This window comes from Paenibacillus sp. JT22N7, assembly GCF_059383875.1.
Genome location: NZ_JBXENY010000002.1, coordinates 57,672 through 115,342, shown reverse-complemented (window position 1 = coordinate 115,342; position 57,671 = coordinate 57,672). Strand labels below are relative to the sequence as shown.

49 protein-coding genes (2 of these 49 cut by a window edge) are annotated in these 57,671 nt (G+C 49.9%); 17 read left to right on the top strand and 32 right to left on the bottom strand.

Translation table 11 applies throughout. The annotated features are described in order from the left end of the window. The 4 genes in view from AC50Y5_RS05205 to AC50Y5_RS05190 are tightly spaced (at most 59 nt apart) and all read right to left on the bottom strand, a layout consistent with a single transcriptional unit that may run on beyond the window. A protein-coding gene (locus AC50Y5_RS05205; RefSeq protein ID WP_494858941.1) for a sulfatase crosses the window boundary here: on the bottom strand, positions 1-1,045 show its 5' portion. Its footprint begins 443 nt before the window's first position; the window shows 1,045 of its 1,488 coding nt (coding positions 1-1,045); it begins with the start codon at positions 1,043-1,045; its stop codon lies beyond the left edge, outside the window. A gap of 6 nt (positions 1,046-1,051) precedes the next feature. Next, positions 1,052-1,918: a carbohydrate ABC transporter permease gene (locus AC50Y5_RS05200; RefSeq protein WP_494858939.1), complete on the bottom strand. Its 867-nt coding sequence runs from the start codon at positions 1,916-1,918 to the stop codon at positions 1,052-1,054. Positions 1,919-1,927: 9 nt separating this feature from the next. Continuing rightward, positions 1,928-2,800, bottom strand: a complete 873-nt coding sequence (locus tag AC50Y5_RS05195) for a carbohydrate ABC transporter permease (RefSeq protein WP_494858937.1) — start codon at positions 2,798-2,800, stop codon at positions 1,928-1,930. A gap of 59 nt (positions 2,801-2,859) precedes the next feature. Continuing rightward, on the bottom strand, positions 2,860-4,152 hold the full coding sequence (locus tag AC50Y5_RS05190) for an ABC transporter substrate-binding protein (protein WP_494858935.1): 1,293 nt from the start codon (positions 4,150-4,152) through the stop codon (positions 2,860-2,862). 313 nt (positions 4,153-4,465) lie between these two features. Here AC50Y5_RS05190 and AC50Y5_RS05185 point away from each other — a divergent pair, with 313 nt between their 5' ends. Next, complete coding sequence (locus AC50Y5_RS05185) at positions 4,466-5,404, top strand: helix-turn-helix domain-containing protein (protein ID WP_056030679.1); 939 nt, start codon at positions 4,466-4,468, stop codon at positions 5,402-5,404. A 57-nt stretch (positions 5,405-5,461) separates the two neighbouring features. Next, positions 5,462-6,454, top strand: coding sequence for a formylglycine-generating enzyme family protein (locus AC50Y5_RS05180; RefSeq protein WP_494858933.1), 993 nt, complete (start codon positions 5,462-5,464; stop codon positions 6,452-6,454). A 143-nt stretch (positions 6,455-6,597) separates the two neighbouring features. On the opposite strand, the gene AC50Y5_RS05175 is transcribed toward AC50Y5_RS05180, so the two are convergent. The 3 genes from AC50Y5_RS05175 to AC50Y5_RS05165 form a co-directional block, all read right to left on the bottom strand. Beyond that, on the bottom strand, positions 6,598-8,247 hold the full coding sequence (locus AC50Y5_RS05175; RefSeq protein ID WP_056030682.1) for an MDR family MFS transporter: 1,650 nt from the start codon (positions 8,245-8,247) through the stop codon (positions 6,598-6,600). Positions 8,248-8,279: 32 nt separating this feature from the next. After that, the gene (locus AC50Y5_RS05170) at positions 8,280-8,708 is read right to left on the bottom strand and encodes a MarR family winged helix-turn-helix transcriptional regulator (protein WP_056030685.1); all 429 of its coding nucleotides are present in this window, start codon (positions 8,706-8,708) and stop codon (positions 8,280-8,282) included. A gap of 272 nt (positions 8,709-8,980) precedes the next feature. Continuing rightward, entirely contained in the window at positions 8,981-9,832 is an 852-nt protein-coding gene (locus AC50Y5_RS05165) for a sugar phosphate isomerase/epimerase family protein (RefSeq protein WP_494858930.1), read from the bottom strand. 220 nt (positions 9,833-10,052) lie between these two features. Here AC50Y5_RS05165 and AC50Y5_RS05160 point away from each other — a divergent pair, with 220 nt between their 5' ends. Continuing rightward, positions 10,053-10,133, top strand: a complete 81-nt coding sequence (locus tag AC50Y5_RS05160) for a putative holin-like toxin (RefSeq protein WP_442952516.1) — start codon at positions 10,053-10,055, stop codon at positions 10,131-10,133. Positions 10,134-10,328: 195 nt separating this feature from the next. Here the strand turns inward: AC50Y5_RS05160 and glpK are convergent, their stop codons facing one another. The 5 genes from glpK to AC50Y5_RS05135 all read right to left on the bottom strand — a co-directional run bounded on the left by glpK (position 10,329) and on the right by AC50Y5_RS05135 (position 16,973). Continuing rightward, entirely contained in the window at positions 10,329-11,834 is a 1,506-nt protein-coding gene (gene glpK / locus AC50Y5_RS05155) for a glycerol kinase GlpK (protein ID WP_494858928.1), read from the bottom strand. A 12-nt stretch (positions 11,835-11,846) separates the two neighbouring features. Continuing rightward, positions 11,847-12,785 (bottom strand): transketolase family protein, encoded by a 939-nt coding sequence (locus AC50Y5_RS05150; RefSeq protein WP_056030696.1) that lies wholly within the window; start codon positions 12,783-12,785, stop codon positions 11,847-11,849. A 3-nt stretch (positions 12,786-12,788) separates the two neighbouring features. Next, positions 12,789-13,634 carry a transketolase gene (locus AC50Y5_RS05145; protein WP_056032860.1) on the bottom strand — a complete coding sequence of 282 codons (846 nt, stop codon included), beginning with the start codon at positions 13,632-13,634 and terminating at the stop codon, positions 12,789-12,791. A 64-nt stretch (positions 13,635-13,698) separates the two neighbouring features. Then, a complete protein-coding gene (locus tag AC50Y5_RS05140; protein ID WP_056030699.1) occupies positions 13,699-15,132 on the bottom strand; it encodes an L-fucose/L-arabinose isomerase family protein in 1,434 nt (477 codons plus the stop codon). A gap of 47 nt (positions 15,133-15,179) precedes the next feature. Continuing rightward, positions 15,180-16,973 carry a DUF5605 domain-containing protein gene (locus AC50Y5_RS05135; protein WP_494858925.1) on the bottom strand — a complete coding sequence of 598 codons (1,794 nt, stop codon included), beginning with the start codon at positions 16,971-16,973 and terminating at the stop codon, positions 15,180-15,182. A 283-nt stretch (positions 16,974-17,256) separates the two neighbouring features. Between AC50Y5_RS05135 and AC50Y5_RS05130 the strand changes: the two genes are divergently transcribed. Continuing rightward, positions 17,257-18,300 (top strand): LacI family DNA-binding transcriptional regulator, encoded by a 1,044-nt coding sequence (locus tag AC50Y5_RS05130; RefSeq protein WP_200931585.1) that lies wholly within the window; start codon positions 17,257-17,259, stop codon positions 18,298-18,300. A gap of 736 nt (positions 18,301-19,036) precedes the next feature. Here the strand turns inward: AC50Y5_RS05130 and AC50Y5_RS05125 are convergent. The 5 genes from AC50Y5_RS05125 to AC50Y5_RS05105 form a co-directional block, all read right to left on the bottom strand. Further along, on the bottom strand, positions 19,037-20,578 hold the full coding sequence (locus tag AC50Y5_RS05125; RefSeq protein ID WP_494858923.1) for a DUF5597 domain-containing protein: 1,542 nt from the start codon (positions 20,576-20,578) through the stop codon (positions 19,037-19,039). 129 nt (positions 20,579-20,707) lie between these two features. Further along, positions 20,708-23,347: a glycosyl hydrolase gene (locus AC50Y5_RS05120; RefSeq protein ID WP_494858921.1), complete on the bottom strand. Its 2,640-nt coding sequence runs from the start codon at positions 23,345-23,347 to the stop codon at positions 20,708-20,710. 13 nt (positions 23,348-23,360) lie between these two features. Continuing rightward, positions 23,361-24,248: a carbohydrate ABC transporter permease gene (locus AC50Y5_RS05115; RefSeq protein WP_056030709.1), complete on the bottom strand. Its 888-nt coding sequence runs from the start codon at positions 24,246-24,248 to the stop codon at positions 23,361-23,363. A gap of 12 nt (positions 24,249-24,260) precedes the next feature. After that, positions 24,261-25,130 carry an ABC transporter permease gene (locus AC50Y5_RS05110; RefSeq protein ID WP_155972952.1) on the bottom strand — a complete coding sequence of 290 codons (870 nt, stop codon included), beginning with the start codon at positions 25,128-25,130 and terminating at the stop codon, positions 24,261-24,263. 345 nt (positions 25,131-25,475) lie between these two features. Further along, on the bottom strand, positions 25,476-26,522 hold the full coding sequence (locus AC50Y5_RS05105) for a 2,3-butanediol dehydrogenase (RefSeq protein ID WP_056030715.1): 1,047 nt from the start codon (positions 26,520-26,522) through the stop codon (positions 25,476-25,478). A gap of 134 nt (positions 26,523-26,656) precedes the next feature. Here AC50Y5_RS05105 and AC50Y5_RS05100 point away from each other — a divergent pair, with 134 nt between their 5' ends. Beyond that, complete coding sequence (locus AC50Y5_RS05100; RefSeq protein WP_494858918.1) at positions 26,657-27,556, top strand: LysR family transcriptional regulator; 900 nt, start codon at positions 26,657-26,659, stop codon at positions 27,554-27,556. Positions 27,557-27,666: 110 nt separating this feature from the next. Here AC50Y5_RS05100 and AC50Y5_RS05095 read toward each other — a convergent pair whose 3' ends face one another. After that, positions 27,667-28,491 carry a YheC/YheD family protein gene (locus AC50Y5_RS05095; RefSeq protein ID WP_494859697.1) on the bottom strand — a complete coding sequence of 275 codons (825 nt, stop codon included), beginning with the start codon at positions 28,489-28,491 and terminating at the stop codon, positions 27,667-27,669. Positions 28,492-28,809: 318 nt separating this feature from the next. Here AC50Y5_RS05095 and AC50Y5_RS05090 point away from each other — a divergent pair, with 318 nt between their 5' ends. From AC50Y5_RS05090 to AC50Y5_RS05080, 3 genes are read left to right on the top strand one after another with little or no spacing between them, the layout of a single operon-like run. Further along, positions 28,810-30,030, top strand: a complete 1,221-nt coding sequence (locus AC50Y5_RS05090) for a phenylacetate--CoA ligase family protein (protein WP_494858916.1) — start codon at positions 28,810-28,812, stop codon at positions 30,028-30,030. Positions 30,031-30,046: 16 nt separating this feature from the next. Then, entirely contained in the window at positions 30,047-31,015 is a 969-nt protein-coding gene (gene sbnA, locus AC50Y5_RS05085; RefSeq protein WP_494858914.1) for a 2,3-diaminopropionate biosynthesis protein SbnA, read from the top strand. Further along, positions 31,012-32,067, top strand: coding sequence for a 2,3-diaminopropionate biosynthesis protein SbnB (locus tag AC50Y5_RS05080; RefSeq protein ID WP_494858912.1), 1,056 nt, complete (start codon positions 31,012-31,014; stop codon positions 32,065-32,067). Before sbnA ends, AC50Y5_RS05080 begins: the two co-directional genes overlap by 4 nt. Before the next feature lie 80 nt (positions 32,068-32,147). Here the strand turns inward: AC50Y5_RS05080 and AC50Y5_RS05075 are convergent, their stop codons facing one another. The 6 genes from AC50Y5_RS05075 to msrB form a co-directional block, all read right to left on the bottom strand. Further along, positions 32,148-33,665, bottom strand: a complete 1,518-nt coding sequence (locus AC50Y5_RS05075; protein WP_235533049.1) for an ABC transporter substrate-binding protein — start codon at positions 33,663-33,665, stop codon at positions 32,148-32,150. A gap of 152 nt (positions 33,666-33,817) precedes the next feature. After that, on the bottom strand, positions 33,818-35,428 hold the full coding sequence (locus AC50Y5_RS05070; RefSeq protein WP_494858909.1) for a response regulator transcription factor: 1,611 nt from the start codon (positions 35,426-35,428) through the stop codon (positions 33,818-33,820). A 16-nt stretch (positions 35,429-35,444) separates the two neighbouring features. Then, entirely contained in the window at positions 35,445-37,196 is a 1,752-nt protein-coding gene (locus AC50Y5_RS05065; protein WP_494858907.1) for a sensor histidine kinase, read from the bottom strand. Positions 37,197-37,356: 160 nt separating this feature from the next. After that, complete coding sequence (locus AC50Y5_RS05060; RefSeq protein ID WP_494858905.1) at positions 37,357-38,883, bottom strand: glycoside hydrolase family 43 protein; 1,527 nt, start codon at positions 38,881-38,883, stop codon at positions 37,357-37,359. Positions 38,884-39,140: 257 nt separating this feature from the next. Then, positions 39,141-39,713 carry a nitroreductase family protein gene (locus tag AC50Y5_RS05055; RefSeq protein ID WP_081418702.1) on the bottom strand — a complete coding sequence of 191 codons (573 nt, stop codon included), beginning with the start codon at positions 39,711-39,713 and terminating at the stop codon, positions 39,141-39,143. A 22-nt stretch (positions 39,714-39,735) separates the two neighbouring features. Beyond that, entirely contained in the window at positions 39,736-40,725 is a 990-nt protein-coding gene (gene msrB, locus AC50Y5_RS05050; RefSeq protein WP_056030748.1) for a peptide-methionine (R)-S-oxide reductase MsrB, read from the bottom strand. Positions 40,726-40,987: 262 nt separating this feature from the next. Between msrB and AC50Y5_RS05045 the strand changes: the two genes are divergently transcribed. Then, positions 40,988-41,416, top strand: a complete 429-nt coding sequence (locus AC50Y5_RS05045; protein WP_056030751.1) for a hypothetical protein — start codon at positions 40,988-40,990, stop codon at positions 41,414-41,416. Further along, positions 41,413-42,492 (top strand): phosphodiester glycosidase family protein, encoded by a 1,080-nt coding sequence (locus tag AC50Y5_RS05040; RefSeq protein WP_056030754.1) that lies wholly within the window; start codon positions 41,413-41,415, stop codon positions 42,490-42,492. The genes AC50Y5_RS05045 and AC50Y5_RS05040 overlap by 4 nt, the downstream gene beginning before the upstream one ends. A gap of 86 nt (positions 42,493-42,578) precedes the next feature. Here AC50Y5_RS05040 and AC50Y5_RS05035 read toward each other — a convergent pair whose 3' ends face one another. From AC50Y5_RS05035 to AC50Y5_RS05020, 4 genes are all read right to left on the bottom strand, one after another. Beyond that, positions 42,579-43,970 (bottom strand): NCS2 family permease, encoded by a 1,392-nt coding sequence (locus AC50Y5_RS05035; RefSeq protein ID WP_494858902.1) that lies wholly within the window; start codon positions 43,968-43,970, stop codon positions 42,579-42,581. Positions 43,971-44,264: 294 nt separating this feature from the next. Further along, on the bottom strand, positions 44,265-46,280 hold the full coding sequence (locus tag AC50Y5_RS05030) for a carbohydrate-binding domain-containing protein (RefSeq protein WP_494858900.1): 2,016 nt from the start codon (positions 46,278-46,280) through the stop codon (positions 44,265-44,267). A gap of 28 nt (positions 46,281-46,308) precedes the next feature. Next, positions 46,309-46,992, bottom strand: a complete 684-nt coding sequence (locus tag AC50Y5_RS05025; protein WP_494858898.1) for a DUF4956 domain-containing protein — start codon at positions 46,990-46,992, stop codon at positions 46,309-46,311. Then, positions 46,985-47,728, bottom strand: coding sequence for a polyphosphate polymerase domain-containing protein (locus tag AC50Y5_RS05020; protein WP_056030769.1), 744 nt, complete (start codon positions 47,726-47,728; stop codon positions 46,985-46,987). Before AC50Y5_RS05020 ends, AC50Y5_RS05025 begins: the two co-directional genes overlap by 8 nt. Positions 47,729-48,125: 397 nt before the next feature. On the opposite strand from AC50Y5_RS05020, the gene AC50Y5_RS05015 reads away from it, so the two are divergent. Together AC50Y5_RS05015 and AC50Y5_RS05010 are read left to right on the top strand one after the other, a co-directional pair. Beyond that, positions 48,126-48,803, top strand: a complete 678-nt coding sequence (locus AC50Y5_RS05015) for a response regulator transcription factor (RefSeq protein WP_056030776.1) — start codon at positions 48,126-48,128, stop codon at positions 48,801-48,803. Further along, positions 48,803-50,098 (top strand): sensor histidine kinase, encoded by a 1,296-nt coding sequence (locus AC50Y5_RS05010; protein WP_494858895.1) that lies wholly within the window; start codon positions 48,803-48,805, stop codon positions 50,096-50,098. Before AC50Y5_RS05015 ends, AC50Y5_RS05010 begins: the two co-directional genes overlap by 1 nt. A gap of 126 nt (positions 50,099-50,224) precedes the next feature. Here AC50Y5_RS05010 and AC50Y5_RS05005 read toward each other — a convergent pair whose 3' ends face one another. Next, complete coding sequence (locus tag AC50Y5_RS05005) at positions 50,225-50,389, bottom strand: hypothetical protein (protein WP_155972812.1); 165 nt, start codon at positions 50,387-50,389, stop codon at positions 50,225-50,227. 228 nt (positions 50,390-50,617) lie between these two features. Here AC50Y5_RS05005 and AC50Y5_RS05000 point away from each other — a divergent pair, with 228 nt between their 5' ends. Beyond that, entirely contained in the window at positions 50,618-52,015 is a 1,398-nt protein-coding gene (locus AC50Y5_RS05000) for a prolyl oligopeptidase family serine peptidase (protein ID WP_494858893.1), read from the top strand. A 98-nt stretch (positions 52,016-52,113) separates the two neighbouring features. Here the strand turns inward: AC50Y5_RS05000 and AC50Y5_RS04995 are convergent, their stop codons facing one another. Continuing rightward, positions 52,114-52,512, bottom strand: coding sequence for a DUF6979 family protein (locus AC50Y5_RS04995; protein WP_494858891.1), 399 nt, complete (start codon positions 52,510-52,512; stop codon positions 52,114-52,116). Positions 52,513-52,709: 197 nt separating this feature from the next. Between AC50Y5_RS04995 and AC50Y5_RS04990 the strand changes: the two genes are divergently transcribed. Further along, positions 52,710-53,000 carry a hypothetical protein gene (locus AC50Y5_RS04990; RefSeq protein WP_494858889.1) on the top strand — a complete coding sequence of 97 codons (291 nt, stop codon included), beginning with the start codon at positions 52,710-52,712 and terminating at the stop codon, positions 52,998-53,000. Between the two features lie 468 nt (positions 53,001-53,468). Here AC50Y5_RS04990 and AC50Y5_RS04985 read toward each other — a convergent pair whose 3' ends face one another. Then, complete coding sequence (locus AC50Y5_RS04985) at positions 53,469-54,389, bottom strand: oxidoreductase (RefSeq protein ID WP_494858887.1); 921 nt, start codon at positions 54,387-54,389, stop codon at positions 53,469-53,471. Positions 54,390-54,662: 273 nt separating this feature from the next. On the opposite strand from AC50Y5_RS04985, the gene trhO reads away from it, so the two are divergent. The 3 genes from trhO to AC50Y5_RS04970 all read left to right on the top strand — a co-directional run bounded on the left by trhO (position 54,663) and on the right by AC50Y5_RS04970 (position 57,340). Next, positions 54,663-55,556 (top strand): oxygen-dependent tRNA uridine(34) hydroxylase TrhO, encoded by an 894-nt coding sequence (gene trhO, locus AC50Y5_RS04980; protein ID WP_056030795.1) that lies wholly within the window; start codon positions 54,663-54,665, stop codon positions 55,554-55,556. Between the two features lie 586 nt (positions 55,557-56,142). Next, positions 56,143-56,319 (top strand): hypothetical protein, encoded by a 177-nt coding sequence (locus AC50Y5_RS04975; RefSeq protein WP_235533050.1) that lies wholly within the window; start codon positions 56,143-56,145, stop codon positions 56,317-56,319. Positions 56,320-56,323: 4 nt separating this feature from the next. Continuing rightward, positions 56,324-57,340 carry a phosphotransferase gene (locus AC50Y5_RS04970; protein WP_494858885.1) on the top strand — a complete coding sequence of 339 codons (1,017 nt, stop codon included), beginning with the start codon at positions 56,324-56,326 and terminating at the stop codon, positions 57,338-57,340. A gap of 110 nt (positions 57,341-57,450) precedes the next feature. On the opposite strand, the gene guaA is transcribed toward AC50Y5_RS04970, so the two are convergent. Then, positions 57,451-57,671, bottom strand: partial view of a glutamine-hydrolyzing GMP synthase gene (guaA, locus tag AC50Y5_RS04965; protein WP_056030800.1) — the end only. 1,318 nt of this gene lie beyond the right edge of the window; 221 of the gene's 1,539 nt are visible here — the last part of the coding sequence; its start codon lies off the right edge, out of view — the gene reads right to left on this strand; the stop codon is at positions 57,451-57,453.

The window sequence follows — 57,671 nt, the reverse complement described above, 5'->3', positions numbered from 1 at the left end:
CCGTCTGGCGCAGCGGAACGCCCTGCATGTCAGGAGGCAGCTGTACTTGGAAAAATTCTAAAAGCGTGGCCGGTATATCAATGGATTGTACAAGGCTTTGCCTGCGCTCCCCCTGCACGCCTGTTCGAGGGTCCCAAATAAAAAGCGGTGTGTGAGCAACCTCATTATAAAATGGCTGCACACATTTTGCCCATTGGTCATGCTCGCCCAGAAGGAAACCATGATCGGTATTGACGATCAGCAGCGTGCTTTCCCATAAGTTATGCTTGTCCATCATATCAAGCACTTTCCCCAAGTAGTGGTCGCACATCGTTAACAATGCGGCATATTCATACCTCATATGCTGGACGTCCTCTGGGGTTTCGGTCACCGGTCCGTACATCGGCCAATCGCCCAGACCGCCTTCGTACTCATGGGCATACAATTGCTTGAATTGCTCGGGACTATAAAATGGCTCATGCGGATCGAATGTTTCCATTTGCAAAAACCAATGGCTCTCCCCATGATTCCGTTCGATAAAATCAAGCCCGCTCGCAAACGTTTGCGCCTGCGGAAATTGCTCCTGCTCCTTAATGAACTTCCTGTTCGTGCGATCCTGCACCAGCATTCTTTTTACCTGAGGAGGAAAGTCCTTGCCAAGATTAATATCAGCGCTGTTCACTTCGGCCTTCCAAGGATCGCCTTCCTGTCCGCGAATCAATTCGAAGGAGTTAAAACGGGTATGATACGTCCCCCCGCCATCCTCCCAATAATGCTGATGATCGGTAATCAGATGCGTGTATATGCCAGCTTCTCCAAGCCTCTCGATGGCAGAATCATCGAATGGCTCCAATGGTCCCCAGCTTCGGTGCAAGAAGTTGTATCTGCCGGTATGCAGCTCTCTCCGGGCGGGCATGCAAGGCATACTTCCCACATAGCTGTTGTCGAACACAGCGGTCCGCTCGGCAAGCCGTTTGAAATTAGGCGTTTTAATCCAATCAGGCCCTCCATAGGCGGAGAGCATATGACGATTCAGCGTATCGAACATAATCATAATAGCTTTCACTAGTAATCATCCTTTCACGCTTGACGCGACCATACTGCGAATAAATTGCTTTTGGAATATGAAAAACATCGCAATAATGGGCACAGATATAAGAAGCGATGCTGCCATCAATAAATTGTATTGAACCTGGTGCTCGCCGCGAAAGGTTTGCAGACCCAACTGGAGCGTGCGCATAGAAGCACTATTCGTATAAATGAGCGGATGGAAAAAATCATTCCAAACGCCTACGAATTTAAAAATGCCAAGCGTCGCAAACAATGGACCGCTCAGCGGCACATAAATGCGAAGGAATAAGCGAAGATACCCGGCACCGTCGATATAAGCAGCCTCATCGAGCGCCTTAGGAAATTGCAAATAAAATTGACGCGCCATAAATACGCCAAACGCTCCTGCAAGCTCCGGAACGATTAAAGCATAATAGCTGTCCAGCCATCCGCTACCGCCCGCTCCAAGCCAATCATTTCCCCCAAATAAAGGAATCGACTTCATAATTAGAAATTGCGGAATAATAATAACCTGCGCAGGCACCATCATTCCAGCCAGCAGCGTTAGAAAAATCGGCAAATTGCCTCTAAATGCTATACGCGCAAAAGCAAATCCAGCAATGGAGTTAAACAAAAGGCTCCCCGCCAGCGCAATCGACGTTACCCACACGGAATTTTTTAAATAGGTTAGCCAGTCCCCCATTTCAAGCGCCCTCACATAATTGCCGGGATGCCACTCTAAAGGCAGCAGCCGCATCGCTTGAAGTGAAAATTCTTCATCTCCCTTCATGGAAGTAAAGAAGGCCAGCAATAATGGCAATATCGTTACGAGCGAAAATAAAAGCAAGGCCGTGTAAGCCAATCCTTGTTCTGCTTTAGATAATCTCATTGTTCACCTCTACTCGCCTGCCTGATTCCGGCTGCCTATGGCATACTGAATCAAGGTGATAAACAGCGTTAATGCAAGAAGGAATACGGCCATTGCCGAGGCATACCCCATCCGATACTCTTGGAAGCTGGCACCCACGATTTGCGTAACGATCGTCGTGCTTGAATTCGCAGGGCCACCGCCCGTTAATACAAATACCAAATCGAACACCTGAAATGATCGAATCGTTGACGTAACGAAAAGAAATAATGTCATCGGCTTCAGCAGCGGTACCGTAATGTACCAGAATTTTTTCAGTACAGAAGCTCCATCCAAGCTGGCAGCCTCATAAAGACTTTCAGAAATACTTTGAATGCCTGCCAAAAAAATAATCATGGCGTAGCCTATTCCGGTCCAAATACCAATGACGATGACGGTCGGCAGCGAGGTTGCGGGATCTTGCAACCAGTTCCGCCCATCGATTCCGATAAGCCCAAGTAGACTGTTAACAGGTCCCTGCAGCGGGTCGAGCATCCATAGCCATGTCATCGCAACCGCTACCGACGAAATGACGCCCGGCAAATAGATGAGCGCACGGAACGCAGATAAAGCCTTCAGCCGCGTTGAAAGCAAATTAGCGAGCACTAGGCCCAGCAGCATGCTAGGGACGACAGTGCCCATCCAATACAAGGCTGTATTTTTAACGGCCTGATGAAAAATGCTGTCTTTCAACAAAAGCGAATAATTTTTCAGACCTACCCATTTCGGGGCGTTCAGCATCGTATAGTCGTTTAAGCTTAAATAAAATATCCAGAGCAGCGGCACCAAAATAAACAATGTAAACAACAGGACATTCGGTAATATTAAAAAATAAGGTATGAAACGGTTCCAGCCTCTTTGCATAACACCCTCCTGAGATCGATGGGACGGCTTGTAATCCGTCCCTGTCCTCGATTGCAAATTTATTTGGCGTTTGCAATCTCCTCTCTAGCCTTTTTGGCATTCTCTTTCAAGGCTTCCTCGGCAGGTCTTATCCCGTTAAAAGCTTCTTCGAGCGCAATACGCAAATACTTTACGTTAATCGACCAGTTGCCTGAGGCGCCGTAGCCCCTTGCATCTTTAAGCGCCTCGAAGGCAATCTCATTTCCTTCCCCTAGCTTCACATATTCACCTTTAAGCGATTGAAGCGGCGGAATCGATCCCGTCTTGGAGGTAAACTCCAGCACATTGTCCTTTTCAAACCAATACTTTATAAATGCCCATGCTTCCTGCGGATGCTTCGTCTGACCGGCAGCGGACAGAAACGTCCCTAACATGAGCGCGGTTCTTTCCCCATCCGGCCCTGCTGGCGGCAGCGCCCAGCCAAGTTTGCCTTGGCCTACCGACTTTTGCAGCGACGCCGCGCCTTGCGTTGAAGTAAATGCCATCGCTGCCTGACTGTTTTGAAACGGCGTTCCCGAGACTTGCTGCTGATTGGACGGAATAATGGCTCCCGAATTGTACAAATCAACCTGCTTCTGCACAAGCTGAACGGATACCGGGGAGTCAAACGTCGGATTCCCTTCCGCATCATAAAAATCTTCCCCAAGCAACAGAAGCAGGGATAAATAAGATTGCTCCCCATTGCTGGTCTGGATGTCGATACCGCCGCGAACCGTTTTGCCGCCTTCGACGACCTTGAGCTTTTCGGCATATTCAAATATTTCATCAAACGTCTTCGGCGGACTGTCCGGATCTAAGCCTGCCTCCTTAAAGAAGTCCTTGCGCCAAGCGAGGGGACGTATTTCTGGCAGCAGCAGCCCGTATTGACCTCCTTCATATTGGCCAGCTTTCAAAATATCAGGGAAGAAATCTGCTTGCCCCTCCCATTTATCCGCTTCCATATATGGCGTTAAATTCAAGTATTTGCCTTGGCTTACCGTAGAAATCAGCTGCCCGAATCCTAAGCCCTGCACGTCTGGCTGCAGTCCCCCTGAATAAGCAACGGTCAGCTTTTGAAAATAATCAGCCCATGGAATAAAGGTAGCCTCTACCTTTATTCCCGGGTTTTTCGCTTCAAACCCTTGAATCGTTGCGTTAACAGCATCCGTTACAATTTGATCCGTTCCCGGATACCACAATTTCAATGTCACCTCATCATTTGAAGTGCCAGCTGCGGTCGCCCCCTCTTTATTGGGCTGGCCCGACGAGCATGCGGTTAAAAGGGCTGTTAATGTCAGCATAATTGCAAGCGATAGAGCCGTAATCTTCTTCATACCATTTCCCCCTGGATTCTTTCATATCGAGTATACAAGCAAAATGTCATCCAGTTATCTGGTCTGAAGGTGAAACGGCTGTCTCCGTCCTTTTGGCGGCGCGGCGCGTTTCATTCCGAGAAATATAGAGAAAGGATAACGAAATGATAGACTTTCCTATATTTGAAACACAAACTTATTATTCCTATTAACTTACTTGTATTAAAGCTCGTTAATGCTTACAATTATAGCATCATGACTGTCGCTCGTATTTATCACAAGCAAGCTAATATGTTTCAAAAATACAGACTGCCGCCAGGAAAGGTCGTTCACCATGAAAAATCTCATTGAGTTTAGCAATCAAAGCTCTTTGGATCACTTGAACATTAATATCCGCTGGTTAAAGGAATGGAAGTTATCGAAGAGGCGTGAGCATATGTATATTTTCCCTTACACAACCTTCTGGATCGTCTTGTCTGGGACAGCTGTCATTGAGCTTAATCACATTCGTTATCCCCTTAAGAAAGGAGACATCGTCTCCATTGCTCCCAAAACAGCTCTAGCCTGGGGAGAGGTTAGCGCCGATCAGCCGTTTCATTATTTGTCATTGGCCTGTGAAGCCAAGGTCGGAGCGATGGATTTTATTCATTCCTACAGATTTCCCCATGTCGTCTCTGATGCTCCTTCCGAAGACATACACGCTTTAATTGAAGAATGGAGAAGGCTGGCAGACGATTATAATGCTTTTCTGCAGCCATTTGACGAAAAGGACATTAAATCGAGCGAAAAGGGCTACGACAAACCATTTCCTTTATTCAAATTAAATACAGACCAAACGATTCAGCATTTAAAAATTCGCGCAAAGGGCATGTTGTGGGTACAGCAGCTGTTTCAAACGATCCGTTACCGGCTTCCTGAACACCCCGTCTCTTATGATGACCGTGTATTCGAGATTTGTGATTATGTAGAAAAACGCTTGGATAAGCCGCCATCACTTGAAGATCTTGCCACCTATGTATCGCTTAGCAAGGAGCAGCTGCGGACGCTGTTTCAAACGACTTATGGTTTGTCTCCCATGAAATACGTTCGCCATGCCCGACTCCAGCGGGCTAGAGATTTGCTAATGCTGACCTCCTACCCGATTAAAGATATTGCAAGTCAAATAGGCTTTGAAGACCAGCACCATTTCTCCCGGGCTTTTCAGCAATCTGAGGGCATGTCGCCAATGGCGTATAGACGCCGACTGCTGCAACATGGTATCAAGCACGAGTAAGCTTGCGTATCCGTGATCCGTAGATAAGAAATCATATAAAAAGAGGGATATCGATTAATGAGTGATGAAATGAATCATCAGCCTGACAAGTCTTGTTGTGCAGCAAGACGCCAAGACAGCAGCACAGCTCCATTATCTTCATCTACTTGCTTCCATAAACCGCTGAGAGCAAGCAAACCCTCCGAAAATCCGCCTCAGCCTTCTATGATATTATTGCCAGGTGGCACTTTTCAGATGGGAACTGACGATTTAGAAGGGTTTCCCAGCGACGGGGAAGGACCAGTTCGCGAGGTTGAGCTATCTCCGTTTTATATAGATGCCTATGCGGTCAGCAACCGGGAATTCAAACAATTTGTTGATGATACTGGCTACGCAACCGAATCCGAGCAATATGGCTGGTCTTACGTATTCCATCTTTTTGTTTCAGAGGCATGTGCGCGGACGGTTACCCGATCTGTTCAACGCACACCTTGGTGGTGGGTCGTGGAGGGCGCCGACTGGAAGCATCCGGATGGGCCGGATTCCAGCATTGAAGACCGGATGGATCATCCTGTCGTACAGGTTTCCTTTAACGATGCCTTAGCCTATTGCAAATGGTCGGGGAAACGGCTCCCAACGGAGGCGGAGTGGGAGTATGCTGCTCGTGGCGGACTGGATCAAAAGCGTTATCCTTGGGGAGATGATTTGAAGCCCGACGGACAATATCGCTGCAACATCTGGCAGGGGAAATTTCCGACATTGAATACTAACATGGATGGGTATGCAGGGACTGCGCCTGTAGATGCCTATTTGCCGAATGGATATGGCCTGTACAATGTTGTCGGAAATGTATGGGAGTTCTGCGCTGACTGGTTTAGTGTTGATTATCACCAATCAGCTTCGCTCCTAAACCCTCAAGGGCCTCCAAGAGGACAAAGCAAGGTGATGAAGGGCGGCTCCTACCTGTGCCATCGCTCCTACTGCAATCGTTATCGGGTTGCCGCCCGCAGCTCCAATACGCCCGACAGCGCTTCCGGCAATATGGGATTCCGCTGCGCAAGAGATGCCTGATTGCACATCAATCACTTCTGGTTTTCCTCTACAAAAAAGCTCTCCTGCTTAAAGTCGGCTTTTGTGAAGCCTGACCTCATGCAGGAGAGCTTTTTTATTAATGGCATTCATTTTGATATAGAAGCGTACAGATTTGAATTTGCTTATTCTGTCGTCTGACCGACAAGCTTGCCGCGCAGCTTGCTGCCTGCATCCGTATCCGACGCTGCATCCGGATTTGCCGGCTGTGGCGTTGCATTCGAGGTGCGGAGCGGAATTTCTTTCAGGAAGAAGGTCAGAATAACCGCGCCCACCAAAATGAGCGTACCTGCCAGAAACACGGTAGAAAGCGACGAAGCGAGCGCCTCGCGAAGCATTTCAACCATTTTAGTAAATAACGGTTGAAGGTCGGCTGGCAAGCTTTGATGCAGCTTTTCCAGCTCCGGCTGGTTCGTCAGCATTTGCGGATTGGCAAATACGGCAAACTCTTGGGCTACTTTCGGATCAAGCTTGCTTAGGTCAACCGCTTCCCCAGACTGGGCAAGCTCCGTCAGATTATTTTTCAAGCTGGTTGAAAGCACGGTGCCCATTACAGCAATACCGATGGTACCGCCCATATTACGGAACAGCTGCATTGCCGCCGTAACGGCGCCAAGCTCCTTGAATGGAACCGCATTTTGAATGGCCAGCGAGAATACCGGCATCCCAAGGCCGAGGCCCAGGCCGAAAACAGTCATCGCCAGAACCGCCATCCACACGCTGTTCATGAACACCATCATCACCATGCCTGCCACCATGAGCGGCATGCCGATTAAGGCGAATTTTTTGTATTTGCCCGATTTGCTGATCAATTGGCCGCCAATCGCGCTCGTAATGACCATACCAATCGACATGGGCATCGTTACATATCCGGCATAGGTTGGCGAAATCGCCAGCACGCCTTGCACGAAGAAGCTGAGGTAAATCAAAGCGCCCATCATCCCGAAGTTCATCAGGAAGCCAATCACATTAGAGAGCGTTACAATTCCATTTTTGAAAAAATGAAGCGGAAGCACAGGGCTTTTCGCCTTGGATTCAACGGCTACAAAAATGATCGCTGATACGATCGTTACTGCGAATAAACCAATGGTTTGGGCAGAGCCCCAAGCATATTTCGTACCTGCCCATGTAAAAGCAAGCAGCAATGGCACAAGCGTAGTTGTCAGAAACAGCGAGCCCAAGTAGTCAATCGACTCGGATTGCTTGCGTTCCGTCTTCGGAAACAGCATCAAAATCATAATGAAGGCGATAATGCCGATCGGCAGGAAAATCCAGAACACCCAGTGCCACGCCATGTGGTCAACGATATAACCGCCGAAGGTTGGGCCAAGAACGCTGGAAAAACCAAAAACGGCTGTCATAATTCCGGTCCATTTGCCGCGTTCCCTTGGCGGGAATAAGTCGCCTACTGCGGTAAAGGCTGTTGCCATAATAATACCCGCGCCCACACCTTGTATCGCACGATAGAAAATCATTTGATAAACGTCAGTCGACGTCCCTGCAAGAAAAGCGCCGATGATAAAAAATAAAATACCAGCCAATATAAATGGCTTACGTCCGTAAATATCCGACAGCTTGCCGACAAGAACGGTCGCAATGGTTGAAGTGAGCATGTAGATCGAAATCGACCATGTATACAGCTCCATACCGTGCAGCTCCGCAATAATTCTTGGCATCGCCGTACTGACGATGGTTTGGTTGATCGCTGCAAAAAACATAGCGAACATAATTGCCACCATAATGGTCAGCTTTCTTTTTTGTGATAAATGTTCCATAAATAAAATCTCTTCCTCTCATCCGGTGTGAATTAAGTATGAAATTGAACGCTTAGCTTTTTGAAAATCCGTTTTAAATGCGCGATGTCCTCTGGATCCAAACAGTCCAACATCATGCTCAGCGTCTCTTTTTGATCATCCGATATTTGGTCGAGTGTAGCTTTCCCTTTATCGGTAATATCGATGTATACGACACGGCGGTCTTCCTCATCCCGAACCCGATCAATGTTGCCGTCAGCAGACAGCTTATCAGCCAATCCCGTTATGGCGGCAGCGGAAATGCACATTTTCTCCGCCAGATCGGACACTCTTTGCTGACCACCCTGCTTGAGCCAATAAAGCAGCTTGAACTGGGACAACGACATATTCCCTTGCATCCGCTTGTTCCACTCTGTATTTGCATTTCTCATGATCAATTTGAACATAGTGGAGAGCTCGACGACGTCTTCCCTGCTTGGCATGTATTCACTCCTTTCTTGATTGCTTTCATCGTAATTGCTTTCCTCGAACAATCATTCCAGCGCTTAGCCATAAAGCGCAATTAATAAATATTTCATCACTAAACTATTTATCACTATAAATCTTTTCAGGAAATTAGTCAATGCTTTAGCCCATTCGATTTTGGGTCGGCTGGGAATTACTTGGGCAAAATCAAAAAGAGCCGAAATCTGCAAAACAGATCTCGGCTCTTACTTTTTCAACTATGATAGCAGTCGTTTATAATTGCTGTATTCTACAGCTCAGCCAACAGCTTAGTCAAAGCTTTATAGCTAACCTCAATGCTTTCCAGCTCGCCCTTGTTTGTTGCGTCCTGCTCTACAATGATGTATTTAGTGCTTGTATGCTTTTGGGTCGCCCGCAAAATGCCCGCAATATCAATCGTGCCTTCTCCAATTTCGGTGAATGCATCCGGGCTGCCAATCGACATGAACGTTCCCATCGTCACAGGCTCATTTTCATCAAGCGTTTCAAAAAGGTTAACCGGGTTAACGCTCGCCGGCAAATCCTTCTGATGAATAAATTCGCAGCGGCTGCCCAGCTTCTCGATATAGCTTACAGCATCAACGCCGCCGCGAAGCGCCCAGTAGGTATCAAGCTCGAAACCGACATTTTCAGGAGAAGTATGCTCCAAAATAATATCGAGCGCATAGCTTCCATTAAACTTCTGGAACTCATGGAAATGGTTATGATAAAGCAGGCTGATGCCCTGCTCGCGCATTTGGCTGCCATAGCGGTTCAGCTTCTCGCTGAAGGCAAGGACATCCTCGTAATTGGTGAAAAATGAAATCGGAATAATCGCTTTCGTACTGCCCAGCTCTTGATTGAAGGCAATGACATCAGCGATTTGCGCATCGTCCGAGACGAAAATGTGCGTGGCAATCACATTCAAGCCTGCTTGATCTACCATTTGCTTCAAATCAGCAGCCTTTAAGTCCCCCAGCTTAAACATATCCTGGCCTGTAAAATCGAGTGGGATTTCGATGTTTTTGTAGCCAATCTCCGCAATTTTATTTAAAGTGCCGGCGCGATCGCGTGCAAATTCGGTTTTGGCAGAAAACAGCTGCAATCCAATTTCCAATGTCATAAAGGTAATTCCCCTCTCGATGTGAAAATAAAAGCGTTTACACTCTTTTTATACCTTAAAGCTTGTACCTGCGTCAATGTTGGCTATTTTGCGCTGCTAAAGCTTATTCTAAATATACATATCTATCCATTTCAGCCTGCTCCATGGTATAATCGCAAAGTAATAGAATAGGCTTACAAGGGCGGCCCTTCTACCTCTCGATAGAAGGGAGGAATGCCTTGTGACAGTATTTGAAGCACTCATGCTTATGCTTACCTTTGGTACGCTTATCGTAGCGCTGCTGTCCAATAAACGCAAATAGACCGCCCTCTAGCAAAGGAATGCGGTCTATTCGTGTATCTCATTCATTGCGGAGCCTACCGCCCTTAAAAGCGGCTATTGCGCAGAGAGTCGTGTTGACGCACGGCTCTCTTTGCATTGTACGCATAATCTATAAGCATTATAACATGCTTCGTTGCCTAAAGTCATACAAAAAGTCGTTTAATTGTTGACTTAACTAGCCGTCATGCAATACAGAGGCAACCGCTTGCTTCCAGCCTTTGTACAAGCGGTCTCTCTCTTGCTGCTTCATCGCAGGCGCATACGAGCGATAAGCGTTCTCCTTAGTGCTCAATAGCTGAACCAGTTGCTCCTCATTCGCCCAAAAGCCTGCACTTACGCCGCCCATATAGGCAGAGCCCATTGCGGAAAGCTCCGCTACGCCGGATTTAGCGACGGTTTGCCCGAGCATATCCGCCTGGAACTGCATGAGCACGGCATTATCCGACGCTCCGCCATCGGCCCGCAAACCTTTCAGAGCGATGCCGGTCTCCGCCTGCATCAGCTCGGCCGCATCGCGCACCTGATAGGCGATGCTTTCCAGGGCGGCGCGCACAATATGCGCCTTGCCCGTTCCCCGGCTCATGCCGGTAATCGCCGCCCGGGCATGCGGCTTCCAATAGGGCGCGCCCAGCCCAACGAAGGCTGGGACTAGATAGACGCCATCATTGTCTGGCGTCTCCTCAAGCAGCTGCGCAAGCTCGCTAAACGAGCTGAACAGCCCCAGATTATCCCGCACCCAGCGCATGCTGTCGCCGGAGGTGCGAATGACCGCTTCCAGCGCATAGGTCATTTTGCCGCTGAGCCCCCAAGCAATGGCGAGCACCAGCCCATTGCTGGAAGCGACTGGCTTGCTCCCCACATTCATCAGCACCGACGTCCCGGTGCCGTAGGTTGCCTTCGCCATGCCGGGCTCCAAGCACAGCTGCCCATAAAGCGCAGCTTGCGAATCGCCAACGACGCCCGCTATCGCGACGGGCTCAGCGAATAAATCCGAGTCGTTCGTGTAACCGAACCGCTCATCCGAGCATTTCACCTCGGGCAGCAGCGCAGGTGGAAGGCCGAACAGCCCACATAATTCCGCATCCCACTCGAGCGTATGAATATTAAACAGCGACGTTCGGCTCGCATTCGTATAGTCGGTTGCATGCACGTCCCCGCCCGTCAGCTTCCATAGCAGCCAGCTGTCGATCGTACCGACGAGCAGCCTGCCTGCTGCGAGCAGCTCCTTGGCGCCGGCGGCATGCTCCAGCAGCCAGCCCCATTTTGCCGCCGAGAAATACGGATCAAGCAGCAGGCCTGTCTTCGCCTGTACAAGCGGCTCCAAGCCCTCTGCCTTTAGCGCATCGCAGCGCTCAGCAGTACGCTGGCACTGCCACACAATGGCGCGATGAACGGGCTCGCCCGTCTCCTTATCCCACATTACAGCGGTCTCCCGCTGATTCGTAATGGTAAGGGCCGCAAGCTCGCCCGCTGCTATGCCTGCCGCCTCCAGTGCTTCCTTCGCTGTCCGCTTCACCTGCTCATAAATTTCCAGCGGGTCATGCTCCACCCAGCCTGCTTGCGGATAATACTGCTTATGCTCCGCAGCACTGCGGGACACAACCTCGCCCGCGCGATTAATGACGAGCGCCTTCGTGCCGGACGTGCTTTGATCAATCGTCAGCAGATAGCTTTTGTCCATCGCCAAGGCCCTCTACTTTCTCAGCATGCCTAGAGCAACCGCTTTTATATTGCTGCTGCTAATGCCATAATGGTCAAACACTTCGGACGATTTCCCAGCTATCGCCGGCTCATCGGGAATGCCCAAAATCCGCATCGGTACCGGATGCTGCTGCACGACTACCTCGGCAACCGCTGCGCCCAGCCCGCCATGAATGCTGTGCTCCTCAACGGTAATGATGCCGCCCGTTTCCTGCGCAGCCCGCACAATGGCTTCCTCGTCAAGCGGCTTGATCGTATGCATGTTCAGCACACGTGCCGACACGCCTGCTTCCGCCAGCTCTGCCTGCGCATCCAAGGCGATGCGTACCGTCTCTCCCGTCGCAATGATCGTAATATCGCTGCCTTCACGCATCGTAACCGCTTTGCCAATGACAAATTCGTAGTCATCCGACTCGTAGCTGTCTTCGACCGGATTGCGGCCGATACGGACGTACACGCCGCCCTCATGTACGGCAAGCGCTTCGGTCATCCGCTTCGTCTCATGGCGATCCGCCGGCAATATAATCGCTAGCCCCGGAATCGCCCGTGCCACAGCGATATCCTGCACCGAATGGTGCGACATGCCGAGTGCGCCGTAGCTAATGCCGCCGCTAATGCCAACGAGCTTCACATTTGTGCCAGAATACGCGACATCGACTTTTATTTGTTCGATGCTGCGCATGCTCAGGAAGCAAGCCGGCGACGTCACGAATGGCTTTTTGCCGCTGTGGGCAAGGCCTGCTGAGATGCCGACAATATTTTGCTCCGCGATGCCGACCTCTACAAACTGCTCGGGATAAGCATTGGCGAAAGGCGCCATTGCCGCCGAGCCGCGCGAGTCGCTCGCCAGCACCATAATATCTTTGTCTTCCTGCGCCAGCGTCACCAGCGTCTCGCAAATGACTTGCCGATTCGGTATTTTATTCGCCATCGCTTATTGCACCTGCCCTTCCTGTGAGTAGCTGTTGATGACGGCTTCAAGCTCAGCTAGCGCCTTTGCCAGCTCCTCATCGTTAGGCACATGATGATGCCAATGCGGAACATTTTCAGCAAATGACACTCCTTTGCCCTTCACCGTATTCGCCATAACGAGCGTAGGTTTGCCAGCCACAGCCGGGGCAGACTCGAAAGCTTCTACAAGCGCGTCTATATCATTGCCATCGATGGAGACGACATGCCAGCCGAAAGCGGCCCATTTTTCCTCCAATGGCTCCAGTCCCATAACCTCTTCCGTCGAACCGCTAATTTGCAGCCGGTTGCGGTCGATAATGCCAACCAAATTGTCGAGCTTGTAATGAGCGCCAGCCATCGCCGCTTCCCAGACCGAGCCTTCCGCCTGCTCGCCGTCGCCCATTAGGCAAAATACGCGGCTCGCTCTCGCATCCTTCTTCGCAGCAAGCGCCATGCCTACCGATATCGCCAGCCCGTGCCCAAGCGCTCCCGTATTCATCTCAATGCCTGGCACTTTATTGTTCGGATGGCCGATGAGCCTTGTTCCAAACTGGCTAAACGTCGCAAGCTCCTCCTTCGGGAAAAAACCGCGGTCAGCCAAAATGCACCATAATGATTCGACAGAATGCCCTTTGCTTGCAATAAAACGGTCGCGCTCCTGCCATTTTGGACGGGCCGGATCAATCGTCATAATTTTATAATATAAGGCCGTTAAAATATCCGTATTGCTCAATGAACCGCCCGTATGTCCCGTCTTTGCGCCATGAATCATGCGCAGCAAATCCATCCGGATTTGTGCTGCTTTGCTTTTGAGCTCCTTGCTGCTCATGCTTGCGTTGCTCCCCATCGCTAGCCCTCCTCGTTGTTTTCCTCCGCGTTGCCTTCTATCCCGATTACAAGCCTGAGCCGCGCAGCCATGCCTGAATTTCCCGCTCTGTCGGATCAACCGCATCTGGCTTCAAGCCAGGAATATATTGGCACGCTTCATACAGCGCTGGAATCGCATTGGCGTGAATGCCGACGGAGTGGTGAACGTAAGGGCCTTTAACCAGCTTTTCTTCCCATAGCGGCCAATCGTTAACCTCGACCCATACATACGAACCGCGCGTATAAGGTCCCTGAATCCCGCGTGCTTTGCCCAAAAACAGCTGGTATTCGCCGTGGTCGCCGTCGAAGCGGGCAAGCGTCATGCCGCCGCCTTTAATCTCTCCTTCATGTGTTCCCGGCGCATGATCGTCAAACAGAAAATGCTTGCGCAGCTTTGGCTTGTTCTCGACAGACAAGGAAACCGGGAAGTTGCCGCAATGGAAAAGCAGCTCGCCATTGGCGTTTTCCGGGTGGCGCACAGTCAAATCCGCGAAGAAGGTTGGATGCTGATTCATCGTTGCAGCTTGCACCATGACTGACGTAATAGCGCCGTGAATATCTGTCTCACAGGTAACCGGAATTTGCTCATCGGTGAGGATTGCATTGGCTAGGCAAGGCATAATGCCCATCGCATCCTGAAGCGAAGACCAGCATTGGATTGCAATCGCTGTGCTGCCTGTCTGCACCGCATATTGCTTCATCGCTACCTTAAGCGCAGCAATACGGCGCACATCGGCTTCCGTCACTTCCGACCAGTCGAGCTTCGCTTTAATGTAGTCGATCGCTTGCGCCAGCTCGGAGCTATTGCCTTTCTCAATGCGCTGCGAAGCGCGCTGAATATCGACGAGCGTAATCGGATGAATTTCAATGCCGAACCGCTCAAGCAGCTCGCCTTCATTGCACATCATCGTCCAAAAGGAAGCAGGGCGCGGCCCGATTTGCAAAATTCTTAAAGAACGAAACTTACGGACCACATTGGCCGCGGCGATAAAGTTCGTGAACCCGCGCTCAAACACCGGATCATCGACCCTTGTGTTCGTTACATAGGTGAACGGCACGTTGAAGCGGCGCAGCACCTTGCCGGAAGCGAATAGTCCGCACTGCGTATCGCGCAGGCGCATGCCGTCCTCAAGCGGCGACTCATCGCGCGGGCCCCACAGCAGCACCGGCTTGCCGAGCGCCTTGCCTACGCGGGCAACGGTATCCTCCGTGCCGAAGTTGCAATGCGGGAAAAAAACCGCATCGACATTTTCACGCCGGAAATGCTCTGCAATCTCCTCCGCATTAATATGATCATCATAGAGCAGCCCCTCGCTGTTGAGACCCTCCAGATCGACAATGTCAATATCCATGCCGAAGCTTTCGATTTTTTCCTTAATGAGCACCTTATACCGAAACGCATCCTCTGCACTAAAAACAAACCGCCTTGTTGGCGCGTAGCCAAGCTTCAACTTTTTCACCGCTGACTCCCCCTTGTTGACTCATAATGAACGATTAGGCCAAGCTATTATCCATTCGTATTTGCACGCTGCATTCGAATCGCCATATATGGCCTGCCCGGCAGCTCAATGCGAAACGTTCCTTCATAAATACCAGCCTGCTTGGTCACCGTCATGTTCCACGTATCCAGCACTTCCACCTCATACGCGATGCCCGGCTTCATCGTAAAGTTCCGATAGCGCGGCTGATTGAAGCCGTAATAAAACAAATAATAAGTGTCGGCAATGCCAGCCGATGGTGCGTCCCACTCGGATCGCAATGGATTTAGGCCCTGCTCCGGCCCTTCCTCCTGCACTTTTTTCAGAAAGGCAATCCGCTCTGGGCTTGTGCCATGCAGCTTGCCGCCCTTCGACCACCACAAAATGTCCTCCGGGTGCAAATAAGTCTCTCCATGGCCGACATAGCCGCCGCGAACCGCACCTTCCCAGAAGCGGCGCACCATTTCTTCGCCCGAAATATTGCCCCAGCCCATATCGATATCGCCTTCATAGGCACATTCGTCAATGACAATCGGCTTATTCCAGTCCTTGCGCCACTGGTCGGTGTTCTCCGCTGTCCGGTACACATCCACTCGCTGAACGCTGCAATGCGTCACCCAAGGTCGGGTATAGTCATAAAAACCGAAGCAATTATGGATGGAAATGAGATGCCCGTATGGATCATTATCCGTAACGATCTGGGCAAAACGCTCCCAATCCGGCTCCTCCTTCGCCCACATCAGGTCATATTCATTGGCGAGCGACCACCAAACGTTGCGGTAAGCCGCTAAACGCGCTGTAATGTAGCGCAGGTAGCGGTCATCTGCCGCTTTCGACATTTCGGAGAAGCCCCAGCGATCATACGCATGGAACAAAATCAAATCCGCCTCGATGCCCAGCTTTCCTAAATCAGCGATCCGCTGTTCCAAATGGCGGAAATACGCCGGATTAAAGCGCGTGAAATCCCATTGCCCATCTGCCAAACGCTCATACGGATAAAGCGGCGGTTCATTATCATTAAATAGGTAGGCTTTGGGGAATACGCACATCCGCAGCTTGTTGAACGGCGTCTGCGCGAGCGTGGCGAGCGTCTGCTCCTCCAGCTCCTGCCCCTGATGCGTCCACGCATAGCAGGTAGTTCCTACAGGCAAATAACGGCTGCCGTCCTCGTAGGAAAAATGATACGTGTCCGCTACCCGCACCGGACCGTGGTTGCCGGTTTCGGCGCTGCGGCAGGCGAAGCTGCCGGCAATGCCGTTCATGGCGCGGACGCTGCTGCTCGTGCGGTAGCGCCACTCGCCTTCGGCATCGGGCATGAAGCGCACGCGATAGATGCCGTCTCCGTCGTAGAAGCCTTGTGCGGTCAGGCTTCTGTTTCCTTGGCTGAACACGGCGCTGAGAGTCGCGTCCGTGAAAGGGTTGCCATGAGCGGGGCCATGCAGCTCCAGCTCATAAACGGCCCAGCGCGCGACTTCGCTCTGCGCGAGCAGCTTCGCCGACCCCTCAGCCTCTAGCGGTGCCTCGTTCGGCAGCTGTGCTGCTGAAGCTTCCTTGCTCACCGTATCTAAAGCAGAAGCAGCCTCCTGCGCCGTTTCATCCTCAATTACGTATTCAATGCCAGCAAGCTCAGCCAGCACCTCCGCCACCCATTCCGGTGAGCGCATTAACGCTTGGTTTGAGGTTGCGAAGCGCGGCAGTGTGTTCATTTTTATAAAAGAAAGATATGGCGAATGCGCAAGCTCAGGAGCATGCTTCAGCAAAACCTTCCGTCCCTCGGGGCTCGCCCAAATGTATCCGATCTTCGTTTCCTCACTAAAAATCATCCTCGCATCCTCCTATTGGCTGCTGCTTCTAGCCTATTATAAGTTTAGCGAAACAAACTAAACTAAAACGAAACTTTTGATGGACTTTTCCTGCATTCATATTCCCAATTTAGCAGCAAAGCTGCGACTAGTCAATAAGTTTATATAAATAAAACGCTTTAATTTAGTGTGTTAACTAAATTATTTAGCTAAACCACGAATGTCCATTGCTTTTAATGCCCGCTGGATATACACTAAACTTACTAAACAAACGGCTTAAAGCTCGAAGGGAGAATCACTTATTGTGAAAATGGAAGACATCGCCGCCCTTGCCGGCGTTTCGAAATCAGCAGTTTCGCTTGCCTTCAGCGGCAAGCCGGGAATCGGACAAGAAACCCGCGAGCGCATTTTGCAGGTTGCCAAGGACAATGGCTATCTGCCTAAAACACGAGCCGCACAGCCGGAAGCCGCCAGCAAAACGCTGACCTTTCTCGTTTTAGCCAATTCTGGCATCGTACTGGAGCAATATTATCAGCAGCCTTTTTTCCGTGAGCTCATTCATTACATAGAGGTACGCTGCCGGGCCAAGGGCTATTCACTGCTGTTTACGTCAATTGACGTCAACGCTTTTTCCAGTGACAGCCATGCCTTGGCGGAGGATATCCGCAGCGATGGCGTCATTTTGCTCGGCACGAACCTCGATAGAGAGCAAATTGCCAGTTTGGCTGACCGCTTGCCCGCACAGCTCGTCGTGCTTGATACCTGCTTTGAGACGCTTCCCGTCCATTTCATTACGATCAACAATGTGATGGGCGGTTATCAGGCGGGTGAGCATCTATGCCAGCTTGGCCACGAGCATATCGGTTATTTGGCATCCAATGTGCGGATTAGCAATTTTGATGATCGGCGCAAAGGGTTTATGTCCGCATTAGAGGAGCGGGGACTGTCGATCGACGAGAAAGACATTTTTTCCGTCGCCCCGACGATAACCTCATTTCAGGAGGAGCTGAAAAATCAGCTCGCGGCCTATCAAGCGGCCGGACGCCAGCTGCCAACCGCCTTTTTCTGCGAATGCGACTACATCGCGATCAGCGCCATTAAGACGCTGACTGACCTTGGGTTCCGCGTTCCCGAGGACACCTCTGTCGTTGGCTTCGACAACATTTCTGAGGCGCGAATTGTTTCACCAGAGCTCACAACCGTTCATGTTGAAAAAGAACGCATGGCCCATCTTGCCGTCGATTTAGCCATTGAAGCCATCGAACAGGACCATGCGGTCAAAACTAAAATTGCCGTCGACACGCAATTTATCGTCCGCCATTCATCCAGCGCGCCATCCTATCGATGACGAATAGCCCTTCCAGGAACGCGTTAAGCGGAAGCCAGGAGGGCTATTTTTTTTATATTATTTTGCATATGCATGATTAAGCAGCGCTTGTTTAGATCAACTGAGGTGTGTATGCAAAACATAGTCTACCTAATGCTGCAAGCTTATAGCCTACTGAGGTCGATCTCATCTCACGATTCAATGGTGTGGAAACGCAGCCTACGATTGATGCTGAGCTCACGCAGTTCCGGTCGAAATGCTCAGACCTTTTTGCGAGGACTCAGGTTCCGCTATTCAGGCTTTTGACCCGATTTCAGGTTCTACGCGGACAGGAAATCCGTTATTGCCCTCATTTTCCCGTCAAAATGGCTATTTCAAGCGCATTAGCTGCTCCTGAGTCCGCAAACGGTGCCATACCCTGGATTCTGTTGAAATAGCGGCTGCTGTGTCCGCCAAGCCACTCCCTTACGCACGATTTAAATCCCTGAAACAAAAAGGACGAAGCTATCTTTCTGCACGTATGGTCATTGGTGAAAAGAACGAGCAATCTTTCGACACGTATGCTCGCACTGATGAAGAGAACGAAGCTATCTTGAAGTAAGTATGCCCGCTTTGATAAGGAGTAGCACTCCCGGTAACGGAAATACGTTTGGCGCTAAATTCGATCAGCAGTTGGCTTTCTTACGTTTGCATAGATGCCCTAGGTACAGCGACGATTTTGTTTGTACATATCAAGCTTTATTTGTACGTATAAGCCTTATTTATACGTATAAGCCTCAATATATAGCGCCGAGGCATAATCGCCTACCGCAATGCGATACGCAGACTCATCACCGTTCAGCACTCTGCCTCGAACCCACTCATTTTGCTCGAATGCTCCTTCCTCCACGCGGATCAAGCCGACCTTCGCGCGTTCGCCCTGTTTGGGTAGAAGCTCCACCGAAAAACCGATCCCCGCGAAAATAAAACGATCCTCGGACAGCTCAATGATGAGCCCGCCCGCTGGAGGCGTCCCTTCTGCCGGCCGTTTATAGGACAGCTTCACATCGTAGCGGGAAAAGGGAAGAATGCAGCCGCCATCGTTTTGCTGGAGAAAGCCGGTCATTTTTCCCGTGCCGCGATTTTGCTGAATTAGCCCGAGCATGCCGCCAAGCAGCTTGTAGCTTGCCGCAAGGTACGGGCCTGTTCCATTCACGACAAACCCGGAAAAATCAATATTCAGCGCCATCATAATGCTGAAATCTGGTCCGCCGCTTGCAGCTTCCTCAGGAAAAAAGCCTTCTATGCCGAACGGCGCAAAGCCTAGTGCATCGTGCTTGCCCATAGCGTAAAACACATTGGCAGCTGAGGAAACATCGCGCCGCGCTTCAGGGATGAACAGCGGATTGCCATCCTGCGTGTACTCTTGGCATACGTCCGCAAAGCTGGACAAATAAATATCCGGTGCGTATAGGCACAGGGTTGGTGCCGCAAGCTTCCACATTTTCATCACCTTGGCGACTGGCCCGCCGCTCGGATACGTGCCTGCCCGCCATGGATATTGCTCCAGCCATGCGTTGACGAACATCGGCAGCGGATATGACTCACTGCCTGCGCTCGCAATGCGTTCAACCGCAAGCGCGTAATGGTACGCCATGAACCATTCGCCTGCATCCGTTCCAAAAGCCCGCTCCCAGCTGCCCTGCACGCCATAACCCTCAGCTACCTGCGTAGGCACAGCCGCTTCAAATCCAGCGTTCGCCGCTGCTGAATAATCCCGTTCACTGCCTAGAAAGCCGATTTCATTTTCCACCTGAATCATGATTACGGTGTGGGTTCCCTCATCAAACGCTTTAAGAAACGCCATCAGACGCTTGAAAGCTGCCGCATCAGCCGTTACCGCCGCTTCGCACAGCGGAGAAATCGTATCCGAAGGCGAGCCATCGGCATAACAGGCACGGAAATACGTCGCATAATCCCGTTTCACCCAGCTCGGCACATAGCTGGACTTGCCATTTTTCCATAAGCCGAACCAAAGGAGCACTAAACGAATATTTTCCGCACGAGCCTGCTCAATTAACCCCTCAACGAGCGAAAAATCAAACGTGCCCTGCTCTGGCTCGATTAATTCCCAATAGACCGGGGCAATAATCGTATTTAAATTCAGCTTGCGAACTTCTGGCCACACTTTCTCCTGCATATAGGCAAGATTTGAAGCGCTGGAATTATGAATTTCCCCGCCAAGCGCAAGGTAAGGCTCACCATTTACGTACAAAGTGGATGTTCCATTCTCGCTCACTAAATGAGGGATTTGCTCCATAGTGTCTAGCTCCTTTCGGTTTAACCATCTAAGTATAGAACGCGGCGAAAAAGGAGCCTTACTCCATCGTTTTCACCACGCTTCGGTTTACTGCTCTACAAATTTCGCTGCTGCCTTGGCCCTTAGTCCTTACCCCTTCGGCGCTACAAGCAGCTGTACGGGCCCAATCAGGCCACCGGGCTCCTGCTGCATAAAACGCGAGAAGAAATCCTTCTGCTGCTTGCCCAGCGTATTAGTCACTTCAATGACAAGCCGGTTCGTTCCCGGCTTAATGGCCATTCCAGCTGCAAAGCGATAAGGCGGGGCAATCGCCGTACCCAGCTTCACGCCATTCACCGCTGCCTCCGCCGTTTCAAACGCCGCACCCAAATCCAAGTACAACGGCTCGCCCTCGCCATCCCAATCGAATGCAAGCTCATAACGGATCGTTCCGGTGAAATCCGGCAGCCGTTGCGGGCCGTTGATATTTTCCAGCTCGCTCAGCTTCCCATAGCTTTCAAATACCGGATATTGAAATGAGCCGGAGGTTGAAACCGTCCATTCGCCATACAACTCTATCGGCACACATGCTGTATAATTGGGCAGCGTCTGCACCGTCGCTTGCGGCAGCTCTTCGCCAGACAGCACGATCAAAGTCTCGTAAGCACTCAGCCTAATTCTCAGGCGGTTCACACCATCTATATGTTCCACATTCGCATCGCTCAGTTGATTGTCAAAGGCGTTATAAACCATCATCCGCGCAGAAGTTTGAAAGCTGACAACCGTATCCACAACCTCATAAGGATGCTCGTTGAAAAAGAAATAAACATCGCTGTCCTGATGTCCATAATGGTAATAACGCAAGTACGGCGCGGCATCCGCCGTCTCAATATCGTACAAACCTTCATCGCGCAGCGTCGCCGCAAGCTCTGCAAGCGGAACAATTGCTGCGTGTTCCAGCGCTTTCAGGCGCTTAAGCTCCGCCGCTTCTCCGCCTCCCTCAATGGTGCGGGCAGGCAGCCCATCTACAAACAGCAGCTTCAGCCCTGCTTCAGCCAGCGCTGCCAGCTGCTCCACGAGCACTGCCGGCAGCGCTTCAGCATAAGGCACGATGAGGCATTGATACGCCTCATTTCCCACAAGCAGCTCGCCGCCGCTCACCATGGCAGCTCCTGCTGCCAGAACATCAAACGGAATGACATCGCAATCGATTTGCGCCTGCATCAGTGCCTTAATCGGCTTCTGAATCAGCATCGCCTCAGCGCCTGACCACTCCGCATCCGCATGGTATAGCACCGCCGCCGTCGCATAATGGCGTCCTCCGTTCAGCAAATGGCTGATGCGGTTCGTATAATCGTTCAGCTGGCGATAATAGCGATATTGCGGATTTTCGCCGCGTGCATACAGATGCGGCGGGCAGTCGGCATCCGGGAACTCTTTTTGCGAAAAAGCATGGGGTACGAAATAGTTAATGCCGCGAACGAGCATATGGTCGGTCAGCCATTTCATCAGCTTGAGGCCTTCGCTCCAGCCGTAGGCGCCGAATACTTCGCACATCGCCCGGCCCTTTTTCTTCGGATCGATATGCGCCAGTGACGAGCCAAGCTTCGCAAGGGCATAATGGAAAAACTCGCTGTCCGTTTCCCCGGCGATCCATGTAAACGGCACCTCGTCAAAACCCGGCATAATTTGATGCAGCACAACGTCAATGCCCGCCATATCCTGGCCCCACATCGAGCGGAAGAAATGTCCCGGCCCGCAGCCGAGCCGCGCATGCACATTGTTGTCTTCAATGATATGACCGATATATTCGACGCCGCGCTCGCGGCACCAGTCGCCCAGCTTGCCGCTGAAGTGCTCGGCATACAGCTTGCTGACCGTATTCATGAACGTATAGCGCAGCGCCTCCGTCTGCTCGCCGCCCTCGTACCAAAGCAGCGGCAGCAGCGCCGCAGCAGGCTGCCCGAACTCGGCGGACAGCAGCTCCAGCATGTCGTGGCGCCACGGCAGGACGATACCCTTTTTGCCTAATCGGGAATTGAAGTCAAACGTCGTTTTATCGTTGTAGAAGCCCGGCTCATCAGAGAAAAAACCTGCCAGCGTCTTGCCGAAATCATCCCGATACCGCTCGTAATAGCCCTCATAAATCGCGTCGATTAACACCTGCGTAGACTCCGGCACAATCGGATTAATATAGTTCCGCTTCGCTTCCTCCGCACCTTCCGCCGTCTCAATCAGGACGAAAATGCGCCAGAAGCCTTCGGGAATATCCCAGTAAAGCACGCTATTTTGCACGCTGGACGTCAGCTCGATAAATCCGCTAAGCTGCTCAGCGCCAGTAACGCCTAGTTTCCCTCCACGCTTAACCGCCACAACCGCGACCAGCTTATCGCCCGGCTGGAGCAGCGTATTGAGCAGGAAGGAGGCTTGTGGAGCCGGGCCGACAGCGTCGATATGCCGCTCCGCCAAATACGTTCTGCGCAGCTCAGCCGGAGCTTCCTTCAGCTTGCCTGCTGCATGTCCGGTCGGAAAATGATCGTCATCGAAAAACCACACCTTCATGCCGCGGCTGCGCGCCTCGTCCATAATAATATCGATATCCCGCCACCAGCCGGGACCAAGCATATCTGGATGCGGGCGCGATTCCACGATGACCGCCTTAATGCCTGAAGCATATATTCGCTCCATTTCCTCGCGGATCTGCCCTTCCTCCTCGCCGCGCTGCCACAGAAGAGGCATAATGTAGTTTTCTTCCTCTCCTGCAAGCACATGCCGTAAACGTTCCGCCATCGCCGTCGTCCCCCTATCCTTTTACCGCCCCGATTGTAATGCCTTTAACAAAATATTTTTGGAAAAAAGGATACGCGATAAGGATTGGAATAACGCCAACTACTGCAATCGCCATCCGCACGGTGCCGCTTGGCATTTTGGCCATGCTTTGACCTGCATTGGAGCCAAGGCCGCTGTTCGACAGAAATTGAATGTCCGTCAGTATCCGGTTCAAAATGTTCTGAATGCTGAACAGCTTCGGATCTGTTAAATAAACGAGCCCGTTGAACCAGTCATTCCAATAGCCAATCGTCTGGAACAGGCCAATCGTTGCCAAAATCGGCAGCGACAGCGGCAGCACGATCGAACGGAACGTTCTGAATTCAGTTGCCCCGTCAATGTAAGCCGATTCCAAAATCGGGACAGGAATGGACGTAATGAAAAACGTGCGCATGAGCATAACGTTAAAGCCATTCATCAGGAGGCCCGGAATAATGAGCGCCCAGATCGTATTTTTAATATCGAGATATTGGGTGTAAATGAGGTAAGTCGGCACAAGCCCGCCGTTAAACAGCATCGTGAAAAAGACGAAAAACGCCAGTGGGTTGCGCAGCGGAATATCTCTTCTCGACAGCGGGTAAGCCAGCATAGATGTAATAATTAAGCTGACCGATGTACCTAGAACGGTAACCAGTATCGTAATGCCATAAGCCCGCAGCAGCTCCTGCGATTGATCAAGCAAATAACGGTAAGCCGTCAAGCTGAATTGTTCTGGAAAAAAGGAATAGCCATTGCTGATAATTGCCTGCTCATCGGTGAAAGAAGATATAACCAGCAAGGCGAAGGGCAGCAGGCAGGCAATCGATACGGCCATCATAAACAGGTTCGCTGACCACTGCCATAATTTATTTTCATGCGTCATGTCATTCACTCCTTAGAATAATGCGTTGTCTTTGTTGATTTTGCGTACAATGTAGTTGGCTAGCAGAACCAGAAGGAATCCGACCAACGATTGATACAAGCCTGCCGCAGAGGACATCCCGATATCACCGAGCTGCATTAAGCCGCGATACACGTAAGTGTCAATAACGTTTGTCGTATCGCTGAGGGCGCCTGCGTCCATCGGAACTTGATAAAACAAGCCGAAGTCGGAATAAAAAATCCGGCCGATTGCAAGCAGCGTCATCATCGTAATCACTGGCGAAATGAGCGGCAGCGTAATCGATTTAATTTGCTGCCATTTGGATGCGCCATCGAGCGTTGCCGCTTCATAATATTCCTGATCGATTCCAATAATCGCCGCCAAATAAACGACGCAGTAGAAGCCCACGCTTTTCCACACATGCACAATGGTTAAAATATAGGGCCAGTATTGCGCCTCGCTGTACCAGGAAATAGCGTCGAGTCCCAGAAACGGCAGAACCGTCTTGTTCATAAAGCCCGTTTCAATGCTAAGCACCGCATAAACCAAATAGCTGACAATAACCATGGATATGAGAAAGGGCAGCAGCACGACGCTTTGATAAAAGCGGGCCATAATTTTACTGCGAATCTCATTGAGCAAAATCGCTATTCCTACCGCTATGACCAAATTCAAAATGATAAAGCCGCCGTTATACAAAATCGTGTTCCGCGTAATGATGTAGGCATCTGTCGTTTTGAACAAATATTCGAAGTTTTGCAGCCCGATCCATTCGCTGCCCCAAATCCCTTGTGCAAAATTGATGTTTTTGAAGGCGATAATGAGGCCGAACATCGGTGCATAATTGTTAATGATCAAATACGCCAGCCCCGGAAGCATCATCAGAAACAAAGGCAAATAGCGCTTGAACTGTTTCTTTTTCACGTTTGATTTGGCAACCTGCTTTGCCTGCTGGGGAGCTGCCGCTGCCACTGTCCCTTTATTTCCCGTCGTTTGTTCCATAGGTGAACCCCTTCTTTCTTCAGCATGAGCTTGTCGCTGTCTTATACTTTGATGATAGTGCATGCGCCCTTGCGCCCTCTACCGCTCAGACGACTTCTCATTTGCACTATTACGACGCTCCTGCTCCACCATTGAGAGCCTCGTGCCAGCCAAAAAAACAAATAGGCTGTTCCAAGGCCCATTTGCATGACCTTTGGAACAGCCTATTTGTTTTTAATAATAGAATCAGGATTGGGTATGAATCAAAATTTTAGCCTGCGCTTTGTCTTTGATGAGCAGCTCCAGACCTTCCTCAACGAGGTTGTCCAGCTTGATTTTTTTCGTAATGACCTTCTTCACATCAAGGCGGCCCGAAGAAACCATGGCGATGACCTCTGGGAAAATATGATGGTAGGCCAGTGACGTTTTAATCGATATCTCTTTCACCAAGATGCTGTTCACATCCAAAGTAACCGGGCTGGCATAACCGGCAATAATGAGCAGCTGCCCGCCTTTTTTGATGACCTCAAGAGCACTGGTAAATGTCGCTTGTGCGCCTGCTGCTTCAAAGGCCACATCGACGCCGTTCACATGCTGGGCCAATATTTCTGTCGTTGCATCTGCTTCCAAGCTGTTCACAACCGAGGTTGCGCCAACTTCAAGCGCTTTGCTTAAACGTTCCGGCGAAATATCTACAGCCATAATGCTCGCAGCTCCAGCCGCCTTCGCTGCCATAATCGTTAACAGCCCAATTGGGCCCGCCCCGTAAACGACGACCGAATCACCGATCTTCAACTGGCTCTCCTTAACGGCATGAACCGTTACGGCAGTTGGCTCCATCAATGCCCCTTCTTCAAGTGTTACATTATCTGGAAGCTTATGAGCTTTGCTGGCATTTGCGACTGCATATTGAGCAAATCCGCCGTCGTCCTGCAAGCCAAGGAAAGCAAACGGACTAGCCAGATTGTATTTGCCTCGCTGTACATAATAATCATCTTCGGCATACACAATCGGCTCTACAGCTACGCGGTCCCCAACAGCCAAATTGGTTACTCCTTCGCCAAGCTCGGTCACAACGCCCGCAAACTCATGGCCTAGCACAAGCGGAAGGCCGCGTCCTGTAACGGGATGAGGCTCGGCCGATACGCCAAACCCATGATGGTAGGCATGCAGGTCGCTTCCGCAAATCCCGGCCCATTCCACCTTTATTTTCACTTGGCCTGCCGCAGCTGCAGGCTCGTTCACATTTTCGATACGGACATCTTTAGCTCCATAAATAACAGCAGCTTTCATAAACAGCATCTCCTTTAGCAACAAAATGATAGCGCTTATATTGCCTTACCGCTATTGTACTCCTGTTGTTAAATTAAATATATTTAATTATACTTACATTTAATTAAGCAAAACTTATGTAAAGGAAGCGACCTATGAACCTTGAGCAGTTGATGTATGTCGTCGAACTAAGCAAATCCAAATCCTTATCCGAAGCAGCGGCGAATCTTCATATTTCCCAATCTGCCCTCAGCCAATCCCTCACTAGTCTTGAAAAAGAACTCGGGCTGAAGCTGTTCAAACGTGCCCGAACCGGAACCTTGCCTACTGCTGAGGGTGCAGCCATTATAAAAAAAGTGCATGAAGCAGCCAAAATAATCGAGGAAATCCGCCTCGAAGCCGCTAGCAATCTGAGCAGCCTAAGCGGCGAGCTTCGCTTGTCCACGATGCCCGCCCAAATGAAGACGATGGTTAAAGTGATCGCCTGGCTGAAAAAGGAGCATCCCGCTCTCCGCATCGAGGTAACGGAGGATGGCTCATTGAATACGCTTGGCAGCGTGCGGGAGGGGATGGCTGATCTCGGCATGATTGCCATGCGGGAAGACAAGCTGCCGATAGACGGTCTCTCGTTTCATTCACTGTGCAAGGGAAAAATGGTCGCACTCATTGGCGCCCAATCTCCGCTTGCCTCCCGAGCTACCATATCGCCGGAGGAATTGCGGCAATACCCATTCGTCCTGTACAAGGACGACCACGTCGACCAGTTCATCCATGATTTTACCAGGCAGCACGGGCCCGTGGAGGTGCTGTTTCGAACCGATTACGATGTCGCCATTCAAAGCGCTTTGCTGGAGGGGCTGGCCGTCTCGATCGGCCACGACTATTCCTTTAGGCAAAACGCCAACGAAACGATCCGGCAATTTGCGATGCTGGAAATTGAAGATTTTTTTCAGCAGCCTGTCCACTTTGGCTGGGTTCGGGCGCAAAACCGGCCGAATGCGCCGGTGATGGATTATTTTATCAATCGCTTTGAGCACGAATATACGTTCAAGTAGGCCACTGCCGTGGGAAACAAGCAGGCTGAAAAAAAGGCCTTACGCCTGGCCTGCCTCCTTGGCAGGCCAAACATAAGGTCACCCGTTCGCGATAGACACGGCCTCCTCGCTTATTTTCCGCGCTTCGCCTTGGTGCATTTCAGCTGGTAGGTTTTTCCGTAGGCTTTGCCATACCGGACGATACGGCGCAGCATGGACTTATCGGCAAGCAGCGAGAACGGGCAAACGGCCGGCACGGTATTCACCTCTAGAATCCATGGCTTTAGCTTCGCATCGATGGCAAAGTCGAGGCCCAGTTCCTTGATGCCGGGAGAAATGCCGCGCAGCAGCCGCGCTGTACGAAGGCCAAGCCGATCCATGCTTTTCAGCAATTTCCAGCGCCCTGCTGGCCCAGCATGTGACTTAAGCACTTGCACGGTCGAATAGATCGAGCCGCCTTGGCTGCCATTTGTTACAATTTTGCCCGGATGGGCCGCTCTGCCAAGCGTCCCGGTCGCTGCCCAGCCGCCCTGCGGTGCGCGCTGCACCATAAGCCGAATATCGAAACGGCGTCCTTTATGCTTTAGCAGGCGAATGCCCTTCTGCACCAAATATCGCTTCCCCTTCATTTCCTTATGAATCGAACGGTAAGCTGCCTCGTAAGTGGTGAAGGTCGATTTTTTCGAACCTAATTGATACGTGTACTTCGCCCCCAGCTTCTGCATCTTCATGACCCCGCGCCCCTGTGAGCCATGTGACGGCTTCACATAGACCATTCCGTATTGCTTCAGCATGCTGCGCAAGCTGTCCTTCGTCGCCAACTTTGTCCGCGGGATGTGCTTCTTCAGCATTAGATCCTTCCGCATCGCAATCGTTTTGCTCCACTTACCCCCAATAATTCCACCTTTAGTACGTACACTTTTGCTTCCCTTGCCACTATGGCTCCTTGCTCGCAAACCCTTCGCTAACTTTCTGTTCCTCGTCACTTTACCCCTCCATTCCAATTCTCTATTAGCATACGAACCTTTTCAAAAATGGTTGTAGGCCGCTGTCGGCATAGAACGAACCATCATGCTGCGGCTTCATATGCTTAATTAAGGCAGCCTGTCAGAATGTTTGTTCGATTCTAAGAATTTATAAGTTTCATCCTTATATCCGCTTAGAATTCTAGGGCAAAGCTCTTCGCTCGTCCCAGAAGGACGACAAAGTCGTTTTTGCTTCGATTCCCAATACGTGACCGCCAGCGGTCCATTAGTTAGGAGGCATATGCATAGATGGAGCCAAAACAGACGATTCAGCAGCAGCTTGCTCTTATTTGCCATTTTCATCCTTGGTATGGAGAGCTGCTTGCAGAGCGAGGCATTGATCCAAACGCCGCCATACTGCCAGAACTGCCGCTGATGACGGCAGACAGGTTGGAGGCGCATTATTTCACGCAGGAGCTGCGTACGGAACCCGGGCTCTCCGTGTACCGTACGTCGGGAACGTCCTCCGGCATACGCAAAGCGATTTATTATTCTCCGGAGGATGACGAGCAATATATCGCCAGCAAAGCGGCCTGCTTCCGGGAGTGGCTGGCAAGGGGCCCGGCAGTTGTCACAAGGGCGCTCGCCGATATGGGAACGGGACATGCGGCTAGCACCGCCATTACGATTTTTCAGCAGCTTGGCTTCCAAGCAGACTCGCTTTCCTTCGCCTTGCCGATAGAGGAGCATATCAAGCGCCTCGCCACTTTTCGCCCGCAGCTGCTGTATACGATGCCTTCCATTCTCGATGCCATCGCTGCCGCCGCACCAGATCCGAAGGCCTTCGGCATACAAAAAATCATTATTGTCGGCGAAATTGCGCCGCCAGCCTGGCAGGCCAATATCGCTGCACGGTTCGGCATCGGCGCGAGCGATATTCTCGACACCTACGGCTCCATAGAGATCGGCGCCATTGCTTCCTACTCTCACGAGCATAGCGTTTATGTGCTAGATGCTGGCATTCATGCCGAAGCGCTCCGCGCAGACGAAGTAGATCCACGCTTTGATACGCTCGATGACAATGAAACGGTGCTTGTGCTTACGTCATTTAAGCGTACCCTGTTTCCCGCCGTCCGTTATGTCACCTACGATGTGGTTAGGGATTTCGGCACTGTCACGATTGATGGACAGGTAAGGCAAACATTCAGCTGTATCTCGAAACGGATCGGAACCGATCTGAAGCACGGGGAAAAAATAAGCCTCTACGACATCGAAAGCGTCGTCCAGCAATTCGTCAATGACGCCGAGCTGCGCGTCCGGCTGCAGGGCAATAAACTGTCCATCCATATTCGCAGCAAAATTTTGGAAGATAGCATGCTTGCCGTTATACAGCAAGCCATTGAGCAAAAAATTGAAGCGATTGGCCAAATGATTCGGGGTCGCATGCTGTCCGGCATCGTGGTGACGCGGGCAGCGGAGGATGAGACGCTTGAGCGGGGAGCGGTCAAGTCGAAAAAACTTTATTTTTAGGAGGCGGTAATCGCCCATGAGAAAAGATTGGCTTTCTTGTATCGGTCAGACGCCGCTCGTCCAGCTGTCAAAGCTGTTTGCGAATGATCGCGGAATTACCGTGCATGCCAAGCTGGAAATGCTTAACCCGAATGGCAGCGCGAAGGACCGCTCCGCCGCTCGCATTATTGCTGCGGCCTTGGAGCAGGGCCGCATCGGGCCCGGCTCTGTCATCGTCGAATCCAGCTCGGGCAATATGGCAATCAGCCTCGCCGCGATCTGTTCCTATCTCGGAATGCGGTTTATTAGCGTCGTAGACCCTAGAACGACGCAGCAAAACATCCGCATTATGCGCGCTTATGGCGCCGACATTGAGCTCGTTGAGGAGCCAGACCCAGACACGGGCGAGTTTCTGCCTGCCAGGCTGAACCGCGTTCAGCAGCTGCTTGCCGACATTCCGGGCAGCTACTGGCCGAATCAATACAACAATGAGCATAATTATTTGTCGCATTATGAGGGCACCATGCAGGAAATTGTCCAGGCGCTGGGCCGGGTTGATTATGTCGTTGGCGGCGTCAGCACCTGCGGCACCATGCTCGGGTGCGCGCTGTATGCCCGCGACCATAAGCTGGATACGAAAATTGTGGCGGTCGATGCGGCGGGCAGCGTTATTTTTGGCGGTGTCAGCGGGAGCAGATTGTTTCCGGGCCTCGGAGCCGGTATCGTTCCTCCGTTCGGGCAAAGCCGATTTATGGACTATGCGATAAAAGTGAACGATGCCGATATAGTTGCTGGCTGCCAGATGCTGGTGAAGCAGGAGGCGATTTTGGCCGGGCCATCGTCCGGCGCCGTTATTTTTGCCCTTCAATCGATGATGCATGAGCTGCCAGATGGCTCTGTTTGCACCGTTATTTTACATGATCGCGGCGAACGCTATATGGATACGGTCTACAATGATGATTGGGTTCAGCAGCAATTCCACCATGAGGAAGGGGAACGAGCTTGATTTACCTTGGGGAAAAACATATCCGTGCCGTTGGACTCCATTGGCAGGAGCTGGCGGATCAGATTGAAGATGCGGTGCATGTAATGGATAGCGGCGATTATGCCCAGCCGGTAAAGCCATATTTGCGATACGGCGGCCATGCGGCAAACCGAATCATTGCCATGCCCGCCTATGTCGGTGGCAGCATGCGTACAGCCGGCATAAAGTGGATTGCCAGCTTTCCTGGCAACCTTCATGCCGGACTGCCCAGAGCGCACAGCCTGCTGGTGCTGAATGATGCAGACACGGGCAAGCCGTATGCGATTGTCCATGCACCGCTGCCGAGCGCAGCAAGGACAGCTGCCGTTAGCGCTGTGCTGCTTCGCCAATATTTGCGTGCGCGCAGCGCGCAGCAGCCAAGCAAGCCGCATCGCATAACGCTCGGCATTATCGGCTTCGGCCCAGTCGGCCAGCTGCATTACGACATGTGCGGGCAGCTGTTCGGCGAAACAATCGATGAAGCTTATGTTTATGACATTCGCGGAGTTGAGCTGGACGATATCAACCTTGCCGCAACTACTGCTGCCGATGTTGTCAGCACTGCTGTCACCGATGCCGCCGCTGGTAAGAAAGTCGGACTACGTGGACGAACGAAGGTGGCAGGCAGCTGGCAAGAGCTATACAGCCGCTGCAACGTCATTATTACTTGTACGGTAAGCGACAAGCGCTACATTGATCTTCCGCCCCTTCCAGGCAGCCTGCTGCTGGACGTTTCGCTGCGCGACTACACCGCGGCAGCCTTGAGCAGCGTAAACGCCATCATCGTCGATGATTGGGATGAGGTATGCCGGGAAAACACCGACATTGAGATGCTCCATAAGGAGCGGGGGCTGGAGAAAGAAGGTACCCGCTCGCTCGCCGATGTCGTATGCCGCAGCGCGCTTGCTGGATTCGATCCGGCTGAGCCCGTTCTATTTTGCCCGATGGGAATGGCCGTCTTTGATATTGCAACAGCGAACTATTGGGTGCAAAAGGCTCGGGAGCTCGGCATTGGTCTGGAAATCGAAGCGTAATCGGTAAAATACAAGCAACCGCCAACCCTCACGAGGAGGATTGGCGGTTGCTGTGTTTGTGCCAGATTGCTTTGCCTATTTTATTTCGCTGCCGCCCATGCATCAAGCTGCTTCTGTTTTTCGGCTACGATTTTGTCGATGCCTGCTGCTTTCAGCTTGGAGATAAATTCTGGCAGTGTTTTGTCCGGATCAAGCGTACCTGTTTCCAGACCCAGCTTGTATTGATTCAGAACATTCGTTACCGAAGCAAACTCGGTTTTTACCGACGCGGAATCGAAGGTAAAGCCTAGTGCCTTGGATTTTGTTGCGTTTTTGTTAAATTCATCTGTTTCTTTCCAAATATCCGGGTTGTCCCCTTCAAAAGAATAGGACATGAACTGGTTGCCGAATAACCAGCCTGTATTCGGGTTGTAGCCACTGTTGTTGGCATCTACGCCATCTGCATATTTAATAACGTTCTCTTGATCGGTTTTCACATAATGCTTGCCTTCAATGCCCCAGTCCATCAAGTTAATAATATCTTTGTCGCTGTACATCAGGTTCAAGAACTTCATGGATGCTTCAGGATTCGTCGCATTACGCGGAATGCCCCACATAATGTTAGTTACCGTTTCTGTTTTGGAAACTGGAGCCGTAATTTCACCCTTCACAATTGTCGTACCCACAATGCGCGATTCCTGCATTTCGATGCCAGGCTTCAGGTTAGCCACATAAGCAGCGGTACGTCCCGCTTTAATCAAATCCGCGATGCCTTCTTTGTTCGTCGCCGCATCCTTCAAAATATAACCGGCTTGATACCAGCCGCGAATACGCTTGAGCAGCTCCGCATATTCTGGCGTCTCAAAGTAGTTGACTACTTTTAAATCATCCTGCCCGTTGTTAATCAGAACGCCAAAGCCGTCACCTAATTTATCAAGCTTGAGCAGGTAGTCAGCAATCGATTGCCCAGCCGCTCCCGGAGAGATAGCCGCCATGCTCGGCTCGTTCTCTTTCAGCGTTTTCATCATTCCTTCCAACGCGTCAAGAGAGTTGATCTTGGAGGCGTCGATGCCGTATTTATCAGCAAGATCCTTCCGGACCAGCACGCCATAATTGACCGCCAAATCACGAATCGAAGGCACAGCATAAATTTTGCCGCCAATGCTGCTTGCTTTAATAAAATCTTCGCCTACTGCCGATTTAATGCCTTGTCCATACTGCTCTAGCAGATCGTCAATCGGAAGCAGCTGGCCCTTCGCTACTTGCGGCGCATAACCAAACGTCGCGCTGCTGCCCGTTACGATCAGATCCAGCTTCTCGTTGCTCGTAAGCATGAGATTCATTTGCTGGTTCCAAGCGCCGATACCGATTGGGAGAAGCTTCACCGTTGCATTGATTTTCTCTTTAGTCAGCTTGTTCAGCTCATCTTGAACCGCCTGCAGGTCAGTAGGCGTATTGCCGAACGTCACATACGCAACGGTAAGCTCTGCTGCCGCATCTGTTTTGCCGCCCGAATTGGTTGCTCCTGCTGTGCCTGTGCCCGCTTCTCCATTGCTGCCTTTGTTGCCGCCGCCGCATGCGCTCAGCACCATGCCCAGCACGAGGACCAAGCTAATCATTGTTGTTATCCTTCTCATTCGTAATTCCCCCGATGCTTTATAGTATCGAGATTCGGCTCGTCTCTAACGAGTGAATCTATCCTCATTGTAGAGAATCCCCATACCCGCTACTGCCCCGCAGACGACTTTTTGGTAAGCGTTTTCCGACCATTTCAACGGCCCTGCTGCTCGAGCTCATAGTTTTGCCTGAATTCCAGCGGATTGACGCCTGCGTACTTCTTAAACATCCTTGAAAAATGCGAGAAGTTCGCATAGCCTACGTGAACCGCTATCGCGCTGACCGGCATATCCGTCTGCATCAGCAGCTCCTTCGCTACAAGCAGACGCTCATTGAGCAAATAATCGGAAATGGACAAGCCTGTTTTCTTTTTGAAAATACGCGTTAAGTAGTCTGGGTTCAAAAACACATGATTCGCCAGCTCCTCGCGCGTAATTTCCTTGTTCTGATTCAGCTTAATATAAGCAATGACCCGCTCGACTACCGTCTGAGTCTCTTCAACAGACTTCGCATAATCCGCCGCTTTGGTCACAATATGATCGATCCAGGCATACATGTCCGTCACCGAACGGCTCGCCCGGCCCGACAGCTCAATAGACTCATCATCGCCAAACAATTGATGGGCCCCAATACCCTTCAACTGGAGCATATAATACATCATTTGCAGAAAATCCTGATGAAACGTATGCAGCCGCTTCGCATCAAGCGTTCCCAGCCGAATGCACTCCTTAAGATGAGCGTCTATTGCCGCGAGCAGCTTGTCCTTGGAGCCTTCCTTCAGCAGCACGGCCCACAGGCTTAAATCGGGCAGCTTCATCTCTGGCGTCAGGCTTGATCTGCCGCTAGTATGCAAAACGATATTGCTAAGCGCAACATTGTTCTGATCGAGGCCGGCTAGCCGCCTTGCCATCGCCGACAGCTGGTAGCTAGGCACGGGCTCGCCAATGTAGCAGGAAAGATCGCAATAGAAATAGGCATTGCAAGCCGAAATAAACAAGGAGCAGGCGTCTCGCAAAGCCGCAAGCTCCGGCTCGTTATTGATCTCCATCGGCAGCAGCGCAACGAGCTTGTCTTTTTCCCATTGCACCAAATGCCCGCTAGCGCCATGGTTCAAAATCGTCTCCTCCGCCGCATTGCGCAGGGCGATTTCCATAATTTTTTCATCGCGTACCGACAGCTTTTTGCGCCAGCGCTGAACCGAGATCAGAATCGGCAAATGCCGCAAATGCTCCATATAGGGCAAATAACGCTCAGTTGCCGCCTCTTTAATCGAGATTTCATAAGCTGGAATCGTCTGGTTCAAAATGTCCAGCCAAAACCGCTCCGTCATAATCGGCTGCTGCTTAAACCAATATTGCCCGTATTCGCTGAACTGGGCGAGCTCGCTGTCCTTATTGATTTTGTCGGTCGCTTTGACAATAACCTTCTCCAGCTCCGCATAGGGAATCGGCTTGAGAATATAATCAAGGCTGCCGAGCTTCATCGCCTGCTTCGCGAATTCAAAATCGGCGTGGCAGGTCAGAAACACCGACTCCGTCTTCGGGTATTTCTCACGCACCCACCCCAGCAGCTCCAATCCGCTGCCCTGCGGCATTTCAATATCGCACAGCATTAGATCGATGGCCTGCTGATCGAATATTTCCTTCGCTTGGCGGATATTATAGGCGGTATACACTTCGCTCACTTGAAGCTTGTCCCAATCGATGGCCGATTCAATCGCCTTGACCGCATGCACTTCATCATCGACAATGAGTACCGAATACATGTAAACTCCCCCTTCGCTAGCTATGCTCCGCTTCCGCATTCATCGGCAGGATGATTTCAACAATCGCCCCTCCACCGTGAGCGTTGGCGAATGATATTTGCCCCCGGCCTTCATAGAGCAGCCGCAGCCGTTCGCAAATGTTCCAAATGCCGACCTGACCGCCTTGTTCCCTCATTAATTTTCTTCCTTCCTGAAGCTCCTTCAATACCTCTTCCTCGAAGCCTTTGCCGGTGTCCTGCACGACAATTCGCATTTTGGGTTCATCGGTCGTATCCAGAAGCTCGATGCGAATATGAATATGCACCGCTTCATCCAGCGTTACGGCATATTTTACGGCATTTTCAACAAGGGACTGAATAATGAGCGGCGGCAGGCTGGCATTCATCATATAATCAGGCGCCTCGATGCTGCTTGTCAGGCTGTCCGGATAACGCAGCTCCTGAATGCGGACATAGTTGCTTACATGATCCAGCTCCTGCTTCAAGGAAACGAAGCTGAGATTGCTGCGAAACATATAGCGGAAATAGCCTACCAAACACAGCGTCAGCTCTTGAATCAGCTCATAATTGCGCACCTGGGCAAGGCTGTACATCATATTCAGAGAATTCATGAAAAAATGGGGATTGATTTGCAGCTGCAAATGCTGCAATTCCGCCTTTTGCTTGCTCAGCTGCTCCTCGTATACATCAATACGCAGCTGCTGAATATCCGCCATCATCGTATTGAATGTTTCGTTAACTAGCTTGAATTCCTCGGCGCTTGGAGCGGCCTTGATTCGGACGTCCAGATTGCCTTCACGTATCCGCTTCATCGCCGCCAAAATCCGGTTCAGCGGGATCAATATTTCCCGGCGCAGCATAAGCAGTCCAAGCGGTAAAATGATCAGCGAGCCCAGCGCGACAAAGGTGATCAGACTCCGCAAATAAGGGAGATTTTCAAGTATTTTTTCATCTGGTATAACCGCAACTAGATTAAAATCCCCTCGAAGCGAAGGGGAGCCTACGACAAGAAACCGGGTTTTATCCCCGGTCATATAATAATCAGCCAAGCTATGATTGAGCTCAATACCATGTTCCTGAAACAGACTGGACGTCGTTAGCGGGATTCCATCGCTCGTCGTCAGCAGCGACTGTCCCTTTTCACCCAGATCAATCAATCCCAGCGCGCCAATTAATCGATTGGCATTTACCCAGGCACCAATATAGCTGCCGCCCGATTCCACGATATGATAAATATAATATTGATTATTCAACTGCGTAATTTTCCAATGAGCGGTATTCAGCAAGCTTCCGTTGCTGTTCTTGTCGAGCATCACCTGGTTCAAAAACCCCCGCATTCTTTCCCGTTCTCCGAAGGGCCTGCCTACTTGCGGACTAAGCATTAATTCCTTCTCCTGATCCGAATAGACGAAAAAAGCATCCATGCTTTTATAAATCGCCAGCGCTTGCGACAGCTTGTTGGACAGGCTGATTTTCGCCATATAATATTCATCCGGCTGCCTTGTCGTGCCCATTACGAGCAAATCCGGATCAACAGCGGCGATGCTGTTCACATATTGATCAACATCCTCGAGGCTCTGGTCAATCTGATCCATATACAAGGTCATCATATTCCGGTTCGAGTTGGCCACCTGATTGCGCACGACATCAATCGAATAAAAGCTGTTATACAGCAGCAATACGATGAGCGGCAATGTAAATAGTAAAACGCTGGTAATCAATCTCGTTCGGATCGAGCTCCACGATAAAATTTTCAATCGACTGTTCATCCACAAGCCCCCCGTTCTCCGCGACTATATAGATAATGAGCCAAAATTTCAATGCCATTATCATGAAACTTAGCACGCTCTAGGAAGGATGATCAATCTTTATCGGGAAATTTGTTGAAACCTTTGTCGAAAATCGCTCCCAGCTGCCATACGCTTCCTGCTATGCCTCTATTTCATATTTGAACCAGTCGAAGTACGCTGGCGCTGTACTGTTTTCTCCATTTCCCGTTGCATAAAGTCCGGCATACACCCCTGTAAAGCCGCCAGCTACCTCTTTGGATAACATGGCACATTCTCCCGTTCCTAATACATGCGTCTGCCCATCCGGTACTGAGTAGGTAAACGTATAACGGGTTTCATTTGCTGCAATGCCGAGCTCGATAAGAGTGTCGTTGTAATCCGCCGAATGCTCAATTTTCCAAAGGCTTCCGATCCGGCGGCGCAAAATCACCTGATTTTTGCCCTCCAGCCGGGCGAGTGCAATTTCATAATGGTAGCGCTCATTCATGAGCACCGTCATTCCCGCTTCCTCTCCGTCCTGCTGCGGCTGAAATGCCATTAAAGTCGACCATTTTGCCTTAAAATGCTGCTGCCTCCGGCCAACAAATGCAGGCGACTCCGTATCGTCCAGCGTATAGGCGCTGCCGTGCAGCGCCAGCCAGCCCGGACGCTCCGCAAGCGACCAGCTTGACTCGCTCGGATTCCGCAAAAAATTCCAACTGAGCGCGAGCTGCGGTTGATTGAAATGATCCAGCTCCTGCCACGCTTCCCGCTCGCTGAGCGGCAATGACGGCGCCTCCAGCTCTAATGCCGCCCGGCCATGGTTGCCAATGATCGGCCAGCCGTCCGCAGTCCAAGTCACTGGCGCGCCAAACGTTTCGCGGCCCAAATGATGCGCCGCCGGGTAGCCTATCGGGCGGATGCCAAGAAACACCGCCCACCATTGCTGCTCGGAAATTTGGATAAGCTCGGCATGTCCGGTCGCCTGTATCGGGTTATCCGTGCTGCGCTGCGTCAAAATCGGATTATGCGGGCAGCTTTCAAACGGTCCAAACGGCTCCTTGCTCCTCGCCGCAGTGACCATATGCCCGTATTCGGTACCGCCTTCGGCAATGATGAGGTAGTACCACGCGCCGATTCGGTAAAGATGCGGCCCTTCAGGAAAGGAACCGCCTGTTCCTTCCCAGATCGGCTTCCGCTCGCTAAGCAGATGGCCCGACTGCAAATCCAGCTCTGCCTGGTAAATGCCCGGAAGCTCACCGCCAAACATGACGCTCGTTCCGGTAATATAGACTTTCCCATCCGTATCGAAGAGCAGCGACGGATCGATACCCGGCCAATCCTCAAGCCATACCGGCTCCGACCAAGGGCCCTCAGGGCTGTCCGCCCATACGTAAAAATTTTTGACTACCGATACATTCGTCGTAATCATATAGAAGCGCCCATTGTGATGCCTTAGTGTCGGCGCAAAAATCCCTCTGGAGCTTGGGCTTCCGTGCAGGGGTACTTGGCTTTCTCTCGTCAGGCAGTGCCCGATTTGCCGCCAGTTGACCAAATCCGTACTATGAAAAATCGGAACGCCTGGAAAATATTCAAACGAGCTCGTCACCAAGTAATAATCGTCCCCGACACGGCACACGCTCGGATCAGGATAAAAACCGCTTAATATAGGATTAGAAAATAGCATATTCAGTTCCTCCTCTGGAAGGGCAGTGACCAAGCTCGCGGTTATTCACCAGGCTGCTCATCTGTTTTTCTTCATTGTAGTCTGGCCTTCCCTCGATGTGCCGCCGCTTGGACGACCTATCACTGCCAGTTTCACGACTTTTTTATCGGCTTAAGTGTCCTGAAGCTGCTATTCCACGCCAAAAAGCCTCCCATCCCCGCATGCTAATGCGGTTCAGGAAGGCTTGGGACTTCGGCTATTAAAATCTATAATTCATTTTACCCTTCCAGCCATACCGTCTTATCGGAGACGGATGTCCGTTTCGCTTCCAATGGCTGCATATCGGGATATCCGAGATAAATAAGGGCAACAAACTGCTCCTCCGCATCAAGGCCAAATGTGTCCTTCATCAGCGGATGGTACATGGGCTCGCCTGAGCGCCAGATGGCGCCCAGTCCATTGGCATGGGCCGCGAGCAGCAGGTTTTGCACAGCGGCATGCGCGGCCGCCAGCTCTTCCGCATAGACAGCGCGCGGGTCCTCTGCCGGCGAGCATACGACGCCAATGACGACAGGCGCCCGGTAGGCTTTAGAGCGCTCCTTCGCCAGGCGGTCCTCAAGAGCGGTACCTATGCCGGTCTCCAGTGAAGCCAGCGCAACGCGCGCGTAGCCTTCGCCCAGCTTGGCGCGGCCCTCTCCTGTCATGACGATAAATTTCCATGGCTGCGTATTATGGTGGCTCGGCGCCCAGCTAGCCGCCTCCAGCAGCTTTTCAATGAGACGGCGATCAATCGGGTCCTGTTTGACCCTTCCGATTGTACGTCTTCCCCGTATAGCCTCTTCCACTTGCATGTCCATTCCCCCATTCATCAAATTAAGCTTTCAACCAGGCCGCATACTCGCCATAGCCCTCTGCCTCTAGTTGATCCTTTGGAATAAAACGCAGAGCTGCGGAATTAATGCAATAGCGCAAGCCATTTGGTCCAGGGCCATCATTAAAAACATGCCCCAGATGCGAATCAGCCGCCTTGCTGCGGACCTCCGTACGGATCATAAAATGGCTAATATCGCGGTGCTCCGTTACTTTCGATTCCTGAATCGGCTTCGTAAAGCTTGGCCAGCCGCAGCTTGAATCAAACTTGTCGCGCGAGCTGAACAGCGGCTCTCCCGACACGATATCCACATAGATGCCTTCTTCTTTATGATCCCAATATTCGCCGGTAAATGCCCGCTCCGTGCCGCTGTTTTGCGTCACTTCGAACTGAATAGGCGTCAGTCGCTCTTTCAGCTCTCCCAGACTCTTCTTATATTGCCAATGGTTTGCGAGGAAATCCTCACGTCCAGAGCCTTTGCGGTAAGATTTGTAGCGCTGCGGATTTGAACGGTAGAAGCCCTGATGATAATCTTCCGCCAAATAAAAAGGCTGCGCCGGTTCAATCGGCGTTACGACAGGCTTATCGAATCGGCCGCTTGCATCAAGCGCCTTCTTCGAGGCTTCCGCCTTCTCCCGTTGTTCCTCGCTATAATAAAAGATGCCGGGACGGTACGAGTTGCCGCGATCCGCGAACTGGCCAGCCAGATCGGTCGGATCGATCTGCTGCCAAAAAACATCAAGCAGCTTCTCATAGGGGAAAATCGCCGGATCAAATGTAATTTGCACCGCTTCAGTATGGCCTGTCGTCTCCGAGCAGACTTGTTCATAGGTTGGATTCGGCACATGACCGCCTGTATAGCCCGATACTACCTCGATAATGCCGGGCATCTCCTCGAATGGAGAAACCATGCACCAGAAACAGCCTCCGGCGAATATCGCCTTTTCATAGGATGGTGACTCATTCTGGGTTTCATTAAACTCAACTGACATGTCTATACAGCCTCCTTTACAGGCTTGCTGCAGCCGCTGCTGCTATACAATCGCCTGACCCTTATTATACCTCAACTGCCAGCCTCCGCAAAAGGACAACAAGACCTGCGCCCTATTCTTTGTTACAATGTAGTGACACGCGCAACAAAATGGCTTTTTTTCCGTCCAATACTATAGCCATATAAGTCAGGTTACGATTGCAGTTCGTTCAGCCTCGTTGCAGCACACAATATGACTTTCAAAATGAGGTGAACGTTAAAATATGAGCAACTTGCAAGAAGCTGAGCTCTCCAGCCACCATGAGCCGCTGCGGCGGCGCAAACGGAGCAATCGCGCTTTTTTCGTATTCGTTATCGTCTGGATCATTCTCATTTCCGGCGGCATTATGGGCGCCAAATGGTACAGCGACAAAATCCAGCGCGACGTCGCAGCTGATCTGGAGCGCCAGACGTCCGCGCAAATCGCTGCGATGCAGCAGGACTACACGCAGCGGATGGACAAGCTGGAAGCTTCCTATAAGGAAGAGCTGGCCCAGCTCGATGCCAAGGTGGATGCCTTGAATGAGCTGTTGACCTTTACGAAGGATAATGCCGATTCCAAGACCGACAACAGCAACAAGCTGTACACCCAGCTTAATGAAGTGAAGAAGAAGCTGAACGAACTGCAAAAAAATCTGGATGTGTTGAAATGAATGTATCCGTAAAAGCACTCAATAGGACGATGCTGCTCGCGTGTACCCCTTTTCTCGGCATGCTGCTTTGGCTGCTGCTGTCGGAGGTGGCCGTTGAGCTGTCCACCACTGCTTTTCCCGTTCACGAGGCTGAAGCGCAGCGGCAAGAGCCCGCAGCCTTCACCTCGAAGACAGCGGCGGGACTGGAGCAGGCTCGTACAACAGCCGAGCAGACGGGAAAGCTGATTAAGAAGGAAATTACGCTGTATAACCGGACCAATGCGGAAATGAAGCAAATCGCCAGCACCGCAGCTGCCCAAGCCCGCATACCGCTTGAAATTTACGACCAGCTCATTACGAGCAAGCTTGGAGCACCGTCGGCTACCGTTAATACGGACAAGCTTCGCGCCCAGCTCTTCCAAATCAAGACGCAAAACTTTCAAAGCTACGCGGTGAAAATCGAGCTGAAATCAGACGATGCGATGAAAATGTCGCTCGGCGGAGACAAGTATGGCGGCGCGGAGACGACGCTCGCAGCGGTGAAGCGCCTTGGCGCGTATATCGGCATCAATGCCGGAGGCTTCGCAGACGCTCAGGGCGTTCGCTACCCGCTAAGCACGACGATGATTGACGGCGAATATGTGAATGGCTTTGAACCATCGTTTGCCGATTTATTTTTTGTCGGCTTGAACGAGGATAACGAGCTCGTCGGCGGTAAGTTCACGAGCAAGGCGCAGCTCGATAGCCAGCACATGAAGTTTGGCGCTTCGTTCGTGCCTGTTCTGCTGCAAAATGGTGCCGCCATGCCGATTCCCGATAAGTGGAAAAATAGCCCGAAGCGCGCACCTCGCACGGTCATCGCGAACTACAAGGACAATCAGCTGCTACTTCTCGTCGCCGATGGCTATAACGAGAATGGCAGCTCCGGCGCGACGCTGGAAGAACTGCAAATTTTACTTAAGCGCTACGGCGCCGTTAATGGCTTTAATCTCGATGGCGGCGGCTCCTCGTCGCTGATCTGGAACGGCAGCGTCATTAATAGCCCTTCCGATCGCCAGCTCCGCAAGCTGCCAACGAGCTTCCTGTTTTTCAAGTAATGGCTTGTACGAATTTCTTTATCCTTATTAAACGTAAAAAAAGCGTTCAACCCTGCTGCATGAGCGGGTTGAACGCTTTTTGTTGTTTATTCGCCGCCCATGAATACGTAGCGCCCGATGACGAGCACGGCGAGTATCCACATGAGCCAGTGAATATGGTATTTTTCCTTTGCTTTGCCTGACAGGTTGGCAACCGAGGCCAATACAACGTACGATACGATACCGAACGAAATGCCGTTCGCAATATTGTACGTAAATGGCATCAAGGCGAGCGTCAAAAATGACGGAATCGCATAAACCATATCCGAAAAATCAATTTCCTTGATCGACTGCATCATCAGCACGCCGACAATAATGAGAGCCGCATTCGTAGCTGCTGGAGGCACAAGTGCAACGAGCGGCGAGAGGAACACAGCCAGCAGGAAGCAGATACCTGTCGTAACCGAGGTGAGGCCTGTACGTCCGCCCTGAGCGATACCGGAGGAGCTTTCCACAAACGCTGTCACTGTGCTCGTTCCGAGCATTGCGCCGCCGCTAACGCCGATAGCATCGACGAACATCGCTTTGCCGATGCGCTTCTTGCCTTCCACCGGATCTTTCATGTAGCCAGCGCGGTTCGCCGTGCCGACAAGCGTTCCGAAGGTATCGAACAGCTCGACGAACGTAAACGTCAGAATGACGGTCACGAGGCCAACTTCCAATACACCAGGGAAATCAAAGTGGAATAAATTCATTTTTGAAAAATCAGGCACCCATGTTTGTCCGCTCAGTTTCTCGCTGACGTTCACCTGACCGATAACAATCGCAATGGCCGTCGTGAGCAGAATCCCCCACAAAATCGCCCCAGGAATGCGAAGCACCATCATAATCCCGATAATGAATAGCGCCACAACCGTGAGTGCTACCGTACCATTGTGCAGGCTGCCAAGGTGAATAACCGTCTCCGAGCCCGATACGTCGGTATAAGCGCCCTGCTTAATATCCGTGAAGCTGGATACGGCAATCGTCATAATGCCGCTGCCCTTCAGGCCGATAATCGCAATAAACAAGCCGATACCGACAGTAATCGCATGCTTAAGGCTGTCTGGTACGGCTGTAATCAGCATTTGCCTGATTTGAGTCACGGTCAATATAATAAAAATAATACCCGAAATAAAAACCGCTGTAAGTCCCATCGCGATGGAAATCGGTTTTCCAGTCGCCTGTGAAGAAATAACCGTAGCTGCAAAATACGCATTAAGCCCCATTCCGGGCGCGAGAGCTACGGGGAAATTAACGAACAGCCCCATGGCAATCGTGAAAATACCTGCTGACAGTGCCGTGGCCAAAAATACGGCTCCCCAGTCAAATCCGGCTGGTGTGAGCACAATCGGATTTACAGCCAGTATGTACGCCATGGTCATGAAGGTCGTCAGTCCTGCCATAATCTCTGTACGAATGTTCGTACCATGCTCTTTCAAGCGAAAAAATCGTTCCATCGCTATTCACTAGCCTCCCCAAGTCAAATTATACTGCGCACTGATGCATCTATTTTTAGAAACTCATTTTAATCAATTGCTTCCTTGTTTGTCAATGATTTAAAACGAACATTTACAATAAGTGCTCTTTAATCATTCGGGTTTCATTGCGAATTTTCTGATAACGACCTTAATTCCGTCCCTTTAATCGCAACCTTCCGAAAATGAAAGCGTTTGAAGAAAATGCGGCTAACGGCAAAAAATGCCCCTTCGGATAAGATGTCCGAAAGGGCATTTTTTTATCTATTTCCGTTATTATCGGCCTTCGCCTTGAGGTCTTCCGCCTCCACCGCCGCCGCCGAAGCCGCCTCCGCTGCTGGCAGTCGTTACTCCGGATTCATTCAGCCAAGTTACACTGCTTGAGACTTCGAAATCGGTCACTTTCGTTCCGCCTGTATAGGCACCATCCGTATACATGCCATCTGTATTACTGCCGGTCGAGCTTCCACCTGTGTAGAGAGTGTAGGAACCGCCTTGCGCAAGCTCCGGTGAGCTAATGACTACAGCTTGATAGTTTTTCGATGGTGCAAAGGTCATAATCGTGTTGCCGTCGCTATCTTGAAGATGGACTAGCGTACCTGCCTGCTGAGCTTGGGAGAACGTCATCGCGATTGTGGCTTGACTGGAATCATCAGCTGTGGCCTGAAGCATGCCTGAGCTTCCTGCTGCCACAAGCGTTCCTCCGCTAATGTCAAAGCTGCCGTCGTAATCCAATGAACCATTGCCGTTGCCCGTTGGTCCATTCACAATAACCGTGCCGCCCGTCATCGTAATCGAGCCGTTCGAGTCCAGTCCATCGCCTGCTGCATCCACAGTCACATATCCACCGCTAATGGTAAGCAGGTTGCTGGAGGATGCGCTGAACTGATCTGCTCGGCCTCCTGCCGCCTCGCTCGTCTCATCACTGCCGCCTGCTACATTGATGCCGTCATCGGAAGCAACGACATGCGTCTCGCCGCCGGAGATCGTAATGTTTGCTCCTTCAATGCCTTCGTAACTTTTCGTGATGTTAATGCTGCCTCCGGCAATCGTTGTCAGTGCGTCAGCATGGATGCCGTCATCACCAGTCGCGATTTCCATTTCGCCGCCTGTTACCGTCACATTGCTGTTGCTGTGCAAGGCATCATCTGCGGAATCAACCGTAAAGGTACCGCCGTTGACCGTCATATCTCCGCCTGCCTTCAGCCCTTTAGCACTCGTTGATTCGGTTTCTGTCGTTTCCGTAGTTGCTGTCGCCGCTGCGCCTTGGGATGTGCCGGTTGCTGAAGTGGCATTCATACCGCCTCTTTGCATGCCCATGCCGCCTGGTCCTTCCTCCTGCTTCACTTCACCGTTCACGCTGCCTCCCCCTGTTACCAGATTGAAGGTGCCGCCATCCACAATCAGCGCCGTTTCAGCTTGAATGCCGTCATTGCCCGCTTCAATGGTGAACGTTCCACCTGCAATGGCGATAAATCCACGGCCCTCATCGGTGTCATTGGTCGATTTAATGCCGTCTCCTTCGGCTTTAATCGTTACCGTGCCCTCCTCAATAGCAACCATATCCTTACCGACAATACCGTCATCCGCAGCCGTAATATCGATGGTTCCAGATACGATTTTCAAATCGTCTTTGCTTGTAATTCCATCATTGTAGCTTGCGACTACCGTCAGCTTGCCTGTGCCATTAATCGTCAGATCCGCTTTGCTGAAAATAGCTGCGCTTGGCTCATCCGTAGCAGCATCCGCGAATACGTAGGTTTCACCATCGGAGATCGTGTTTTCCGTACCTTCTTGCAGCGTAATGACTACATTGCCCGCTTCCTTGATGTAGATTCCAGCGCTGTCGTTATCATGAATGTTAGCTCCATTAAGCACGAGATGAACGTCCCCATCATCCTGTACATCCACGACAACTTGCCCGTCGCTCAGCGTTCCGCTTAGAACGTAGGTGCCGGCTGCCGAAATCGTTACGGTGCTGCCCGAAGCTTTTGCACCTGAGCCGGTAACCGCTGCGCTTGTTCCGTTCAGCTTAATGGCCGTCGACGTCTCGGCACTCCAATCCACCGCCTTGTCCGCCTCATCGAACGTTACTACATCCGATACGGCAACGCTTGCTGGCGCGGCAGCAGTGGTCTCGCCGCTTTGTGAACTCGCCGCAGCTGCTGCGGTAGTGGCTGTTGTAGTAACCGCTGATGTTGTTGCTGCTTGCGATGAAGTACTGCAGGCCGATAATACGACCGAGCAAATGAGCAAAACACCTAGCATCTCGCGAAATTTATTCTTTTTCATATGAATCATCCTCTCGGGTTTGGTTTGCTTAAAAATCATACGTGGTAGGGCTCATCGTTAATGAAATGTCCAGATTGCCGTTTCTGCAGCGAATCGCATCGAGGAATTCCTTTTGATTCGTCTGCTCATCAATGGTCACGGTGTAAACCAGCTCGTATAAGCTGCCTAGCTCAGTCGTTCGAATCTTGCTAAGCGCGTAACCTACTTTGAATTGGGCAAAAACTTCAGCAAATGCTTCTTCATACCCCAGATTTTCCGGGATTGTTACTTTCAGCACTTTTTGCAGCGTCTTTCTTACGCCAAACTTAACGCGGTTAAGGATAACCATGAGTACACAGAGGATAATCGTGAACAATATCGCGTAACCGAACGAGCCAACTCCGCAGGCAAGCCCTGCTGCCATGGTGAACAATACAAAGGTGATATCTTTAGGATCGCCCGGCGCGCTTCTGAACCGGATAATCGAGAACGCTCCTGCAAGGCTGAACGCTCTAGCGATATTGCTGCCGATAAGCAAAATGATAATGGCCACGATGACGGGCAGCAGCACCATTGTCAGTGTAAAGCTTTGCGAGTAGCCATTCGGGTTCGTTTTCATATAGGTGTAGCTGATCATTCCGCCAAGAACAAGGGATAACAAAATCGTGATAACGGCTGAGCTAAAGGTCAAATCCGTTGTCGTGAGCGTTGTGGAAAAAAGAGAATCAAGCATAAAGGACACTCTCCATTTCTAGCTTGCTGTTTTTCAGCATTTTTTTGTATTCATTGCCGTATTTCGAAAAGCTTGTGCGATACATCTGATGCTCGGACAGCATTCTCGACAGCCACATTGGGATCGTCTTCTCTGCCTTCACTTCCATGAGCCATTGTCCAGGGGCCAGCAGCGGTTCGCCATAATTGCCGCTCTCAAGCCTCAGATCATATCGCCGGCAATTTATATTCGTATCGAAGGTAATGCGGAGGTCGCGATTCTCTTTGCTGAACAGCGCCTTGCGGTCATAGCCCAGATACACTTTAGGCTGCAATTCATATTGCTGAAGAAAATATGTAATTTCCTGCAGCACCTGCTTGTTCATGTACCCCTGCAGCTCTGGCTGAAGTCCCGTACGGACAAATTCATAGGCTTCGTTCAGCTTCAGTCCCGTTCTTCTTTTGTTAACGAGCCCGAACACCTTTTTCTTAATTTCCAGATAAACCTTCGCATCCTCCTTAGGAGTGCCGTAAGCTCGGAGGCGAAGCTTTTCCTTATACTTCGGCTTGGACAGGCTGTTGCGAATCAAGGCATCATGCTCAGTGTCATAATACAAGTTGGTGATGGAGTAAAATTCATGCTGCTTGTTGTAATCATCCAGTTCCATGTATTCCAGCAGTTGAAGGTAAAAATTGCGGTAGGCAACACTATCGAGCAAATATTTGTTCTCGTATCGATTGAAAACCTCAATGGCCATATCGTTCAAATCCTCTCTATTTGGTCTCGCATGTTATTCGCTTGGCGATCTGGTTCGTTGTTTGCGCCCTGTTCTCGCTTGCTATATTCGTATCTTAGTCCCCAAACCTTTAACGAAACTTAAATGAATTTACAAAATTTTAATTTTAAAAAAAGTGGTGCGAATGGGGCTTCACTTCATGAAAAGATCGGCTTCCGATCGCCATTCCCCTTTCCGCTGCAAACATTAAGGTTGACTAAAGGTAATCCTGATATAATGGCCTTATTAAAAATATAGGAAAGGATATCATTTCGTTATCCTATCTCTATATTTCTCGGAATGAAACGCGCCGAGCCGCCAAGGACGGCGACAGCCGTTTCACCTTCATACACAACCTATATATAAAGGATGACTGGCCATGAGAATTTTAATTGTAGAAGATGAGCTTCATTTAGCTGAAGCTTTAAGCCAAATATTAAAGAAGCATAATTACTCCGTTGATGCGGTCCATGATGGCGTTTCTGGGCTCGATTATGCGCGGAGCGGCATTTATGATTTGCTGCTGCTTGATATTATGATGCCTGAAATGGACGGAATCAGCGTATTGACGCAGCTCCGTAAAGAGGGCGTATCCACCCCCGTCATTCTGCTGACCGCAAAAGGAGAAATTACCGATATGGTGGCTGGACTTGATCATGGGGCGGATGACTATATCGCCAAGCCTTTTTCATCCGAGGAGCTGCTTGCCCGAATACGGGCTGCACTAAGACGAAAAGGCGAGGTGCTGCCGGAGGATGCCTTAAAGTTCGGGGATATCGAATTAAACACGTCGAATTTGAAGCTTTCCGTTAAAGATAAAGAAATAAAGCTCAATTTAAAGGAAAGTGCTCTACTCGAGCTGCTGATCGTCAGGAAGCAGGCGATTACCTCCAAGGAGTTGATTATTGAGAAGCTTTGGGGCTTTGATTCAGAAGCGGAGCACAACAATGTGGAGGTTTATATCTCTTTTTTACGGAAAAAGTTTACATTCCTGCATTCGTCCGTACGCATTAACACGATTCGAAACGTAGGGTATGTATTAGAGGTGACTGCCTAATGTTCACGAAGCTCAGAAATCGGTTCCTGATCGTGAATTTGGTCATCATTTCGGTAGTCATGTTGATCGCCTTCGCTTCCATTTACGTCATTACGTACCGGAATGTGCAGGCAGATATTAATGATGAGATTCACCGTGTAGCCGATTTTTATCAGAAGCCCTCAGGCGGTTCTGATGCTTCCCCCTCCGGCAGACACAAGGGCGAATCTCCTTCTGCACCTCTAGATAACGGGGCAATAGATAAAGGTTCTATGGATAATGGGGATTCACGTCCTGAGCGTTCAGTTGCTTTTTCGCTGAAAACAGATGCCGAGTGGAACATTACAAGCACGACCTCTCCATTCGAAATGGACAGTGAATTTTATGCAGCTGCGGTGCAGGAGGCTTCGACGGTCACTAAAAATACCGGACAGTTCAGCTTGGATGGGAGCCACTGGGCTTTTCTTAAGCAGCAGACGAATGAAGGTTATAATCTGGTTTTCCTTGACGTCACTGCCCAGCAAGATATTTTGACCAATTTAATTTATACGTTTTCTGTCGTTGGGCTCGCGATGCTGATCATCTTGTTTTTCACCAGCCGTTTCTTCGCCAATCAGTCGATCAGACCCGTGAGAGAAGCGTTCGATAAACAAAAGCAATTTATTGCCGATGCTTCGCATGAAATGAAAACACCGCTTACGATCATTAACACCAATACGGATGTGCTGCTCTCCAACAGTGAAGATACCATTCACAACCAAGCGAAGTGGCTGCACTACATCAAATCAGAAACGGAAAGAATGACGAAGCTGACCAATGACCTGCTGTATTTAACGGAAATGGATGATGCCCGAACAAGCATGGTCCACAGCAAGTTCAATATGAGTGATGCGGTTGAAAATATTATTTTAACGATGGAAGCTGTTATCTTTGAGAAAAATGTGTCTCTGGACTACGACATTGAACCCGATTTAATGGTGCAGGGCAGCAGTGAGCAGATTAAGCAAGTCGTGATGATTTTGCTGGACAATGCTGTCAAATATACGAGTGCCAAAGGAACGGTCACCATGTCGCTCCAGAAGCAGCAGAACGATATTGTGCTGGCGGTCACCAACACCGGTGAAGGAATTGCCGCCGAGCATCTGACCCGCATTTTTGACCGGTTTTACCGTACCGATTCCTCCCGGGCGCGCAAGCAAGGCGGTTACGGCCTTGGCCTGGCGATTGCGAAGTCCATTATCGACCAGCATAAAGGGAAAATTTACGCGAAAAGCACAGTAGGCGAGTCTACAAGCTTTTATGTTCATCTTTCTTGAGCGGTTAGGCGGGGTTAGCAGCAAGTTGCTCCTCCGCCCTGCTCCATCTGGAAAAGCGTACAAAAAAGACTGATGAGCATTCATCAGTCTTTTTTGGCTATTTTGCAATCGTTAAGGTATGCTCGACTATTTGGAAGCAGGGTTGTCCGCTCCATCTGGTTGTGCGCTCGCGATTGAACTTTGGTTGCCTTGTAGTCGATTCAAGTTGTCCGCTGCTGCTGCGTTTGACGCCAATGTGCTGCTGAACATAATACTGATCATCAGCATGCTTGCTGCTAATGTCTTTTTCATAGTGGTAGCCTCTCATTTCTGTCCCATATGGATGTGAACAATATTAATTATAGACATGCAACCTTAAATGGATATGAATTTTCGGACAATTTTTATGAATCCTTTCAAATAGGCTGGCTCGTAAAAGAATGGGTCGCGCTTAGTCCTTAAATCATATTGTCATTTTATGGTTGAGGTGATACGCTTACTTACAGCAGGCTATTGAACTGGAGGAGAATGATGATGAAGATGAATAAAGGGTTATTTTCCAGCCTTCTTGTTTTGGCGGTTACTTCAACCCATTTTGCATTTACAAATGTAAGCGCAAACAATTCAAGCTCCGAATCTAAGCAGCCCTCGTACTCCTTAGTTGTGAAAGGCTTTGACTGGGGTCCCAGCGTGCATAAAATCGTCTTGAACACAGGAAGCACCATTCAAGGAAATTCGCTGGCTAAAGACAGCTTCAAAATTTTAGTAGAGCGAAATTATCCCATGTTTAACTTCGATACCCAAAGCTCCTATGAAGGCTTCGATAGCGGCAGCAGAAGCATAAATAGCACCTACCTTTCAGACGAGGAAGGCAACAAGCTAGACCAGCAAACAGGCCAATACATTACGATTGAGATGAGCGTCCACCCTGATCTGGCTACAGCAAGCACGTTTAACTTTGATCTGCAGACCTTTACGAATCAATATGTAGACCTTCAATATACGATTATTCAGCAGAAGGTGCTCAAGGACGCCGCTGGTAATGTAATCAACGATTTGACGACAACGCAGGAGACCCCGTATACGGTTATCGAGCAATCCGTTGACAAATTTGATCTAACAGGAAAATTCGATTATAAAGACGCTAAATATGGCGACATTGCGCTTACCTATGCATCTTATTTGCCTGACACCGATGGGAAGAAGCTCCCGCTGATCATCTGGCTGCACGGGGCTGGAGAAGGGGGAACCGATCCCCGAATTGCTCTTTTGGGCAACCGGGTAACGGCGTTAGCTGAAGACGCTGTACAGAAATTTTTTGGCGATGCGGCTGTTCTCGTACCACAAACCCCTACCTTCTGGATGAATAACGGCACTGGGCAATATACGCAAGATGGCAGCAGCATGTATACGAACGCCTTGACGGCTTTAATCAAACAATATGTCAAAGACAATAAAGCGAATATTGATCCGAAGCGAATATATATTGGCGGCTGTTCAAACGGCGGCTTTATGTCCCTTAAAATGCTTCTTGAGAATCCTAATTATTTTGCAGCTGCTTATCCGGCGGCAGAGGCCTATTTTGATACTTGGCTAACCAATAAAGATATCGCCAAGCTTAAAAATATCCCTATCTGGTTTACGGCCGCCGGAGCGGATCAAACCGTGAATACTGCAAATAACACAACGCCAACTTATAAGAGGCTTATTGCTGCAGGTGCGCCTAATGTCCATTATTCTTATTTTGACACTGTGCTCGATTTGAGCGGCCAGTATGTCAAAGGCAAAGGAGATAACAGTCCTTATGAATATAATGGGCACTGGTCCTGGATTTATGTACTGAACAATGAAGTGTCGAGCGACTATAATGGCAAGCCTGTAAAGGTTGAAGGCAAAGCCGTCACCCTTATGGAATGGCTGGCAAAGCAATCAAAATGATGGTGGTTAAATCATAGTTAGACAGTTTCTTAAGGTGCGAATGCGTTAAGGATTTTATGACGTTACGTATTCGCACCTAGGAAAATCTGCATACCCCTTTACTCCTCTACGATTAACTTGCTGTTCCATAATGCGAGTACAACATCCATTTGTGAATTGTGCTGTTTCTGAACACCATTCAAAACTTCCCGCCATAATGCAGACTTATCCTCAATCAGTTCAGGCTTGCTCCTTAATATTTGAACAGCACGAACAGCATATTGCTTATTTAACTGCGGCCCATCAGTAAACGTATATTTACCTTTATGAATACCATTCACTAGCCCCTCCTCACACAAGCCAAGAAAGGAATTTTTAGGACATCCTTTTTTCTGTTGAGAAGTACCTTCGCCAAATACATTGGTAGCAGCTGAATTCCAGGCTGTTATGGGCTTCACATTATTGTCATCTAAAATAAGCCGCGCAGCATGAACAGCCACAACTCCATACTTGTTCATCTTTACCACCCTTTCTCTCTCATCAAATAAATCCCAAAAATGTATTCCTCTTAAGTTGCTTACTAGCTATAATAGCTATAATGCTTGTAGACATGCTAACATAATCCAATACAATATAGACATCGTAATGGCTCGAGGCTGCTAGGGAAATCGAGACTGATTCGAAATATGACTATGCTCTAAAAGGATGGTTGGGTATGAAAAAATATACGGTTATCATCATTCTATTCCTACTTGTAGCAGCTGCTTTAACAGTACCTAGCAAGCAGCAATACGCTGAATGGCTGAAAGGGCACATTAAAGAGGAAAGCAACAGTTTAATTATCGATTTGGGCGTGAACCTGCTTGGCACAACGATTATTGAGAAAGTAACGACTTGCCAAAGCTATGTCGTTTTAAGTGTGTGCACTACCAAAATTAGCGGACCCGAAAAAATCAAAGCAGCGGGAATATTCAACCATTTTATCCCTTTGCAATTACCTAAGTAAGCTCATCATAGAGCAAAAAAATAATAATAAACTCCCTTCAGTTTGCTGTATAGCTCATACGAAGGGAGTTTTTTGTTACAGATGGTTTATTACTTAGGATATATATGCAAATGTGAACGAGCCAGATGCTAATTGAATTTCACGTCAAACGCGCTTCCGCTCCTGCCTTAAAATGTCCTCGCTTATGAATTCCTCGAATATGAATTTGAACGCACATAACGAAAGGCGTCTTCGTGCAATGACTTGGCGGACACAGCCGCAGCTATTTCAACCAGAACAGAGGAGACGGCATAGGTTGCGGACTCAGAAGACGCTAATGCGCTGCTATTAGTTAGTTTGACGGGATAATGTGAGCTATAACGGCTTTCCTGTCCGCTTGCGGCCTAAAATCGCCTCAAAAGCCACAATAGTGGAACCTCAGTCCGTCAAAAATGAGGTAGCAGCACGATACCGATTTGCATACAAATCCTAGTTGAACTTGTAAGAAACGCCCGTTAAGCTTTCTGAAATATTCCATAGCCGGTTTGAAATATCGGCAGCGTATAATTTATTAATGATCTCGTCACTCTTAGGGTAGCCTCTCCTGCCGCCTCTCCCATCTGGACCAATATACTCCCCGCCCTTGATTGACGATTCTGTAGCAGCATACAAGGTAGGCAAGGCCCCCATATGGGCTGGCTGACTTAATAATCCTGTAAGCATACGCATGAATGTGTTGGCCTGTTTTCCTGAACCAAAGGAAAATAAGTTCGTATTCGATATTCCAGGATGGCAGGCTACGCTTACGGCATCTACGTGATTGGAAAGAAACTTGTTTTGAAGCTCTTTGGCGAACATGAGATTGGCCAGCTTGCTTTGTCCATAAAATTTTATAGCGCTATATCCCTTGGAACCGTCTAAATTGTCAAAATGGATAGCAGCGTTATGAGCAGCTATACTGCTTACGGTAACTACTCTCGAATTTGGGGTAGAAATAAGCTTTGGCAAAAGTAAGCCCGTCAGGGCAAAATGGCCCAAATGGTTTCCGCCAAACTGTGATTCAAAGCCATCCTTGGTCAAACGATGCGGGGGAATCATAATTCCAGCATTATTGATAAGAATAGATAAGGAGTCGTATTGATTCATAAAATCGGATGCGAATGCCCTGATGCTATTCAAATCACCAAGGTCAAGCTGCATCGGTGTCACATGTGCACCCGGATAGACCGACTTTATTTTGCCGGCAGCCGCGCTTCCCTTCTCCATGTTCCGAACAGCTAGTATAACCTTTGCCTTTCTTTCAGCAAGTGCTGCTGCTGTTTCAAAACCCAGCCCGCTATTCGCGCCTGTAATAATGACTACTTGATCTGACACATCTGTAATGTTGTCTTTGGTCCAAACAACGCTCATTTTAAATGCACTCCCTTTGTATCAAATAGCAGAAAATGACTCGATTGGGTCAAGGTGAAACGGCTTTCGCCGTCCTCTGGCGGCGCGGCACGTTTCATTCCGAGAAATATAGAGAAAGGATGGGAAAATCATATCCTTTCCTATATTTTGAAAATTGATGTCATCCTAAAGAAATTATAAGCACAGTTGGTGTTGTGAACATGTCCTATGTCTATTACAATATAATATGTTCTCTAATATGTTCTCAACTTAGTTACAGAAAGGAATTTGGCAATGAACAACCCTTCCAACTATCAGGTCTTATTGTATTATAAATTTGTTGCGATTCCCGATGCGGAGCTATTCGCAGCCGAACATTTGGCTTACTGCAAGGAGTTAAACGTGCGAGGCCGCATTCTTATTGCGGACGAGGGCATCAATGGCACAGTTTCCGGAACGATTGAGCAAACGGAGCAATATATGCGTGACCTGCGCTCCAATCCGTTATTTGCCGATATCGTATTTAAGATCGATGAAGCCGATCAGCATGCTTTTCCAAAAATGTTCGTCCGTTACAAAAAGGAGCTCGTTACTCTCCGCTACGACAAACCGCTTGATCCCAATACGCTAACCGGCACGCATCTGTCTCCTAAAGAGTTCCACGACTATTTGCAAAGGGAAGACGTTATTGTGCTTGATGGCCGAAGCGATTACGAATACGATCTTGGACATTTCCGCAATGCGATCAGGCCTGATCTTAAAACCTTCAAGGAATTTCCAGAATGGCTTCGTGAAAATATGGCGGATATGAAAGACAAGCCGATCATTACTTACTGTACTGGCGGTATCCGCTGCGAGAAGCTGACTGGCGTCATGCTAAGCGAAGGCTTCAAGGATGTCTATCAGCTCGATGGCGGCATTGTCACCTATGGCAAAGACGAGGAAGTTCAAGGAAAGCTTTTCGACGGCAAATGTTATGTATTCGATGAGCGGATTTCGGTGACCATTAACCGCACGGATGAAGCTGTCGTCGTCGGAAAATGCTATCACTGTGAAGCCCCAGCGGAAACCTACATCAACTGCGCGGATGATACCTGCCACCGTCAGCATATTGTATGCCCGGACTGCGAGGAAACCCATCACGGCTTCTGTTCTATGGAATGCGAGGAGCATGTGACAAGCGTTTAATTGGTTTTAGTTATGATTAAAAAAAACTCTCTTTCAATTGCTATTAAAAGCAAATGAATGAGAGTTTTTTATTTATGCAGCACAGAGATACGCGCCCTGGAAGGCGTTGATGCAAGCGAAGCAACAGATTTTCAAGGAACGGTTCAAAGCGCTGTTCTCCATCTGGCCATATTCTGGTCGGATGGAAAGCGTTGACGACATGGCATAGATAGGTTGATAGCGTATTTGCAGTGCGTTCAAATAAAACCCGATATGGATGTTTCTCCCATAACATGCTATCCTATAGTAGCTTATTGATAAGCAAGTTCCTTACACGAAGGGAGATGATTTTAATGGCGACGACTTATATGGTGGTTTCGTCCTAAAACAGAATAGAAGGCATACATGAAAAAAGCGGGAAGAATGCCCGTATTATTTGGTATGCCATCTAAAGTAACCTTTCGTGAATATTGCTGTTTGCGGGATACGATGAAGGTCGTATCTTTTCTATGTCCTGATGCCGCGCGACAGCAGCTTCTTTAGAGGCTGCTTGTCCGCGGCATTTTGCGTCCAAAAAAACAACATTATGAGGAGCTAACAAAAAAACATGATTGATTTAGAAACCTATGGATATACAAAAATAGAAGAAATTCCTGGCGGGAGAGTTATGTTGCCCAGCAGCATGAGAACAAGTTTGTCCAAGACAAAACGAGCTATCGACAAGAGGGCTCAAAACAAATCGATCGCCATGTGGAGCAAGCAAACGAAAAAAACGGGAGCATGAAGAAATGAATATCAAACTCGAAACGCTGAACTATGCTTTAAACCAATTGTTCAAAACGAATATCATCTCCGCCGAATGCCAAACCGTGCCGTTACATGGCGGGACTGTGGGAGCTGTGTACCAGGTAACAGGGATAGCCATAACCGCTGATGGAGAGAAATTGCCGTACCGTATTGTTCTAAAAATTCAGAAGAAATGGGAGCGTTACGGCGATCCTAGTTCATGGCGTCGGGAATTTGATCTCTATGCTTCTGATTTGGGAGCGACGTTCTCGGATTCCTTTCGCTGGCCGATATGTTATCACGCCGAAATCAATGACGATGAAAATGAATTCCAACTGTGGTTGGAATATGTAGACGGCGTGTCCGGCCTAGACTTGACCAGTGATATGTATGAACAGGCCGCGCTGGAATTAGGACGTTATCAAGGCAAGCTTTATGCGGAGCATCCAGCCATGCTTCAGAGTCTGACCAACCTGAGCCATGCTGATTTGATGAAAAATACGTATCTGCATTACAGGTCATGGCCTGTCGTCTACAATTATATACGCTCGGAGGACTGCGAATTTCCGATGCACGTGCGGGAAATGCTCATTGAAATTGATGAGAACGCAGATGAAATATTCACCCGTATTGAAAAATTGCCCCTCGTGCTATGCCACCGGGACTTCTGGGTAACCAACCTGATCTGTGCAGAAGGAAAAATAATTCTCCTAGACTGGGATACTAGCGGATGGGGCTACCTGGGCGAGGATCTTGCAAGCCTGATTGCGGATGAGGCGGATATTGATCATATGGTCGAATACTACCAGCGATGTGTCCCCGCGTATTACAAAGGATTTTCGGAATATGGAGATGTATCTCCTATCGCCGTTAATTGCGTCTACGAGTTGATCCTTCTCGTATTCGGGTACAGGCTTGTGGAGTGGTATCTCCACGCAGAGGACGATGACAAGAAGACGCAGCTTCTCCATACGCTCCAAAAAATCTATGAAATAAAAACCATTTCTGCACAGGGGTGACTTTATCCTCGTCCTTATATGAGTAAGCTATTCGAACACTATATCTAGCGATTATAAAAAAAGAACTCCGAAAACCCTCAAATGTAGAGGGATTTCGGAGTTTCTTTTCATTATTCCCATTCGATCGTAGCTGGCGGTTTCGACGTAACGTCATAGACGATACGGTTAACGTTGTCCACTTCGTTTACGATACGAACCGAAATTTTCTCAAGCACATCCCAAGGGATACGTGCCCAGTCTGCTGTCATTCCGTCAATTGACGTAACGGCGCGGATACCTACGGTGTAGGAATACGTGCGGGCATCGCCCATAACGCCTACGCTCTTCATGT

What these genes read in the sequence shown, in the direction of transcription:
- AC50Y5_RS05200 (WP_494858939.1), bottom strand. Translation starts at nt 1,918, where the DNA reads ATGAGATTATCTAAAGCAGAACAAGGATTGGCTTACACGGCCTTGCTT.
- AC50Y5_RS05195 (WP_494858937.1), bottom strand. Translation starts at nt 2,800, where the DNA reads ATGCAAAGAGGCTGGAACCGTTTCATACCTTATTTTTTAATATTACCG.
- AC50Y5_RS05190 (WP_494858935.1), bottom strand. Translation starts at nt 4,152, where the DNA reads ATGAAGAAGATTACGGCTCTATCGCTTGCAATTATGCTGACATTAACA.
- AC50Y5_RS05185 (WP_056030679.1), top strand. Translation starts at nt 4,466, where the DNA reads ATGAAAAATCTCATTGAGTTTAGCAATCAAAGCTCTTTGGATCACTTG.
- AC50Y5_RS05180 (WP_494858933.1), top strand. Translation starts at nt 5,462, where the DNA reads ATGAGTGATGAAATGAATCATCAGCCTGACAAGTCTTGTTGTGCAGCA.
- AC50Y5_RS05175 (WP_056030682.1), bottom strand. Translation starts at nt 8,247, where the DNA reads ATGGAACATTTATCACAAAAAAGAAAGCTGACCATTATGGTGGCAATT.
- AC50Y5_RS05170 (WP_056030685.1), bottom strand. Translation starts at nt 8,708, where the DNA reads ATGCCAAGCAGGGAAGACGTCGTCGAGCTCTCCACTATGTTCAAATTG.
- AC50Y5_RS05165 (WP_494858930.1), bottom strand. Translation starts at nt 9,832, where the DNA reads ATGACATTGGAAATTGGATTGCAGCTGTTTTCTGCCAAAACCGAATTT.
- glpK (WP_494858928.1), bottom strand. Translation starts at nt 11,834, where the DNA reads ATGGACAAAAGCTATCTGCTGACGATTGATCAAAGCACGTCCGGCACG.
- AC50Y5_RS05150 (WP_056030696.1), bottom strand. Translation starts at nt 12,785, where the DNA reads ATGGCGAATAAAATACCGAATCGGCAAGTCATTTGCGAGACGCTGGTG.
- AC50Y5_RS05145 (WP_056032860.1), bottom strand. Translation starts at nt 13,634, where the DNA reads ATGAGCAGCAAGGAGCTCAAAAGCAAAGCAGCACAAATCCGGATGGAT.
- AC50Y5_RS05135 (WP_494858925.1), bottom strand. Translation starts at nt 16,973, where the DNA reads ATGATTTTTAGTGAGGAAACGAAGATCGGATACATTTGGGCGAGCCCC.
- AC50Y5_RS05125 (WP_494858923.1), bottom strand. Translation starts at nt 20,578, where the DNA reads ATGGAGCAAATCCCTCATTTAGTGAGCGAGAATGGAACATCCACTTTG.
- AC50Y5_RS05120 (WP_494858921.1), bottom strand. Translation starts at nt 23,347, where the DNA reads ATGGCGGAACGTTTACGGCATGTGCTTGCAGGAGAGGAAGAAAACTAC.
- AC50Y5_RS05115 (WP_056030709.1), bottom strand. Translation starts at nt 24,248, where the DNA reads ATGACGCATGAAAATAAATTATGGCAGTGGTCAGCGAACCTGTTTATG.
- AC50Y5_RS05110 (WP_155972952.1), bottom strand. Translation starts at nt 25,130, where the DNA reads ATGATGCTTCCGGGGCTGGCGTATTTGATCATTAACAATTATGCACCG.
- AC50Y5_RS05105 (WP_056030715.1), bottom strand. Translation starts at nt 26,522, where the DNA reads ATGAAAGCTGCTGTTATTTATGGAGCTAAAGATGTCCGTATCGAAAAT.
- AC50Y5_RS05100 (WP_494858918.1), top strand. Translation starts at nt 26,657, where the DNA reads ATGAACCTTGAGCAGTTGATGTATGTCGTCGAACTAAGCAAATCCAAA.
- AC50Y5_RS05090 (WP_494858916.1), top strand. Translation starts at nt 28,810, where the DNA reads ATGGAGCCAAAACAGACGATTCAGCAGCAGCTTGCTCTTATTTGCCAT.
- sbnA (WP_494858914.1), top strand. Translation starts at nt 30,047, where the DNA reads ATGAGAAAAGATTGGCTTTCTTGTATCGGTCAGACGCCGCTCGTCCAG.
- AC50Y5_RS05075 (WP_235533049.1), bottom strand. Translation starts at nt 33,665, where the DNA reads ATGATTAGCTTGGTCCTCGTGCTGGGCATGGTGCTGAGCGCATGCGGC.
- AC50Y5_RS05070 (WP_494858909.1), bottom strand. Translation starts at nt 35,428, where the DNA reads ATGTATTCGGTACTCATTGTCGATGATGAAGTGCATGCGGTCAAGGCG.
- AC50Y5_RS05065 (WP_494858907.1), bottom strand. Translation starts at nt 37,196, where the DNA reads ATGAACAGTCGATTGAAAATTTTATCGTGGAGCTCGATCCGAACGAGA.
- AC50Y5_RS05060 (WP_494858905.1), bottom strand. Translation starts at nt 38,883, where the DNA reads ATGCTATTTTCTAATCCTATATTAAGCGGTTTTTATCCTGATCCGAGC.
- AC50Y5_RS05055 (WP_081418702.1), bottom strand. Translation starts at nt 39,713, where the DNA reads ATGCAAGTGGAAGAGGCTATACGGGGAAGACGTACAATCGGAAGGGTC.
- msrB (WP_056030748.1), bottom strand. Translation starts at nt 40,725, where the DNA reads ATGTCAGTTGAGTTTAATGAAACCCAGAATGAGTCACCATCCTATGAA.
- AC50Y5_RS05045 (WP_056030751.1), top strand. Translation starts at nt 40,988, where the DNA reads ATGAGCAACTTGCAAGAAGCTGAGCTCTCCAGCCACCATGAGCCGCTG.
- AC50Y5_RS05040 (WP_056030754.1), top strand. Translation starts at nt 41,413, where the DNA reads ATGAATGTATCCGTAAAAGCACTCAATAGGACGATGCTGCTCGCGTGT.
- AC50Y5_RS05035 (WP_494858902.1), bottom strand. Translation starts at nt 43,970, where the DNA reads ATGGAACGATTTTTTCGCTTGAAAGAGCATGGTACGAACATTCGTACA.
- AC50Y5_RS05030 (WP_494858900.1), bottom strand. Translation starts at nt 46,280, where the DNA reads ATGAAAAAGAATAAATTTCGCGAGATGCTAGGTGTTTTGCTCATTTGC.
- AC50Y5_RS05025 (WP_494858898.1), bottom strand. Translation starts at nt 46,992, where the DNA reads ATGCTTGATTCTCTTTTTTCCACAACGCTCACGACAACGGATTTGACC.
- AC50Y5_RS05020 (WP_056030769.1), bottom strand. Translation starts at nt 47,728, where the DNA reads ATGGCCATTGAGGTTTTCAATCGATACGAGAACAAATATTTGCTCGAT.
- AC50Y5_RS05015 (WP_056030776.1), top strand. Translation starts at nt 48,126, where the DNA reads ATGAGAATTTTAATTGTAGAAGATGAGCTTCATTTAGCTGAAGCTTTA.
- AC50Y5_RS05010 (WP_494858895.1), top strand. Translation starts at nt 48,803, where the DNA reads ATGTTCACGAAGCTCAGAAATCGGTTCCTGATCGTGAATTTGGTCATC.
- AC50Y5_RS05005 (WP_155972812.1), bottom strand. Translation starts at nt 50,389, where the DNA reads ATGAAAAAGACATTAGCAGCAAGCATGCTGATGATCAGTATTATGTTC.
- AC50Y5_RS05000 (WP_494858893.1), top strand. Translation starts at nt 50,618, where the DNA reads ATGAATAAAGGGTTATTTTCCAGCCTTCTTGTTTTGGCGGTTACTTCA.
- AC50Y5_RS04995 (WP_494858891.1), bottom strand. Translation starts at nt 52,512, where the DNA reads ATGAACAAGTATGGAGTTGTGGCTGTTCATGCTGCGCGGCTTATTTTA.
- AC50Y5_RS04990 (WP_494858889.1), top strand. Translation starts at nt 52,710, where the DNA reads ATGAAAAAATATACGGTTATCATCATTCTATTCCTACTTGTAGCAGCT.
- AC50Y5_RS04985 (WP_494858887.1), bottom strand. Translation starts at nt 54,389, where the DNA reads ATGAGCGTTGTTTGGACCAAAGACAACATTACAGATGTGTCAGATCAA.
- trhO (WP_056030795.1), top strand. Translation starts at nt 54,663, where the DNA reads ATGAACAACCCTTCCAACTATCAGGTCTTATTGTATTATAAATTTGTT.
- AC50Y5_RS04975 (WP_235533050.1), top strand. Translation starts at nt 56,143, where the DNA reads ATGATTGATTTAGAAACCTATGGATATACAAAAATAGAAGAAATTCCT.
- AC50Y5_RS04970 (WP_494858885.1), top strand. Translation starts at nt 56,324, where the DNA reads ATGAATATCAAACTCGAAACGCTGAACTATGCTTTAAACCAATTGTTC.